The sequence below is a fragment of the Pseudomonas sp. Fl4BN1 genome, from assembly GCF_009908285.1.
Lineage (GTDB): Bacteria > Pseudomonadota > Gammaproteobacteria > Pseudomonadales > Pseudomonadaceae > Aquipseudomonas.
The window spans coordinates 1-43,480 of record NZ_JAAARM010000044.1 but is presented as its reverse complement, the minus strand read 5'-3'; the positions used below and the strand labels follow the sequence as shown (position 1 = coordinate 43,480).

58 protein-coding genes and 2 other RNA genes are annotated in these 43,480 nt (G+C 59.2%); 55 read left to right on the top strand and 5 right to left on the bottom strand.

Going from position 1 to position 43,480, the window contains the following annotated elements; translation table 11 throughout:
* Positions 1–1,229, bottom strand: a 1,229-nt coding sequence (locus tag GV818_RS30035) for a PLP-dependent aminotransferase family protein (RefSeq protein ID WP_161778307.1), incomplete at its 3' end; no start/stop codon positions are given.
* A gap of 87 nt (positions 1,230–1,316) precedes the next feature.
* Between GV818_RS30035 and GV818_RS30030 the strand changes: the two genes are divergently transcribed.
* The 3 genes from GV818_RS30030 to GV818_RS30020 are packed head-to-tail and all read left to right on the top strand — an operon-like array spanning position 1,317 to position 2,839.
* The gene (locus GV818_RS30030; protein WP_161778306.1) at positions 1,317–1,763 is read left to right on the top strand and encodes a GNAT family N-acetyltransferase; all 447 of its coding nucleotides are present in this window, start codon (positions 1,317–1,319) and stop codon (positions 1,761–1,763) included.
* On the top strand, positions 1,760–2,380 hold the full coding sequence (locus tag GV818_RS30025) for an FMN-dependent NADH-azoreductase (RefSeq protein WP_161778305.1): 621 nt from the start codon (positions 1,760–1,762) through the stop codon (positions 2,378–2,380). The genes GV818_RS30030 and GV818_RS30025 overlap by 4 nt, the downstream gene beginning before the upstream one ends.
* A 27-nt stretch (positions 2,381–2,407) precedes the next feature.
* Entirely contained in the window at positions 2,408–2,839 is a 432-nt protein-coding gene (locus GV818_RS30020; protein WP_161778304.1) for a carboxymuconolactone decarboxylase family protein, read from the top strand.
* An 895-nt stretch (positions 2,840–3,734) separates the two neighbouring features.
* Here GV818_RS30020 and GV818_RS30015 read toward each other — a convergent pair.
* The gene (locus GV818_RS30015) at positions 3,735–4,280 is read right to left on the bottom strand and encodes a hypothetical protein (RefSeq protein WP_161778303.1); all 546 of its coding nucleotides are present in this window, start codon (positions 4,278–4,280) and stop codon (positions 3,735–3,737) included.
* 270 nt (positions 4,281–4,550) lie between these two features.
* Here GV818_RS30015 and GV818_RS30010 point away from each other — a divergent pair, with 270 nt between their 5' ends.
* Entirely contained in the window at positions 4,551–4,733 is a 183-nt protein-coding gene (locus tag GV818_RS30010) for a type II toxin-antitoxin system HicA family toxin (protein ID WP_161778302.1), read from the top strand.
* Positions 4,734–4,771: 38 nt separating this feature from the next.
* On the top strand, positions 4,772–5,173 hold the full coding sequence (locus GV818_RS30005) for a type II toxin-antitoxin system HicB family antitoxin (RefSeq protein ID WP_161778301.1): 402 nt from the start codon (positions 4,772–4,774) through the stop codon (positions 5,171–5,173).
* 281 nt (positions 5,174–5,454) lie between these two features.
* Here GV818_RS30005 and GV818_RS30000 read toward each other — a convergent pair whose 3' ends face one another.
* Positions 5,455–6,174 (bottom strand): LexA family transcriptional regulator, encoded by a 720-nt coding sequence (locus GV818_RS30000; protein WP_161778300.1) that lies wholly within the window; start codon positions 6,172–6,174, stop codon positions 5,455–5,457.
* A gap of 160 nt (positions 6,175–6,334) precedes the next feature.
* On the opposite strand from GV818_RS30000, the gene GV818_RS29995 reads away from it, so the two are divergent.
* The 48 genes from GV818_RS29995 (at position 6,335) to GV818_RS34665 (ending at position 38,757) form a co-directional block, all read left to right on the top strand.
* Positions 6,335–6,670, top strand: a complete 336-nt coding sequence (locus GV818_RS29995; protein WP_161778299.1) for a helix-turn-helix domain-containing protein — start codon at positions 6,335–6,337, stop codon at positions 6,668–6,670.
* Positions 6,671–6,672: 2 nt separating this feature from the next.
* On the top strand, positions 6,673–7,113 hold the full coding sequence (locus tag GV818_RS29990; RefSeq protein ID WP_161778298.1) for a hypothetical protein: 441 nt from the start codon (positions 6,673–6,675) through the stop codon (positions 7,111–7,113).
* A complete protein-coding gene (locus GV818_RS29985) occupies positions 7,106–9,157 on the top strand; it encodes a Mu transposase C-terminal domain-containing protein (protein ID WP_161778297.1) in 2,052 nt (683 codons plus the stop codon). Before GV818_RS29990 ends, GV818_RS29985 begins: the two co-directional genes overlap by 8 nt.
* A gap of 24 nt (positions 9,158–9,181) precedes the next feature.
* Positions 9,182–9,901 (top strand): AAA family ATPase, encoded by a 720-nt coding sequence (locus GV818_RS29980; RefSeq protein ID WP_161778296.1) that lies wholly within the window; start codon positions 9,182–9,184, stop codon positions 9,899–9,901.
* A 3-nt stretch (positions 9,902–9,904) separates the two neighbouring features.
* Entirely contained in the window at positions 9,905–10,516 is a 612-nt protein-coding gene (locus GV818_RS29975; RefSeq protein ID WP_256679559.1) for a hypothetical protein, read from the top strand.
* Entirely contained in the window at positions 10,513–10,893 is a 381-nt protein-coding gene (locus tag GV818_RS29970) for a hypothetical protein (protein WP_108543291.1), read from the top strand. Before GV818_RS29975 ends, GV818_RS29970 begins: the two co-directional genes overlap by 4 nt.
* Entirely contained in the window at positions 10,877–11,200 is a 324-nt protein-coding gene (locus GV818_RS29965) for a hypothetical protein (protein WP_161778295.1), read from the top strand. Before GV818_RS29970 ends, GV818_RS29965 begins: the two co-directional genes overlap by 17 nt.
* Positions 11,201–11,211: 11 nt before the next feature.
* Complete coding sequence (locus GV818_RS29960) at positions 11,212–11,835, top strand: DUF3164 family protein (protein ID WP_161778294.1); 624 nt, start codon at positions 11,212–11,214, stop codon at positions 11,833–11,835.
* Position 11,836: 1 nt separating this feature from the next.
* Positions 11,837–12,073: a hypothetical protein gene (locus tag GV818_RS29955; RefSeq protein ID WP_161778293.1), complete on the top strand. Its 237-nt coding sequence runs from the start codon at positions 11,837–11,839 to the stop codon at positions 12,071–12,073.
* A gap of 39 nt (positions 12,074–12,112) precedes the next feature.
* The gene (locus tag GV818_RS29950) at positions 12,113–12,322 is read left to right on the top strand and encodes a hypothetical protein (RefSeq protein WP_108543298.1); all 210 of its coding nucleotides are present in this window, start codon (positions 12,113–12,115) and stop codon (positions 12,320–12,322) included.
* An RNA gene (locus GV818_RS29945) (hammerhead ribozyme type II) lies at positions 12,321–12,390 on the top strand. Before GV818_RS29950 ends, GV818_RS29945 begins: the two co-directional genes overlap by 2 nt.
* Positions 12,391–12,636: 246 nt before the next feature.
* Entirely contained in the window at positions 12,637–13,308 is a 672-nt protein-coding gene (locus tag GV818_RS29940) for a DUF2786 domain-containing protein (RefSeq protein WP_161778292.1), read from the top strand.
* Positions 13,307–13,376: hammerhead ribozyme type II (locus GV818_RS29935), an RNA gene on the top strand. Before GV818_RS29940 ends, GV818_RS29935 begins: the two co-directional genes overlap by 2 nt.
* Complete coding sequence (locus GV818_RS29930) at positions 13,363–13,656, top strand: hypothetical protein (protein WP_178125190.1); 294 nt, start codon at positions 13,363–13,365, stop codon at positions 13,654–13,656. Before GV818_RS29935 ends, GV818_RS29930 begins: the two co-directional genes overlap by 14 nt.
* A complete protein-coding gene (locus GV818_RS29925; protein ID WP_161778291.1) occupies positions 13,653–14,066 on the top strand; it encodes a gp16 family protein in 414 nt (137 codons plus the stop codon). Before GV818_RS29930 ends, GV818_RS29925 begins: the two co-directional genes overlap by 4 nt.
* Complete coding sequence (locus GV818_RS29920) at positions 14,063–14,500, top strand: Mor transcription activator family protein (RefSeq protein ID WP_161778290.1); 438 nt, start codon at positions 14,063–14,065, stop codon at positions 14,498–14,500. The genes GV818_RS29925 and GV818_RS29920 overlap by 4 nt, the downstream gene beginning before the upstream one ends.
* Positions 14,500–15,033, top strand: coding sequence for a hypothetical protein (locus tag GV818_RS29915; RefSeq protein ID WP_161778289.1), 534 nt, complete (start codon positions 14,500–14,502; stop codon positions 15,031–15,033). The genes GV818_RS29920 and GV818_RS29915 overlap by 1 nt, the downstream gene beginning before the upstream one ends.
* Before the next feature lie 495 nt (positions 15,034–15,528).
* On the top strand, positions 15,529–15,780 hold the full coding sequence (locus tag GV818_RS29910) for a putative holin (RefSeq protein ID WP_092316240.1): 252 nt from the start codon (positions 15,529–15,531) through the stop codon (positions 15,778–15,780).
* A gap of 2 nt (positions 15,781–15,782) precedes the next feature.
* Positions 15,783–16,406: a transglycosylase SLT domain-containing protein gene (locus GV818_RS29905; RefSeq protein WP_161778288.1), complete on the top strand. Its 624-nt coding sequence runs from the start codon at positions 15,783–15,785 to the stop codon at positions 16,404–16,406.
* Positions 16,403–17,047: a DNA-packaging protein gene (locus GV818_RS29900; protein ID WP_161778287.1), complete on the top strand. Its 645-nt coding sequence runs from the start codon at positions 16,403–16,405 to the stop codon at positions 17,045–17,047. The genes GV818_RS29905 and GV818_RS29900 overlap by 4 nt, the downstream gene beginning before the upstream one ends.
* Positions 17,034–17,252, top strand: a complete 219-nt coding sequence (locus tag GV818_RS34825) for a TraR/DksA C4-type zinc finger protein (RefSeq protein WP_108543315.1) — start codon at positions 17,034–17,036, stop codon at positions 17,250–17,252. Before GV818_RS29900 ends, GV818_RS34825 begins: the two co-directional genes overlap by 14 nt.
* Positions 17,252–17,563: a hypothetical protein gene (locus tag GV818_RS29890; RefSeq protein ID WP_161778286.1), complete on the top strand. Its 312-nt coding sequence runs from the start codon at positions 17,252–17,254 to the stop codon at positions 17,561–17,563. The genes GV818_RS34825 and GV818_RS29890 overlap by 1 nt, the downstream gene beginning before the upstream one ends.
* Positions 17,560–17,871, top strand: coding sequence for a hypothetical protein (locus tag GV818_RS29885; RefSeq protein ID WP_161778285.1), 312 nt, complete (start codon positions 17,560–17,562; stop codon positions 17,869–17,871). The genes GV818_RS29890 and GV818_RS29885 overlap by 4 nt, the downstream gene beginning before the upstream one ends.
* 3 nt (positions 17,872–17,874) lie before the next feature.
* Entirely contained in the window at positions 17,875–18,408 is a 534-nt protein-coding gene (locus tag GV818_RS29880; RefSeq protein WP_161778284.1) for a DUF3486 family protein, read from the top strand.
* A 2-nt stretch (positions 18,409–18,410) separates the two neighbouring features.
* Positions 18,411–20,093 carry a hypothetical protein gene (locus tag GV818_RS29875; RefSeq protein WP_161778283.1) on the top strand — a complete coding sequence of 561 codons (1,683 nt, stop codon included), beginning with the start codon at positions 18,411–18,413 and terminating at the stop codon, positions 20,091–20,093.
* Positions 20,093–21,649, top strand: a complete 1,557-nt coding sequence (locus GV818_RS29870) for a DUF935 domain-containing protein (RefSeq protein WP_161778282.1) — start codon at positions 20,093–20,095, stop codon at positions 21,647–21,649. Before GV818_RS29875 ends, GV818_RS29870 begins: the two co-directional genes overlap by 1 nt.
* Positions 21,649–22,917, top strand: a complete 1,269-nt coding sequence (locus GV818_RS29865) for a PBECR2 nuclease fold domain-containing protein (RefSeq protein WP_161778281.1) — start codon at positions 21,649–21,651, stop codon at positions 22,915–22,917. The genes GV818_RS29870 and GV818_RS29865 overlap by 1 nt, the downstream gene beginning before the upstream one ends.
* 8 nt (positions 22,918–22,925) lie before the next feature.
* Entirely contained in the window at positions 22,926–23,408 is a 483-nt protein-coding gene (locus GV818_RS29860) for a phage virion morphogenesis protein (RefSeq protein ID WP_161778280.1), read from the top strand.
* A gap of 251 nt (positions 23,409–23,659) precedes the next feature.
* Positions 23,660–24,637, top strand: coding sequence for a phage protease (locus GV818_RS29855; protein ID WP_161778279.1), 978 nt, complete (start codon positions 23,660–23,662; stop codon positions 24,635–24,637).
* Between the two features lie 3 nt (positions 24,638–24,640).
* Entirely contained in the window at positions 24,641–25,036 is a 396-nt protein-coding gene (locus GV818_RS29850; RefSeq protein WP_161778278.1) for a hypothetical protein, read from the top strand.
* Between the two features lie 28 nt (positions 25,037–25,064).
* The gene (locus GV818_RS29845) at positions 25,065–25,970 is read left to right on the top strand and encodes a Mu-like prophage major head subunit gpT family protein (protein WP_161778277.1); all 906 of its coding nucleotides are present in this window, start codon (positions 25,065–25,067) and stop codon (positions 25,968–25,970) included.
* Positions 25,971–25,979: 9 nt separating this feature from the next.
* A complete protein-coding gene (locus GV818_RS29840) occupies positions 25,980–26,513 on the top strand; it encodes an HI1506-related protein (RefSeq protein ID WP_161778276.1) in 534 nt (177 codons plus the stop codon).
* The gene (locus GV818_RS29835) at positions 26,510–27,001 is read left to right on the top strand and encodes a phage protein Gp36 family protein (RefSeq protein ID WP_161778275.1); all 492 of its coding nucleotides are present in this window, start codon (positions 26,510–26,512) and stop codon (positions 26,999–27,001) included. Before GV818_RS29840 ends, GV818_RS29835 begins: the two co-directional genes overlap by 4 nt.
* The gene (locus GV818_RS29830; protein ID WP_161778274.1) at positions 27,001–27,567 is read left to right on the top strand and encodes a phage protein Gp37; all 567 of its coding nucleotides are present in this window, start codon (positions 27,001–27,003) and stop codon (positions 27,565–27,567) included. The genes GV818_RS29835 and GV818_RS29830 overlap by 1 nt, the downstream gene beginning before the upstream one ends.
* Positions 27,567–27,761 carry a DUF2635 domain-containing protein gene (locus GV818_RS29825; protein WP_161778273.1) on the top strand — a complete coding sequence of 65 codons (195 nt, stop codon included), beginning with the start codon at positions 27,567–27,569 and terminating at the stop codon, positions 27,759–27,761. The genes GV818_RS29830 and GV818_RS29825 overlap by 1 nt, the downstream gene beginning before the upstream one ends.
* Positions 27,758–28,861 (top strand): phage tail sheath subtilisin-like domain-containing protein, encoded by a 1,104-nt coding sequence (locus tag GV818_RS29820; RefSeq protein WP_161778272.1) that lies wholly within the window; start codon positions 27,758–27,760, stop codon positions 28,859–28,861. The genes GV818_RS29825 and GV818_RS29820 overlap by 4 nt, the downstream gene beginning before the upstream one ends.
* Before the next feature lie 16 nt (positions 28,862–28,877).
* Positions 28,878–29,249 (top strand): phage tail protein, encoded by a 372-nt coding sequence (locus GV818_RS29815; protein WP_161778271.1) that lies wholly within the window; start codon positions 28,878–28,880, stop codon positions 29,247–29,249.
* Between the two features lie 4 nt (positions 29,250–29,253).
* Positions 29,254–29,658 (top strand): hypothetical protein, encoded by a 405-nt coding sequence (locus GV818_RS29810; RefSeq protein ID WP_161778270.1) that lies wholly within the window; start codon positions 29,254–29,256, stop codon positions 29,656–29,658.
* A 161-nt stretch (positions 29,659–29,819) separates the two neighbouring features.
* Positions 29,820–32,042, top strand: coding sequence for a phage tail tape measure protein (locus GV818_RS29805; protein WP_161778269.1), 2,223 nt, complete (start codon positions 29,820–29,822; stop codon positions 32,040–32,042).
* Positions 32,039–33,364 carry a DNA circularization protein gene (locus tag GV818_RS29800; RefSeq protein WP_161778268.1) on the top strand — a complete coding sequence of 442 codons (1,326 nt, stop codon included), beginning with the start codon at positions 32,039–32,041 and terminating at the stop codon, positions 33,362–33,364. The genes GV818_RS29805 and GV818_RS29800 overlap by 4 nt, the downstream gene beginning before the upstream one ends.
* Complete coding sequence (locus tag GV818_RS29795; RefSeq protein WP_161778267.1) at positions 33,354–34,481, top strand: phage baseplate assembly protein; 1,128 nt, start codon at positions 33,354–33,356, stop codon at positions 34,479–34,481. The genes GV818_RS29800 and GV818_RS29795 overlap by 11 nt, the downstream gene beginning before the upstream one ends.
* A complete protein-coding gene (locus tag GV818_RS29790; RefSeq protein WP_161778266.1) occupies positions 34,481–35,041 on the top strand; it encodes a phage baseplate assembly protein domain-containing protein in 561 nt (186 codons plus the stop codon). The genes GV818_RS29795 and GV818_RS29790 overlap by 1 nt, the downstream gene beginning before the upstream one ends.
* A 37-nt stretch (positions 35,042–35,078) precedes the next feature.
* A complete protein-coding gene (locus GV818_RS29785) occupies positions 35,079–35,348 on the top strand; it encodes a hypothetical protein (protein WP_161778265.1) in 270 nt (89 codons plus the stop codon).
* Between the two features lie 81 nt (positions 35,349–35,429).
* Positions 35,430–35,747 carry a phage GP46 family protein gene (locus GV818_RS29780; protein ID WP_256679561.1) on the top strand — a complete coding sequence of 106 codons (318 nt, stop codon included), beginning with the start codon at positions 35,430–35,432 and terminating at the stop codon, positions 35,745–35,747.
* 1 nt (position 35,748) lies between these two features.
* On the top strand, positions 35,749–36,819 hold the full coding sequence (locus tag GV818_RS29775) for a baseplate J/gp47 family protein (RefSeq protein WP_161778263.1): 1,071 nt from the start codon (positions 35,749–35,751) through the stop codon (positions 36,817–36,819).
* A complete protein-coding gene (locus tag GV818_RS29770; RefSeq protein WP_161778262.1) occupies positions 36,816–37,391 on the top strand; it encodes a YmfQ family protein in 576 nt (191 codons plus the stop codon). The genes GV818_RS29775 and GV818_RS29770 overlap by 4 nt, the downstream gene beginning before the upstream one ends.
* The gene (locus tag GV818_RS34670; RefSeq protein ID WP_161778261.1) at positions 37,391–38,374 is read left to right on the top strand and encodes a hypothetical protein; all 984 of its coding nucleotides are present in this window, start codon (positions 37,391–37,393) and stop codon (positions 38,372–38,374) included. The genes GV818_RS29770 and GV818_RS34670 overlap by 1 nt, the downstream gene beginning before the upstream one ends.
* Positions 38,371–38,757 (top strand): phage tail assembly chaperone, encoded by a 387-nt coding sequence (locus GV818_RS34665; protein ID WP_256679558.1) that lies wholly within the window; start codon positions 38,371–38,373, stop codon positions 38,755–38,757. Before GV818_RS34670 ends, GV818_RS34665 begins: the two co-directional genes overlap by 4 nt.
* Positions 38,758–39,415: 658 nt before the next feature.
* On the opposite strand, the gene GV818_RS29755 is transcribed toward GV818_RS34665, so the two are convergent.
* Positions 39,416–41,041, bottom strand: a complete 1,626-nt coding sequence (locus GV818_RS29755) for a methyl-accepting chemotaxis protein (protein WP_161778260.1) — start codon at positions 41,039–41,041, stop codon at positions 39,416–39,418.
* 646 nt (positions 41,042–41,687) lie between these two features.
* A complete protein-coding gene (locus GV818_RS29750) occupies positions 41,688–42,116 on the bottom strand; it encodes a MarR family winged helix-turn-helix transcriptional regulator (RefSeq protein WP_161760043.1) in 429 nt (142 codons plus the stop codon).
* 132 nt (positions 42,117–42,248) lie between these two features.
* Between GV818_RS29750 and GV818_RS29745 the strand changes: the two genes are divergently transcribed.
* Both GV818_RS29745 and GV818_RS29740 read left to right on the top strand, forming a co-directional pair.
* A complete protein-coding gene (locus GV818_RS29745) occupies positions 42,249–42,617 on the top strand; it encodes an antibiotic biosynthesis monooxygenase family protein (protein ID WP_161778259.1) in 369 nt (122 codons plus the stop codon).
* Positions 42,618–42,649: 32 nt separating this feature from the next.
* On the top strand, positions 42,650–43,108 hold the full coding sequence (locus GV818_RS29740) for a hypothetical protein (RefSeq protein ID WP_161778258.1): 459 nt from the start codon (positions 42,650–42,652) through the stop codon (positions 43,106–43,108).
* Positions 43,109–43,480: the final 372 nt, after the last annotated feature.

Below are 43,480 nucleotides of genomic sequence, written 5' to 3'. Positions count from 1 at the left end.
CCCTCCCCCAGCCCAGCCACCACATGCATGCCCCCCGCCTGCGGATCTATCTGCAAACGCCCACCCAACTCGTGGTGCAACGCCTCCACCAGCCACTGCCGCCGACGCGCATACAGGCCGCGCATTTTGTTCAGGTGCCGGGCAAAGTGCCCCTCGTTGAGAAAGGCCGCGACCGTCGCCTGCAGCAGGTGCGGGCAGTGGTTGTGCAAACGATCCGCCTGGCGGGCGAACGCTGGGGTCTGTTCGGCGGGCACCACCAGGTAGGCCAGGCGCAGCCCTGGAAACAGCACTTTGCTGAAGGTGCCGGTGTAGAGCACGCGGCCCTGCTGGTCGAGGCTCTTGAGGGCCGGCAAGGGCTTGCCCTGGTAGCGGTATTCGCTGTCGTAGTCGTCCTCGATGATCCAGCTGCCTTGGCGGTTGGCCCAGTCCAGCAGGGCCAGGCGCCGCGGCAGCGACAGCGACACTCCCAGCGGGCTCTGGTGGGTCGGGGTGACCACGGCAAAGCCGGCCTCTGGGGCGCGAGCGATGCCTTGGGCGACGTCCAGGCCTTGATCGTCCACGGGCACCGGCACCAGCTGTGCGCCGGCTTCCAGCAGTGCGCTCCTGGCCATGAAGTAGCCGGGCTCTTCCAGCCAGCAGGTGGCGCCCGGGCCCATCAGCGTATGGCTGATCAGGTCGAGGCAGGCGCGGTAGCCGGCGCAGACGAAAATCTGCTCCGGCTGGCAGTTGATGCCCCGGGAAATCCCCAGGTAGGTGGCGATGGCCGCGCGCAACGGGGCGTAGCCGCGCGAGTCCGGGTAGATCAGGCCTTCGAGGCCCGTCTGTCGCAGTTGCCGGCCCGCCAGGCGGGTCCAGAGTTTGCGCGGAAAGGCATCCAATGCCGGAAGGCCCATTTGCAGCGGCAACGGCAGCGTGCCGGCATGGGTGGCCTGGTAGGTGGTTGGAATCACCGGGGCGTGTTCTATGGACGCGGCAACCGGCGCCAGTTGCGGTGTGACCATGGTCCCGGCGGCCCCGCGAGCAATCAGATAGCCCTCGCCTATCAGCAGTTGGTAGGCCGCTTCCACAGTGCCCCGCGCCAGGTTCAGCTGCGCCGCCAAGGCGCGAACCGCCGGCACGCGGTCCCCCGGGCGCAGGCGGCCATCGGCGATGGACTCGCGAAACCGCTGATAAAGCTGGCGATAGATCGGCGCCGTCTGGCTGCGGTCCAATTCGAAAGGAAGGATCATGGCCTAGTCATTTATGCACTTTTTGGCTCTGTAGCTTAAGCCATCGACCTTCTAAAGTGGGTCATCTCTTTTCAGCGGATGACGGACATGCCCTACACCCTTCAACACCTCGAAAGCGAAGCGGCCCTGGCGGCCAGTTTCGACTTGATGCGTGTCTTGCGCCCCCACCTCACCAGCCCGGCGGCCTATGTCGCCCAATTGGCCCGGCAAACCGAGCAGGGCTACCGTTTGCTCGCCGCGTGGGACGCAGAGCGCATCGTTGGCCTGGCGGGTTACCGCGAGCTGGAAAACCTGCTCTACGGGCGTTTCATCTACGTCGACGACCTGGTCGTGAGCCCGGACCTTCAGCGCAGCGGCTTGGGAGCGCGGCTGTTGAGCGCGGTGCGGGATGAGGCCGTGCAGCGTCAATGCGAGCACTTGGTGCTGGATACCGGCCTGCATATGCCCCTGGCCCAGCGCTTCTATTTTCGTCAGGGGTTGCTGGCCCGGGGCATGCATTTCACTCAGCGACTTCAGGGTGGGGAGCCGGCATGAACAACCTGCTGCTGATCAACGCCAGCCCCCGTGGGCAGGCTTCCCGTGGCAACCAGCTGGCACTGGAACTGGTGACTTCCCTGCGCCAACGCTATCCGCACCTTGAACTGGTCGAGCGCGATCTGGGGGCGCAGCCGTTGCCACCGTTGGGCATGGACTACGCACACGCCCTGACCACCGCCACGCCCTTCGACGCACCGCTGTTCGAGGTGTCCGAAGGCTTGATTCGTGAGTTGGAGCGCTGCGATGCCCTGCTGATTGCCACGCCCATGCACAACTTCACCCTGCCGGCGGCGCTCAAGCTGTGGATCGACTATGTGCTGCGCATTCACCGCACCTTCAGCTCCGGCCCAGAGGGCAAGGTCGGCCTGCTCCAGGACCGACCGGTGCATGTGCTGGTGAGTTCCGGCGGTTATCACCAGGGCGAACGGGCAGCCCAACCGGATTTTCTGACGCCTTACCTGCGCCAGGTGCTGAACACCCTCGGCCTGTTCGACCTGCAGTTCACTTATCTGCAGGGGTTGGTGTTCGGTGACGAGGCCGTGGGTGCAACGCTCGAAGAGGCCCGCGCTGCACTGTCTTCGGAGCCACTGTTCAGCCCCCTGGTTTGTGCCTGATCACTTTTTCTACAGCGGAGTTTCACCATGAGCCAACTCAGACTGCCCTTTGCCACTCTGTCGCCGGCCGCCTATCAAGGCCTGCTCGCCACCAACAGCGCCCTGGCCGAGAGCCCCCTGGGCTTGCCCTTGCTGGAACTGGTGTATTTGCGTGTGTCACAGATCAACGGCTGCTCGTTCTGCCTGGGCAAGCACTCGCAGACCCTGCGCGAGTGTGGGGTGGCGCAAGACAAGCTGGATTGCCTGGCCGGCTGGCGGGTCAGCGAACTGTTCAGCGAACGCGAGCGCGCGGCCCTGGCCTGGACCGAAACCCTCACCTACGTCCACGACAAGGGCGCGCCGGACAAGCTGTACGAACCACTGAAAGCGCACTTTAGCGAGGTCGAAATTTCCGACCTGACCTTGGCTGTGTCGTTGATGAATGCCTTTAACCGGCTGGCGGTGGGCATGAAGCTCTGAGAGTGAGGTAGCCGTTGACGGTGTTGGCTTTGCTTTGGACTTTGATCTGGCTTTGGCTCTTGATCTTCCTGCCCCTTCAGAAGGCCAAGCGTAGGCGTTGCGCAGGCGCCAGCAAGGGCGATGGATGGCTTGCGCGCCAATTCGCCGGCAAACCGGCTCCTACGAAAGCGCGTAAAACGCGCTTGGGCTTTTGATCTTGATCTTCTTGCCCCTTCAGAAGGCCGAGCGCAGGTACTGCACAGGCGTCAGCAAGGACGATGGATGGCTTGCGGGCCAATTCGCCGGCAAGCCGGCTCCTACGAAAGCGCGTAAAACGCGCTTGGGCTTTTGATCTTGATCTTCCTGCCCCTTCAGAAGGCCAAGCGCAGGTATTGCGCAGGCGTCAGCAAGGGCGATGGATGGCTTGCGGGCCTCTTCGCCGGCAAGCCGGCTCCTACGAAAGCGCGTACAACGCGCTTTTGATCTTGCTGTTGATCTTTCTGCCCCTTCAGGAGGCCGAGCGCAGGCGTTGCGTAGGGGGCAGCTCGGCATGGATGCCGAGCTAGCCGCCCCAGGCCATGGATGGCCTGTGGCGGCGGGCCCCCCAAGCAATGCCGGAGCGAGGGAACGCCGAGCCTAGGCGAGGCGCCGGATGCGGGGGCAGGAGCCCTTTGGTTACTTTGGGCTGGGCCGGCATTCTGGCTTTTCCAAAGTGACCCGCTGTAAGAGCGGAACCATAAGTAGCCACACCCGTAGCAACGGATATGTACACCACCCGCCCCAAGTGCACGCGGTATGAAGGTGGCTGAGCGTCATCGTTGGCGAGCTTCGCTGGCAAGCCAGCTCCTACAGAGGATCGGTTGCAGGTGGGCGATATCAGGTCGGTCGTGGGGTCGCCGTTTGGCACCCCCTCTCTTTATCCGAGGAAAGCTCCGGTGGCGCCGGCATCGGCCAATGCAAACAGCAGTTCTTCCAGCGCTTCTGCTGGAACCGACCCCAAGTCAACCTTGAACCTGTACCCCTCCTCCGTAGCCTCCGGGTCCGACACAAAGTGCAGCACCCCTTGCAGCCCTTCTTCGGTCGGCGGGTTCTCGTCTTCGCCGTCGAACCACGCAAAGAACCACCCCCGAATAACCTCAGAAGCCTGTTCCAGGCTCAACCCCCGCACCTCCAGCGGCAACCAGTCCCAGCCAAAGGGCGAGATCCCCACCTCCATCGGCTCAATCGCAAACCCCAAAGGCTCAAAACCCAGCTCGGATTCGGCGTCGACCTGCACCGGTTCCCCACTCTCGGCTGCAATCACGTCCACCCGGCAAGGCGTGCCCATAGCCCCTTCAACCGCCAGCGAACCATCGCTGTTGCGGTACGCGGGCTCAACATGCGCCGCCCCTTCAGCGGCAACACGCGCCAGGGTTTCAACATAGGGTTTACGAATGGCAACAAGCAGTTCGCTGACGGTCATGGATCTGATGACTTCCTTGGCATGAACCCGCCAATGGATCGGCCTTCGACGGGGAAAGATGAGTGACTGAAAATCCGCGGCAATAGTGCAATGGCCAGCAGCGCAACGTCCATGAAAAACCGCGGGGCTTCTATGTAGCTTGCGACCGCCCATCAAACTGCCCGTCACTGAACGACATGCCCCGATACATAACTCCAGACACACAATTCAACCTGCGCTATCATGCGCCTGGAGTTATAAAGCACCTCTCACCCCGACCAGGAGATGGAGGTGCAAAGCAGACTGTTGATCAAGGAGCTTGAAGCCGCAGGCTGGGTGCTGGATCGAGTGACCGGCAGCCATCATCTGTTCCAGCATCCCTACAGGCCCAACACCGTTCCGGTGCCGCATCCGAAAAAGGACCTGCCACGGGGAACGGTCCGGGCCATCAGGAAACTGGCCGGGCTGCTCTAGCTCCCACCATCCTTCGCACCTGTTTTGAGGAGATCCCCATGCAATATCCCATCTGCATCGAGTGGGGCGACGAGCACACGGCCACCGGCATCCAGATTCCCGACATCCCCGGCGCCGTCACCGCCGGCGACACCTTCGAGGCCGCCTACAGCGCCGCCGTCGAGATTGCCCACCTCATGCTCGAAGAGCTGGCCCGCGCAGGGCAGGCCATTCCCCTGCCCTCTGCCACCCAAACGCACCGCGCCCATCCTGATTACCAGGGGATGGGCTGGGGCATGCTGGAGATCGACATCACGCCTTACCTGGGCAAGACCGAGAAGGTCAACGTGACCTTGCCGGGGTATGTGATTCAGCAGATCGACCGCTTTGTCCGAGCGCACAACATCAAGAGCCGGTCGTCCTTTCTGGCGGATGCGGCGATGGAAAAGCTCGGGCGCTGAACAGCGCTTCAAGAGGGGAACAGCGCGAACGCAGAACGCCGTTGGGTAGGAGCCGGCTTGCCGGTGTGGGGAGGTGGGAGCTTTGGCACCAGTGGGGAGGTCGGTGGGTTAAGGCGGGTTTAAATGGTTTGAGCTGAGTCGAGCCAGGTAGAACGGGGGCTGCCGCCAAGCTGGGGCACTCGGTGACGAGTTAGACAGTGCCGAAACTGCCGCAAATCAAAAAAGCAGGAAAATTAGACAGGAGCCCGCCTAGAGCGGGCTCTTTGGCATCAGGTGTATATCTACAGCCAACCACCCGCCCAGACCACTCGACCGATGATCTCTAGGTCGCCTAGACGCTCCTTCGGAACGGTCATTACCTGATACTCCTTGTTTTGGCTAATGATGCTCACAGCACCGTCGAACTGCCGTTGCAGACGCTTGGCATATAAGTGGTCATCAAGGCGTATGACATAGACAGCCTCTCCTTCAAGAGAGTTGCGGCCATGATCTATAACGACCGTATCCCCATGGCTCAGCAAGCCTTCCATCGAATCACCATCTACACGGATAGCTGAAAGCTTTGATGGCTCAAGCCCCTGCTTACGCAGTGAGTAGGTAGTAAAGGCGAGTCGTGTCAGTACCTGCGCCCCTTCGGCCCAGGAGCCGTGACCAGCGCTACAGTGAGCATCGTAGAGCGGCACATATGAATAGACATCGTCAATGTCTACCTCAGTCCTTTTGTTTCTGTCGCCAAGAAACATCTCCCCCTTCCCCGTGGCTATCCAGTCCAGGGAGACCCCTTTCGCCGTGGCTAGAAGTGCTACGGAATCAAACGCGGGCATTCCGTCACCGGCTATCCAGCGCTGGAGTGAAGACAGCGCAGCGTCAGCAGTTAAAGCAGCCTGTTTTCGAGACTCGTAGAGGTCTGCAACAGCCGCTATTCGAGTTTCCAATCCCGAATATGGAAAAGAAACATCTCCGCCAGCCTGTTTCTTTTGTTTCTTTTCGACGTAACCCATTGATTTCTATGCTCTAAATCTATTTTTCAGGATGACCATTCCGAAAAAGGGAATAGAAACTCTCGAATACGGTTTACTGAATCCTGTTTTCGGGATATGTTTATCCGCAACAGGACGTTAGACGTCCCAAAAAAACCACCCGTGAAGATGGTTCAAAACTATGAGCGATATCGACATGCCCACCGACCCAGCTAATCGATGGGAGTGGATCAAATACCAGCTCCGCGTTCGTGGCACCTCTATGGCGAAGCTTGCTCGTCAGTTGGAGGTTACCGACCGCGCTATCCGCAATGCCAAAAGCACACCTTATCCGCGTATCGAACGCTCCCTGGCTGACGCGCTGAGCCTCAACCCAGCGGATATCTGGCCTGAGCGGTGGAACGCTGACGGCACCCCTCACCGACAGCGTCCCAAGCGTGCAGAAGTAAACGGGTCCTACAGCAAGGATACCGGACTCTATCCGGTTGGACACTGTAAAGCGGCAAGGAGTGCCTAAACATGCGCAACCCAAAAGATAACAAAACGTTAGACATTTTTTCTGTTCCCCAACCAGTGCTTTCTGTCCCTGGCCTTGGTAACTACGCGGCGCAAGTCAGTGAGTTGGTGAGTGAAATACTCAAAGGATCTGAACTGGATCGCTATGAGATTGCCGCTCGTATGTCTCGCCTTTCAGGCGATGACGTTAGCAAGAACATGTTAGACGCTTGGTCAAGTCCTGCTCGTGCAGATCACAACCTTCCTCTATATAGAGCCGCGCTGTTGGAGGAGGTCTGTGCCAGCCATGTCCTGACAAATTGGCAAGTGCACTTACGTGGTGGTCGTGTGGCTTATGGCCGCGAAGCGTTGGACACCGAGCTGGGTAGGCTTGAGCGGGTTGCTGCGAATGCCACTCGACAAGCTCGCGAGTTGAAAAAAATGCTTGGTGAGCGCAATGCGTAGTTGGTACACGGTCCAGGAGCTTGTCGGGTTGCCCTGCATGCCGGGCACTGTGCAGGGTGTTCGTAAGATCGCCCAACGCGAGTGCTGGGAAGGTCAGCGCCGTCTCGGAAGTAAGGCCGTTGAATACTCCTTTGCAATGCTTCCTCAAGAAACCCAGTCAGCTCTAATCGCCGCCGCAGTGACCACCAGCGCACCAGAAGCACCGGCTGAAACACATGTGATTCTGTCAGGGTGTGACGCTAAAAAAACGTCACGCTTGAATGATTCGCAGACCTCGGTCATGACTGCCCGTCTGTCATTCGTGCGCGAGATTGAGCGCATGAGCAAGGTGGTCAGCCAGAACCGCGCCATCCTTACGCTGGTGTCCCTGGCTCGAACTGGCGACTTGAGCCCCTATCTTGCCGAGCTGGTGGTCCGGGCCAACGACCGCAAGACCGAAGACCGGACGCTTTCGGAGCGCACCCTGAAACGGTGGCTTGCGGACTATCGTGCCCATGGGGAAATGGGGCTGGCACCAGCCCGCCGTAAAAAGGACATGAGCGTCCCGTCCTGGGCTGCCGAGTTCCTTAAACATTACCAGCGCCCGCAGAAGCCCAGTGTTGAAGCTGCATATGAGCAGTTCAAACAGATCCACTCTGAGGTCCACTCCAGCGTCTGCCCGAGCATTCATGCTGTCCGCCGCTGGCTGAAAAAGCTGTCTCCCGAGGCACGCGAGCATGGCCGCATGGGACCACACGAGCTGAAAACCCTACAGGCGTACAACACCCGTAAGGCCGACATGCTCTGGCCCAACGACGTTTGGATTGCGGACGGCCATACCTTTGACGCCGAGGTGATCAACCCTCTTACGGGCCAGATCTTCCGGCCGGAAATCACCACGGTCATTGACTGGGGAACACGTCGCATTGTTGGCTTTTCGGTCAACCTGGCCGAGTCGACGCTGGCGACCCTCGACACTCTGCGTGACGGCGTCAGCCGGTGCGGTATGTACAAACTGTTATACGTCGACAATGGCAGTGGCTTTGACAACGCCGTTGTCTACGAGGTCAACGACCGCCTGGGCGGCACTATTACGCACTCGTTGCCTTACAACTCCCAAGCCCGTGGCGTGATCGAGCGCCCGCACAAAACCATCCTGGTCAGGCTCGCAAAAACCTTCGACAGCTACATCGGCGCCGACATGGACAAGGAGGCCGGAACCAAGGCCCACAAGCTGTCCCGTAAACAGTTAGCGCTGGGTTTGGCACCGACGGTTGTGCCGGAGTTCTCGGTGTTCTTCGCCGACCTGCAATGTGCGCTCGACGACTACAACCGGCGCCCACACCGTGGCCTGCCGAAGTTCCGAGACCCACAGACGCTGCGCATGCGCCACCAAAGCCCCATGGAGGCCTGGAAACAGGCCGAGGCCGAAGGCTGGGAGCCATTGCTGGCTGACGCAAGCATCGTTGAGAGCCTGACTCGTCCGCAGGTCCTGCGCATCGCTCGCCGCTGCCAGGTGCAGTGGAATAGCGGCACCTACTTCCTGAAAGAGCTGGACGGCTTCCATGGCGAGGAAGTCCGCGTGGCATATGACTTCCGTGACTCCAGCCGCGTATGGGTACACACCCTGGATGGCGAGCTGATCGGTGAAGCGATCCTGGACGGCAATGCCAGCCCAGCTATGCCGGTGACGATGCTTGAAAAAGCCAGTGAGAAACGTGAACGCGGACAGCTATCGCGCCTCGTTAAAAAGGCCAAAACCATTACCGGGCAAGACGTTGAGATGCGCGTCCTTCCGACGGTATCGAGCAGCTACGACCTATCTCCTGAACAGCTTGCCGAGGCCCAGCGCTTCGCCCAGCTGGCAGCCCCACAAGCCCCGAGCTTCGAGCTGCCGACCGACCCAACCGCCCGCTATCACCTCTGGCACCAGCTCGACGCCCGCGCTTCCAGCGGCGAACCGCTGACGCCGGAAGAAATGCAATGGCATTCCCGTTATCCGCAAACCCCGGACTTCACGTCGATTCAGCAAATGTTCGCATTCGCCGCGCAAGCCCACGCTTAACCGCAAACCTTTAGGAGTCAAATCATGAGTGTTCCAAAGATCGTTCCCTTGACTAACGTCGGCCTGTTATCCGCCGCAATCGCACGGACCCACGCCCGCCCTGAGGGGTTACCCGGCCTGGTGGTGATGTATGGAGCCAGCGGCTTGGGTAAAAGCGTGAGTGCTGCGTTCGCAGCTAATCAGCACCGTGCCTATTACGTGGAGTGCCGCGACACCTGGAGCAAAAAGGCTTTCCTACTCGCCATCCTGCGCGAGATGGGCATTCAGCCTGAGCGCACCTTGTCGCAGATGGTCGACCAGATCGCCGAACAACTGTCCCGCAGTGGCCGCCCACTGCTGATTGACGACGTGCAGTATCTGCTTGAAAAGGCCGTCGCCAACGTCCTGACCGATATCCATAACGCTAGCCAGGGAACCATTGTGTTGATTGGGGAAAAGGGCGTCCCCGGCAGCCTTGCAAAGCTGGAGCGGCTGCATAACCGTGTTTTGGAATGGGTGCCCGCCCAAAGCGCCACCCTCGACGATTTACGTGCCCTGGCCAAAGCCAGCTATCCGAAGCTGCATTTTTCAGATGATCTGCTGGAAGACCTGCGGGTCAAGGTTGGCGGTTGTCTGCGCCGTATCGCCGTCAATCTATACAAGGTTTACAGCGAGACTCAGGCCCTGGCCATCGACAGCATCGACCTTGCCGGTTGGGGCTCTCGCGGCTGGTTCACCGGCGATGCGCCGTCGCGGAGGGCTTGAGCCATGCCGAGAGCACGAGCAGATCTGGTGATGGTAGGCGGAAAGCCTCCACGACAGCACATCTGGGAAGCCATCCGCGCCATTAACGCCAGCCCTAAAGCGCTGACGACTTACGCCGTTGCACGTAAGTCGGGACAAGATGACCAAGCCGTGCGCGCCTATTTCCGAGACATGGAAAAGGCCGGAATTGTCAGCAAGGTTCGCACCATCGACCGCTTCGACGCCGAGTGGGAGCTACTTAAAGACGAAGGCGTCGAGGCCCCGCGCATCACCAAAGACGGCAAGGTTTCCAAATATGCAGGCGGTGCCGAGAACGTGTGGCGGGCGTTGCGCATCCTCGGCGAATTCAGCGCCGCCGAGGCAGCAGCGGCAGCCAGCGTCAATGGCGTATCCATCAGCGAATATGGCGCGCAGGTGTATTTGTCGGGGCTGGCAAAGGCTGGCTATCTGACACGTAGCGGCGGCACGGCTGGAAATAAAACCCGCTTCCGCTTGATTCCCTCGCGTTACACAGGCCCAAAGCACCCGATCTATCAGCGTGACTTCAACCAGGTCTATGACCCAAACCTAGATCAGGTGGTTTGGCGTAAAGCAGATCAGCAGGTGACCGAATGAACCAGGTCAACCTTTCTGCTTGGGGTGATGAAGCGCCGTTGTTTGTGCGCCTGCTCGCTGCCGAAGTCGCAGCAACAAGCCAAACCCAGGCCAGCAAGCGTATCGGCATGAGCCGAACAGCAGTAAGCCTGACCCTAGCCAATCGCTATGCATCGCGTAGCACTGCCGGTGTTGAACGCCGTGTCATGGAAACCCTCGGCCGCATTCAGTGTGTGGCTCTGGATGAGGAAGTGAATGCGGAGCAGTGCCAAAGCTATCGCGAAAAGCCAGCGCCAACCCATAACCCGCCCGCCATGCAGCGCTGGCGCGCCTGCCAACACTGCCCGATCAACCCCAACTGCTGCACCCAGGAGAACGCCCATGCTCGCCTCCACTAGCCGTACAGCCTTGAAAGTGTTGACCCCATCGCTCGCTGATCGCCTGCGCATCTTCAACGCCGCCGCCCGCCATTTGCAGGCGAATGGCATTCGCATACTCGGCTTCTGCCCAGCTCAAAACTTCCTGGTTATCGCTCCCGATGCGGGCCAGCGCTTGGTCGCTCTTGGCCATCGCGAAGGCTTTAAGCGCCGCCCCACGGCCGGTAGCACCCATTACAGCGTGCAGTTCCAGGGCGTGACCCTGGAGTGGCGCGAACCCATCAGCGCCGCCCGTCCAGAAGGCTGGCAGCGCCCGACTATCCACTGAGGAATCCAGCAATGACCGCACAACAACAGACCATCCCTGAGGGCTACCGCGCTGATGCGCAAAAGAGGCTGATACCGGAAGTCCTGATCAAACCAATTGACCTAGAACGGGACGCCTTGGTGCTCAAATTGGCCGCCCAGGCCCTCGGCATTCAAGAAGTTCTGACACAGTTCAAGGCCTCCGCGTTCGGCGATATCGAAGCCTTTATCGAGCTGAGCGCCGAACAGTACGGCGCTCAGATTGGCGGCAAGAAAGGCAATGTGAGCCTGATCAGTTTTGATGGGCGCTTCAAGATCCTGCGGGCAGTCCAGGAAAGCATCGCTTTTGACGAACGCTTGCAGGCAGCCAGAGCGCTGATTGACGAATGCCTGCGGGACTGGACGCAGGGGGCTCGCCCTGAGGTGGTCACCCTGGTGAATGACGCCTTTCGCACCGACCAGAAAGGCGACATCCGCACGGCACGCGTGCTGGCCCTGCGCCGCCTGGAAATCACAGATGAGCGCTGGCAGCGCGCCATGCAAGCCATTGGCGATGCCTGCCAGGTGGTGGGCTCCAAGTCCTACATTCGTGTGTATCAGCGTGTCGGTGATACCGACCAATACGAGCCCATCAGCCTTGATATCGCGGGGGTCTGACGTGGAGCACATCGACATCAAGATTCGCTACAGCACTGGGGCTTATCACGCCTCAACGAAGGGCAAGAAGGTTACCGCCTCGTCAAGCATCAGTGCTGTTTTGGCTGGCTCAGCATTACTAAGAAAAATCTGTCCTGGTGCGAAAGTCGCCGAGGCCAATGCCATCAATCCTGGTCCTTCAACGGAGCCTTATGTTCTGCGCTTCTCCTATGTACTGGGTGAGCTTGATCGCCCCTGACTTCCACATCACTTTCCACAAGCAACACTAGGAGCCAGCATGGCCAAGATTATCCTCACCCTGGAAGACAGCCGCGATGACGGCGGCAAGCCAACTATCTCTCTTGATCTGACTGGTATGCCTAAAGGTATGAACCCATCGGCCGCCTGCGTTATTTCAGAAATGCTATGGGGTATGGCCTCTTGCGAGCAGATCCTGGGCGCGCTGCCTGCGCACCGTCGCCAGCCAAGTAACTCAACCATTCACTGAGCGAAACCCTCCCGGCCTCCGGGAGGGTCTATCAGGCGTGGCTGCCTGGTACTGATGAGCAGCCGAAAAGTGAATGGGGAGTTTTATGAGCAAGCAACGAAAACCATATCCACGGTCTGCAGACAACGCCGACAAGATGAATCTGCCCGAGGGCAAGACCTGCGGCGACTGCGTGCACTGCCGTCGCTGCACGATGATGTTCGGACATATCCCAACTGATGAATCTTGCGACTGGAGCCCTTCGCGTTTTCGCGAAGCAGTGCTATCCGCCATTGTTGTCTAACCCGAAACGCAAGACTCCGAGACCTGATGAAATGGACCACAACAAAGCTATAGACAAAATCAAGAAGCTTCTGCGCCTGTCGTCGAGCGATAACCCGCATGAAGCTGCCGCCGCCATGCGCCAGGCGCGGGTCATGATGGAAAAATTCCGTATTGAAGAAGCTGATGTAGCGCTTTCGGACATTTTTGAATCGGTCTCACGCAGCGGCTCTAAGGTGAATCCTGTTCGCTGGGAAGCCAATCTGGCTGGCAGCGTAAAACGTGCGTATGCCTGCGAGTTGCTGTTCATGGCGGGCTTAGGTGAATGGCGGTTCATTGGTGAGTTTGCCGAGGTGGCCAGCTACACCATGACGCTGCTTCTCCGTCAGATCCGCCAGGCCCGGCGTGACTTCATCGCCGACAAACTCAAGCGCTGCAAGACCGCAACCAAGACCAAACGGGCGGACGTGTTCTGTGATGCCTGGGTCTACCAGGTGCGCAAGCAGGTTATGGCTTTCGCTGGCAATGACACACCATCCAGCGCCGCTTCGACCTACATGCTCAAGCATCACCCGGATACAACAAAGGCAGACCCGAAGGACCGGAACACCGCAAAGCGGATGAGCAATCGGTCCGTGAGCGATGCCATGCACGGGATTCTCGCAGCGGCTGATGTACAGCTGAATCACGGCGTGAAAGGGCAAGAGCAACAGCGCCTCAACTGAGCGAAACCCTCCCGGCTTCCGGGAAGGTCTGCCAGGCGTGGTTGCCTGGTACTGATGAGCAGCCAACAGATGACAGACGAAACACCCCGGCAGCGTAAAGCCCGCCTGGCCCTTGAGCGCAAACGTGCCCAGCGCCTGCGGGACAAAGCCAAGAAACTGGCCATGGGTTCCAGCACGTTCAAGATGGAGGCGTACAAAGGCACCCTGGCCGAGCTTGAACGTATCCGTATCGCCGGGGAGTTCGACGAAGCGGCGCACGCGCTGACGATGGTCATTCACGGAGCAGCCGAGTTGTCTCGCCGAGATCCGGTGGCATTCAGAGCATTGATTCAAGGGAGAACAAAGTGAACAGACGAAACCTGGATCTAAGCAAGATCCACATAGCAAAGAAGGACCTAGGCCTGGATGATGAAACCTATCGCGCCCTTCTGGTTCGCGTGGCCGGTGTCAGATCGGCAAAGGACCTAAGCCCGCGTCAAGCAGGCAAGGTGTTGGCCGAGTTTGAGCGGCTTGGCTGGAAGTCTTCCCCCGTCAAGACTGGTCGTAAGGCTCCGGTAGCAGCAGCGGACAGAGCAAAGCTGGTCGGCAAAATAGAAGCGTTCCTCGCAGAGTCGAAACGTTCCTGGGCGTATGCCGACGGCATGGCGTTGCGCATGTTTAAGGTGGATCGAGTGGAATGGCTGGACCCTGAACAACTTCGCAAGATGGTTGCAGCATTGGCTTATGACGCCAAACGTCATGGGAGAACAACGCAATGAATGAAGACATGTTCCCAGATGACATCGACAACCTGGATGCCAAGAAGGTACTGGCCAGTATGCAAGACCCTGCGGTGCTCTCTCGCTGGGAAGGGTCGTTGCGGGAGATGGTCGAGATTGCCGAGGTTAAATTACTAGCTGAAATGGGACCCGACTCCACGGCGCCCGAACTGGCCCGGCATGTGGTCTTTGCTATCTGCTCGGCCATGGGAGGTAACGTCATCTATCTACCGAGAGGCGATGCACTGAAGCGTGCTATGCGTGATGCTGCTATCTTCCGCGAATGGCTCGATAGCAACACGCCTATCCCTGAGCTCGTGCGTAAGTACGACCTTGCGAACCAAACCATTTATGACATCATCAAAAAACAGCGGGCTCTGCATCGAAAAAACGAGCCTGATCTATTTGGATATGATGAAGGGACGGTTCATTAATGAATGGAAACGCTACGGTCGCTGTTCTGGCTATGTTGATAGTTTTATCAGAAAGCTGTTTTGCTTCTGATCTTGCAGCTGTATCACACAATCAGGCAGCGACAGAGGCTGTTGCCAATCGTAAGCTCGCTAACGTCCTTTGGGAACAAACACACAAAGCATGCGCGGCCAAAGATTGGTCAAAGCAGTCAGCAATTATGAAGGTCATCAACGAGCAACTTAACGCCCAGCCAACAAACAACCTGAAGTATAGCGCTCGTTTTGTCTACTCCAGTTGTCAGCAGATGCTTACTGATGTGTCATTTATCAATGGCGCTTGCTTCACAACTTCTCCCTCGAAACACGAGCTTGATTACGTAAAAAAGAACTGGAGCGAAGACTCAAAACTTTGTGATGCCGAAATTTCTAATCCTGATCTGAGTCTTGCGGAGCCGCCGAAAGAACAAACCGAAGCCGAGTGGGAGGCTGAACAAAGAAAGAATGGAGAGTCCGAAGAGGACATTGCATTTATGAGGCGGGTTCGCAACTCGTAATATTCAGCCCCGCCAACCGAGCGGGGCTTTTTCTTAAACCCCGCTGATACTCAACCACTTCCTCATACGCGCGAAGCTTGAACCGTTCCCTCAACGGCAGGCTTGCACCATGCGTTCAAACCCCGCTCCACCCAAAGTCTCACGGCCTCAGTGGCCGCGCCAACATGCGCAGCTCATTCTTGCTGCTGGGAGTAATAACGCCCGTGCGGTGTTGTGGGCCAAGGTGCCAGCCGACTGGCTGCCCATGGTCCAGGCGCATGTAGCGCAGGGTGAAGAACGCATCCGGCAAGCAGTCAGCCAGCGAGAGAAGTTGCGCCCTGCTGTAAGAACACCCTCTGCACAGACCTTTGCCGAATACCGCGAGCCTGTTCGCGTGATCGGCAATCCCGTTGTGGCCGCGCAACATCTGGCCGCTTTACGGGCATCCATTCATCACTCACCGCGAGCAACCCAATGACTCTTCCACTACCGAAGCGGCGCCCGCGTGCGCCACGTATGACCGATTGGACGCTGATCACCATCGCCTTACTGTTCTGCCTGGCCATCGTCGCGCCGACCAAGCTGCCGGTTGTCCTCTACAAATGCGGCCTGGTCACCCTGGGCGGCGTCCTGGGCTACTGGATTGACCGAGCATTGTTTCCCTACGCTCGGCCGAACCAGGTCCGCCGCTATGAACGCTCCATGGCCGGTGTCCGTCGTGCCCTGGTCGTGCTGGCTTGTGTACTCGGCCTGACGCTGGGGCTCTGACGATGCGGAAAATCCTTCTATATATAGGTGCTGCATCGCTGGCTGGGCTCACCGCCTGCGCCCCTGCGCATGCCGAGATCCCAACACAGGCCGAACGCTATCGCCGTGACCTGACCCGTATCGCCCAGGCCGAGTGGGGCCTGGATGCTCCGGTGGCAACCTTCGCCGCCCAGATCCACCAGGAAAGCCGCTGGAAGTTCGACGCAAAGTCGCCTGTCGGTGCGCAAGGCTTGGGCCAGGTGATGCCTTCGACCGCGACCTGGCTCGCCCAGACCTTCCCCAGGGCGCTGGGCAAGGTCGAGCCCTTCAACCCAATCTGGTCCATGCAGGCGCTGGTCAGCTATGACCGCTGGCTGGCAAGCCGTATCCAGGCAAGCAGCAGCTGTGAACAGGCCGCGATGATTCTGTCGTCGTACAACGGCGGGCTGGGCTGGGTCATCCGTGACCGCAAGTTGGCATCGGCAAAGGGCGCCGATCCGCTGACCTGGTTCGATTCAGTCGAGCACCACAACGCTGGTCGCTCGGCTGCCAACTTCCGGGAAAACCGCAATTACCCGCGCTTCATTCTCTGGCACTGGGAGCCCCTGTATGTCGATGCAGGCTGGGGCAAAGGGCTTTGCCGATGAAGGGCTTACTCGGCTTCATCACTCCAGTGACTTGGTATGTGGCCGTCATCGCGGCTGTTGTATTGGGTCTGCACCTCAACTGGCAGGACGGTTACAGCGAAGGCCTTGCGAAAGCAAAAGCTGAAGGACAGACCGCTATTGCCAACCTGCGCCTGGAGCATTCCGAAGAACAGCGGCGCAGTGCTGACGCGACCAGCGAGTCGCTGAAACAGGCGAACGAAAAACTGAGGGCCGAACAAGAGCGAGGCAGCTTGCTCGCCACTCAGTTTGCAGACGCCAAAGAGGCCTTTCGTAAGAACACTGACACGCTAAATGGAGAGATTGCTCGTGTTACGACCCTATACCGCCGCACGCTCAAGTCAGCACCTGAGCCGTTGCCTGCTGCTGTGTTCACTGCTGGTTTTGTCCGCGTGTGGAACACCGCCAATGGCATCAGCGCCTCAGTGCATTCCCAGCAAACCCAGCAAGCCGCCAGCGGAGCTGCTGCGCCGACCGACGGAGCCGGAGCCGCTGACAGCCTCGACTCGGGCGTCACCCAGGCTCTTGTCCTGGGCAACCAGGTTCGCAATGGCGAGTTGCACAGTTCCTGCCGGGCTCAACTCAACCGCCTAATTGACTGGACCCTTAATGCAAGCAACTGACTTTGCCAGCCTCCTGGAGGCGAAGCACAACGAAACGTCTCTGGCGGCACATTTTGCACAACGTGAAGTATTGACCGGCCCTTCGGCCGAGTTTTGCACAGGCGAGGATTGCGACATGCCAATCCCTGAAGAGCGCCGCTTGGCCTTACCTGGTGTGCGGCTTTGTGCTCAATGCCAAACACATCGCGAAAAACGGAGACGCTGATGACGACAATTGAGATGCCTGCGTGGCAGTTGGTGGGTATCGCCGTAACCATCCTGACCGCATTTGCCGGGCTGGTGAAAATGATGGTCATGCAGATGGAGCGCCGTCTGGATCAGCGCTTTGCAATAACGGACAAAGACAGCGAGCGGCTGCGGGATTTGGAAATTTCCGTTGAGCGGCTGCGGGGAGACATGCCAGTGCACTACGTGCGCCGGGAGGACTACGTGCGCGGCCAAACCGTGATCGAGGCCAAGCTCGATGCCTTGGCGCTCAAGCTAGAAACCGTCCAACTTAAAGGATTGAATCAATGAACATCGACGCTGCCAAGGCCCGCCGGGAATCCCTGCGCTGGTACATCATCAAGACCCTGGACACCTCGCGCCCGATTGATCCGCATGAAGCGGTGGTGCTTGCGACCATTCAGGGTATCTATCCAGATTCCACCACCATTGAACTTCGGCGCGAACTCGACTACCTGGCTGACCGCAGCCTGGTGACGTTGAACAAGCAACCTAACGGTGTGTGGATCTGCGGCTTGACCTACTACGGCGTCGACCTCGCCGAGTACACCATTCCCTGCGACCCCGGCATCGCCCGCCCAGAAAAATACTGGAGCTGACCCATGCCGCCACGCAGCAAAGTTGCCAGCCTGCCGAAGGAGGTCAAGACCTGGCTCGACACAGCCCTGGCCGAGAACGGTTTCAGCGAGTACGAAACCCTCGCCGCTGAGCTATCGGCGCGAGGCTTTTCGATCAGTCGGTCATCGCTCCAGCGGTACGGCCAGGACTTTGAGTCCAAGCTGTCGGCCTTGAAGATGGCCAGCGAGCAGGCCCGTGCTGTGGTGGCAGCGGCTCCAGATGAGGAAGGCGCAGTCAACGAGGCTCTGATGCGCCTGGTCCAGGAGCATCTGTTTAAAGCGCTCATGGCAGGCACAGACCCCGAAGGTAAAAACAAACTGGACTTGCCGAAGTTTGCCAAGGCGGTGGCCGAAATAGGCAAGGCTTCTGTAGTGCAGAAGAAATGGGCGCTAGAGACAGAGGTGCGCCGGGCAGCTCTCCAAGATGCCGCCAGCCGGGTCGATGCTGCTGCTCAGGCGCGTGGCCTGAGCGCCGAGGAAGCTAGCTTCTGGCGTGAACAAGTGTTGAAGGGGATGTGACGATGAGCGCTCCTGCCCCTCTTTCAGATACTGAGCGACTGGTCGACTGGGACGAGTTGCCGGAGAACGTCCGAACAATTCCGGCTGACTTCAACCCCCTGGGTACTGGTGTGCTGATGGCGCACCAGAGTCAATGGATCTCAATGCAACAAGACCTGGACATCGCTGTGTGCGAAAAGGGACGTCGTACCGGCATCACCTTCGCCCAGGCTCTGACTGACACAATCACCGCCGCTTCAGCCAAGGACGCTGGGGGCGACAATATCTGGTACATGGCCGACACCAGGGAGAAAGGCCTAGAGTTTATTGGCTATGTCGCCAAGTTCGCCCAGATCGTTGCCCGAGGTCAGGCCACCATGGTCGAGCAACACATATTCGTCGACCAACTGGAGGACGGCACCAGCCGCAACATCCAGGCTTTCCGCGTGCGCTTTGCTAGCGGTTACCGGGTCACGGCGTTGTCATCCCGGCCGGAGAACATCCACGGCCTGCAAGGCCTGGTCAGCATCGACGAGGCCGCGCTGCACAAGAACGTCGGCCACGTCCTGGAGTCCGCTACCGCGCTGTTGATCTGGGGTGGTCGGATTCGTATCTGGTCGACCCACCGTGGCAAGAAGAACCCATTTAATCAGTTCGTCCAGGACGTGCGCGCAGGCCGCTATGGCAAGCGGGCCAAGGTCATTCGCATCGGATTTGATGATGCTGTAGCCAACGGGCTTTTTGAGCGTGTCTGTTTCATGCGCGGCACCCAGCCCACCGAGCAAGGCAAGCGGGATTGGTATGAGTCCATCCGCGCTGGCTACGGTCCACGTAAGGCAGCCATGCGCGAAGAGCTAGACGTGATCCCGCGAGACGGCGAAGGCTCTGCCATTCCAGGCGTGTGGATTGAACGAGCCATGCCCGAGGCCCGAACAATCTTACGCATCGTTTTTGACGATGATTTTCCTAGACGCCCCGAGACCGAGCGCGAGACCTGGTGTGCTACTTGGATCGCTACCAACCTGATGCCTGTACTGGAAGAAGCCGCTGAAGGGTTCAGCGGTCGATGGGCGATTGGTATGGACTTCGCCCGTCATCGCCACTTTTCCGTCATAACACCGGCAATGATCACCCAGGAGCTGTGCCGTGACGTGCCGTTTCTGATCGAGCTGGCCAACGCTCCTACTCGCCAGCAGGAACAGATCCTGTGGGCGATGCTCGACACGCTGACAAGCTGGACATTTGCCGGTGACGCCACCGGGCCAGGGCAAACCCTGATGGAGTACACCGGAGACCGCTACGGTCGGGCTGTGTGGGACAAAGAGAGAGACGGCTGGACAGGTGGGCCAGTGCACGAAATCACTCTGTCGCGTACCTGGTACGGCGAGTGGATGGGTAAGTACATCTCACTGTTCGAAGACGGCTTTATCACTCTGCCTCGGGACGCCTCCCTGGAGGATGACCACCGGGCGGTCGAGTTTATCGATGGCATACCGATGGTGCCAAAGATCGAGCGAAAGGATTTAAAGGATGCCGCACTGATACGCCACGGCGATGGTGCGGTCGCGGGGGCACTTATGAACTTCGCGGCTCTCAATCACGTAGGTGGCTACGTCTACGAATATCACCGAGTCAAGCCCGCGTCTCAGCATGACCGAGATATCAAGATCGGCGCCGGTTGGCGCTCCACAAAAGGCATTTGGTAATGGCTCAGTCCAAGATCGTCGACCAGTACGGTCGCCCCATTCAATACGACAAGCTCACCGAAGAGCTGGCTGCTGCGCGCACCACCGGCATTCGCCAGGTCTGGCACCCGTCGGTGGCCAGCGGCCTCACACCTGGTCGGCTGGCGAGCATCCTGCAAGCCGCTGCCGAAGGCTCGGCCCATGCCTACTTGACCCTTGCCGAAGAAATGGAAGAGCGCGACCTGCATTACGCTTCGGTGTTAGGCACCCGCAAGCTGGCTGTGTCTGGTTTGTCGGTGCGGATCGAGGCCGCCAGCGATGATGCCGAGGACGTGCGCCGAGCGGACCAGCTCAAGGAGGTTGTCGACTCGCCCGAGTTCGGCGAACTGCAAGCCGACCTGACCGATGCCATGGGTAAGGGTTATGCCGTCAGCGAGATCATGTGGGACCGTAGCGGCAAGACCTGGAACCCGTCGCGCTTTGAACCACGCGACCAGCGCTTCTTCCAGTTTGACCGCGACACCGGCCGGGAACTGCGCCTGCTCGATGAGGCCGACCCCATCAACGGCATTGCATTGGCACCCTACAAGTTCATTGTCCACCTTCCGCGCATTCGTTCCGGGCTGCCAATCCGTGGCGGCTTGGCTCGACTCGCTGCCGTGGGCTACATGTGCAAAGCCTGGACCTGGAAGGACTGGATGGGCTTTGCCGACATCTTCGGTATGCCTATGCGTGTGGGTCGGTACGGGCCTGGTGCCAGTAAGGAAGACATTGCCACGCTGATGTCAGCGGTGGCCAACCTGGGCAGCGATGCGGCAGCAGTGATCCCGGACAGTATGCGTATCGACTTCACCCAGGCGGCCAATGTGACGGGCGCAGGGGACTTCTTTAAAGGCCTGGCCGAGTGGTGGGATAAGCAGGTCAGCAAGGCTGTAGTCGGTCAAACCATGTCTACCGATGACGGCTCCAGCATGGCCCAGGCGGTCATTCACAACGAGGTTCGCCTGGATCTGCTGGGCGCCGATGCCAAGGCAGAGTCCAATACTCTGAACCGGTGTTTCGTACGGCCCTGGTGTGATCTGAACTTTGCACCTGGTCGACGTTACCCGCGATTGATAATCGACGTACCGCAGCCGGAAAACACCAAGCTGTTGATCGAGGCACTAAAGGAGCTGGTGCCGCTGGGACTGCGTGTCGAGCAGTCAGTTATCCGGGATAAGCTCAATCTGCCAGCACCCGCCGAGGGCGCCGAGCTGTTGGGCGTTCCGGCGCCGGTTCCTAATCCAGTCATGGCGCAGGCCACCAACAGCGAGCAGGCACCGGCCCGGCCGGCTGTTCCTCGGGACATTGTTGATAACCAGGTAATGACATTGGAAACGGCGACAGGGGCTCCCATCGACGACATGGTCGAGCAGATCAAGGAATTGCTCGACTCAGTCAGTAGCCTGGAAGAGTTCCGGGACCGCTTGATTGAAGCCTATCCGGCGATGAATTCCACTCAGTTGGCGGATGCGATTGCCGATGGGTTGACGGCAGCCAGCCTGGCGGGACGTGACGACATCTTGAGGGGGCTGTAATGGCTGTTTCCCACGGCTCACTCCCGTTCAATGAACAAATCGACTACTTCCGTAGCAAGGTCAATCTGCCGACCAGCACCTGGTCCGATGTATATGGCGCCGAGCATGACTATGCCTTTGTTATAGCCGGTGCTGTAAAGCGGGATCTGCTGGCCGACCTTCGCGGTGCTATTGAGAAGTCTATTGCCCAGGGCACCACCCTGGAACAGTTCCGCAAGGACTTTGACCAGGTCGTGGGGAAACATGGCTGGCAGTACAACGGCGAGCGTGGCTGGCGTACCAATGTCATTTGGGAAACCAACCTACGGCAGTCGTACAACGCCGGGCGCGAAGAGCAAATGGCCGACCCGGAGCTACGCAAGCGCCGCCCCTATGCAGTCTATCGTCATGGCGATAGTGCCCACCCACGGCCAATGCACCTGTCCTGGAACGGCATCACATTGCCGCTCGATGATCCGTGGTGGGCAACTCACACCCCGCAAAATGGTTGGGGCTGCAAGTGCAAGAAGTTCATGTTGTCGGCAAGGGACGTTGAGCGCCAAGGATTGACGATTGGTCCGGCGCCGGTCACTGAGTGGGAAGATCGGGTTATCGGCAAGAACAGCCCCAACGGCCCGCGCACGGTTCGCGTGCCCAAAGGGATCGACCCAGGCTTCGAGCATGCACCAGGTCGCTCCCGCCTTTCGGATGCAGTACCGCAGTTGCGTACCCGTGACCCCATCACCGCACCAGGTACATCAGCGAAGCCGGAACCAGCGGCCATGCTTCCCACTAGTAGACCGACAGGGCCACTGCCTGCGCCCAGGGCGATTCCGGCAACGGCTTTGCTCCCAGCCAAAGTACCTGCGCCGCAAGCTGTGGCTAAGTTCTTGGGTGAGCTTGGGGCCAGTGATGCTGCACCTGCGGTATTTCGTGATGTGACGGGCGATGCCCTGGCCATTGGGCGCGAGATGTTCAGCGATGCCAAAACCAGCGCGATACAGCTGGCCACGCAGATCAAGGCCCGTGAGTTGCACCTCCTGGCTACCGCCATCAAGACGCCGGACGAAATATGGGCGCACCTGGTATGGCAGCCGGACCAGGGCAAGGCCGTCCTGCGCCGTCGCTACCTGGCGCACTTTGAGGTAAAGGGCCAGGCGATGCCAGCCGTTGCCGTGTTCGATCTGGGCGCCGATGGCTGGGATGCCGTCACAGGCTTTGTCGAAGACAGCGAGCAGTACCTGGAGGCGTTGCGCCTTGGGGTTCTGCTTTACCGTCGGCCGGAATAGGAGTTCTCATGGCTGGTGCAATGCTCGATGTCAGCTTCGACCAGGAACAGGTTGGCAGGGCTCTGGAAGAGCTGGCCGAGCGCCTTGGCGATTTGACGACGCCCTTCAACGACATAGCCGAATACCTTCTCCAGTCGACCGATGATCGCTTTCGGCAGAAGGTAGCGCCGGACGGTTCGCCCTGGGCGCCGCTGTCGGCGGTCACCCTGGCCAGGAAGAAAGGCCCTGGTATCCTGCGCGAGAAAGGGACGCTCCAGGACACGATGCGTCATCAGGCCACCAGCACCGAGCTGGCTTTCGGTACAGACCGCCCTTATGGCGCAGTGCATCAGTTCGGACAGCGCAAAGGCGCCTCGGGCAGTACGGGTAAAGGCAGGTCCATCCCATGGGGAGACATACCGGCACGGCCCTATCTGGGGTTGTCTGCCGAGGATGAAACGGAAGTCCTGTTGATCATCCACGACTACCTAATGGAACCGGTGGCGGGCTGACTGCCCAGGATCGCCTAGGCGGCGCGTATTGGGGGTGGCGGTACATCCGTCGCCAGACTATCGCTTTACCAGCGTTAGACATGCGTTAGATTCGGTCAGAGCGCTATTTGCTCCTCGCTCGCGGGACCAGTCCTTACCGATGCTTTAAATACTGAGTAGATTTCGGGTTACCCCTAGCCCGCAACACCCGCCCCAAAATCTTAAACCCCGCTGATACTCACTCATTCCGCCAGGCCGCACAGACTGGCGGCATGAAAACCCAACTCGCACTCAACACCGACCTTTCCGCAGCCGTCTCAGACGGTCAGGCCCCGGAGTGGGTTGAACTTATTCCCCCAGGCCCGAACGTCATCGGTCGCGATGGTCGGCAGTGGCTGTTCGATGAACAAGCCGGGATGTTGGTTCAGTCCAGCTTTACCGGCCGAGCCATCGACCTTCCCATCGACTGGGAACATGCCACCCAGCACCGCGCCAGTAAGGGCGAATCCGCCCCCGCTGCTGGCTGGATCAAGCAACTTGAGATCCGTGGCGGCGGTCTGTGGGGGCTCGTTGATTGGACGCCTCGGGGTTCTGAGCAGGTCATCAATCGCGAGTATCGCTTCCTTTCCCCTGTATTCGACTTTGACCCGGACACCACCCGTATTGCGCGGCTGGTGAGCGCGGGCCTGACCAATAAGCCGAATTTCCTCCTGACCGCACTCAACCAAGAAACCACGGAGAACACGCCTGTGAAGTTTTCACCTGCGCTTTTGGCGCTGCTCGGCTTGCCCGACACCGCCACCGAAGAACAAGTCATTGCCGCCATTACACAACTCAAGTCGACGGCTCAGGCTACCAATAGCGAGTCGGCCAACCTGGAGCGATTCGTACCACGGGCCGACTACAACGCCCTGGAGCAACGCGCCATCAACGCGGAGCAGGCGCTCACAGAACATATAAAGGCAGAGCACACCAAGGCCGTCGACGCAGCAATCACCTCGGCCACCCAGGCCGGAAAGATCACCCCGGCGACCGTGGACTATCACCGTGCCATGTGCCAGGACGAAGCCGGTCTGGCGCGTTTCAAGGCCTTTGTCGAATCCGCACCAGTTGTTGCGGCTGCCACCGATCTGGGCGAGCGCAAGCCCGACAAAACCAGTACCGCGCTCAATGCAGAAGAACAGGCTGCGTGCGTGCAATTCGGTATTGATCAGGCGGAGTACGCCAAAACCAAGCAGAGCGAGGTTTAACCCATGTCGCTTACTCAAGATCGTAATACGCCCATGAAGGTCAGCGAGGTTCTGGTGGTTCCAGTCGCTGCCAACGTTCGCATCTTTGCGGGCTCTTTGGTGGTCGCCACTGCCACTGGCTTTGCTGCACCCGGTTCGACAGCTCTCGGCCTGTCCTATCTGGGCCGTGCCGAGGAGTCAGTCGACAACCGAGGTGGCTTCGCTGGTGCCGCACTGATCGAGATCCGCCACGGCAAGGCGTTCAGTTGGGCTAATGACGGCACTGTCACCCAGGCGCACCTGTTCAAGCCTGCATACATCGTCGATGACGAAACCGTCGCAGCAGGTGATGCAGGCGGCACCCGATCCGCCGCTGGACGCATCGTTGGCATCGATGCCGATGGCGTGTGGGTCGAGTAATCCCTCTATATATAGGAGCGCACAGCGCATGTTAGTGAACAAAGATTCCATTCGGTCGATTTTCATCGGACTGAAAACCCTCTTTAACAATGCTTTCACCTCGGCGCCGAGCACTTGGGAAAAGATCGCCATGAAGGTGCCAAGCACCACTGGCAGCAACCTCTATGCCTGGTTGTCGGCGTTTCCAAAGATGCGGCGCTGGGTTGGGGAAAAGCACGTAAAGAGCCTGAAGGCTTACAGCTACACCGTGGAAAACGAAGACTGGGAAGCTACCGTCGAAGTCGACCGCAACCACATCAAGGATGACCAACTGGGCATCTATGGCCCTCAAGCGCAGATGGCAGGTTTCTCCGCGAAACAGTTGCCGGACGAGATCGTTTACGAACTGGTGAATGCCGGGTTCTCGAACCTTTGCTATGACGAGCAGTACTTTTTCGATACGGATCACCCCGTCGGCAAGGGCAGCGTCAGCAACAAAGGTACAGCGGCTCTGTCGATTGCGACCCAGGCAGCAGCGAAGGCGAGTTACGGCGCAGCCCGTACAGCCATGCGTAAGTTCAAGGATGACGAGGGGCGTCCGCTCGATGTGAACCCAACTGTGCTCCTGGTCGGCCCAGGCCTGGAAGATACGGCCCGCGCTTTGCTGACCAGTGAGCGCCTCGAAGACGGAAAGGTGAACCTCTACAAGGGTACTGCGGAGTTAGTCGTCTCCACCCGCATTACGTCAGACACCGCCTGGTTCCTGATCGATGCCAGCAAGCCCGTTATGCCCTTCATTTATCAGGAACGTGAAGCCCCGTCTTTCGTCCAGCAGACCGACCCAGAAGCCGACGATGTCTTCAACCGCAAGAAATTCAAGTTCGGCGCGGAAGCTCGGGCGGCAGGTGGCTACGGCTTCTGGCAGTTGGCCTATGGCTCAACTGGCGAAGCGTAAGGAGGATTCATGGCGTTTGTCATTGTTATTACAGCCAAGCGTAACGGCTTCCGCCGTTGTGGCGTTGCTCACTCCGACCAGCCGACTACCTGGCAGCCGGACGATTTCACCGAAGAGCAATGGGAAGCCCTATTCAAAGAGCCTCAGTTGTTTGTCACCACTGGGGAAGTAGATCTGGACTCGGAGCGGGAGCGTAACCATGGACTCACATCGGCCACGTCGTTACCGCAAGCGTCCAACGCCCTGGAAGAAGTCGAGTCGAAAGCGCCTGAAACAGTCGCTGCACCTTTGGGCCATGAGGTCGACCTCCCCATCAGCTCGATCCTGGGCGGCAATGAGTCTGGACCTGATGGTGCGGAACCTGGCCAGGTTGGGTCTTTGACTGGGCAAGGCTCTGGTACTGCGCAGGATGGCGGACTGGGCATCGAGCACCCGGACGGTTCTGACAACGTATCACAAGCCCCGCCACTGGTTGTTGCTGATGAACCTTCCAAGGGCAAGGGCAGACCTTCCAAAACCAAGCCCAAGGACGACGACAAATGAACCTCTCACTGCCATCCGCCACCCAGCTCCTGTTCCGTTTCGGCGACCGCGCCATTACCGAAGTCGCGGTCCCAGACAACAAGCGCGTCATCGAACCGGAGCTGCTGGTGGCGGCTGCCAGTGGCCAGCCCTTGGACGACTGGCCTGACGAGGATGTGGCTATCGCCGTTGCATCGCTGGCCAGGATCGCCGACGCCGTCACTCGGGCGCGCAGTGAAGTTTCGTTTTACCTGCGGTTCCGCCCGGCCGGAGAAGATGCCCCCGAGTGGGTGGCCGATGACCTGGCCGAGATTGCTCGTTATCACCTGTACGACGATGCGGGCAAGGAAGAGTCGACCGTGCGCGTGCTTTACAAGGACGTAATCAAACGCCTGGAAACCCTTGCCAGGGAAGACAAGGAGCGTGGGGCCTCGGATGGTGGGCAGTCTGGTTTCCAGATATCCCAGCAACCCCGGCTCATGAGCCGCAGCACCTTGAGGAACTTGTGATGCTGGGCGAACTGGAGGACTTGATCGAGGCTCGGCTCAATGAGCTGAAAAGCAAGCTGGAGCGCCTGGTGGTGAGCAGCTATGGCGGCGAATTGAGCGACCCTGAACTGTTGTCCGGTTTGCTCAAGCGTTGCCCGGCCATCTTGCTGATGGTGCCCAAGGCGACATTCATTCGCAAAACCAACGCCCGCTATTCGGTGCCGATCACCTTCCGCCTGATCATTGCTACCCGTCACCCTCGGGGCGAAAGGGAAACCCGGCGTGGTACGACAGATAAGGACATCGGTAGCTATGCGCTGTGGGAGGCCTGCATGCACCAGCTCGTGGACTGGCAGCCCTGGATAGGTCGCGCTGCCATCAAGCCGACCGAACTTTCCAACCTGGTCAACGGCAAGTTGGCCAGCGACCACCTTTCCGTCCTGGGTCAGTCGTTCGTTATCGAGCTGGACTGGGAGAAGCCGAAAGAGGCGCTGCCGGAGTTCCTGGGTATTGACTTGAACTACCACTCCCCGTCGGACAACCCCAACCCGGTGGCCACCGACCTAATCGAATTGAGGGACGTGTAATGCACGTTATCGCCGCACCTGGTCAACAGGTGCCAATGGAGGAAGACCCATATCAGTACATCAGCGACCAGCCCGACAAGGCCGTCGATGTACCGGATACCTCCTATTACCGCCGTCGCTTGGCGGCGGGTGAACTGCTGGCTGCGAAGAAACCGCGCAGTGCCAAACAACCCGCACAGGAAGCCGCTGAATGAGCATTTCCTTTGACACCATCCCCGCGTCGATTCGCAAACCCGGCGTGTACATGGAGTTCAACACCAGCCTGGCGGTACGGACACTGCCGACCAACAAGCAAAGCGTCTGCCTGATCGTTCCCCTGGGCGCCGGAGCGACAGTCGGGGCCAACGTGCCGACACCGATCTACAGCGCGGCCGAGGCAAAAGCGCTGTTCGGTGGAACGGTCGCCGAGGAAATGGCCGAGGCGTTTATCACGGCTTATCGCTATGCCAGCCTTTCGGCCGTGGGTGTGGCTGCCGTCGAGGGCGATGATGAACCTGACATCAAGGCTGCCCTGGATGCAACCGCCCTGGGCGGCTTCACTATCTTGGTGCCTGCCTGGTACAGCCAGACCGCGCTCACTGCACTGCGTACCCACATCCAGCTCTATACCAACTCAATGGAACAGCAAGGCATCATCGGCGTTGCGGCGCTGACCAGCACCTTGTCTGCGGCCACCACCTTGGCTACGTCGTTGAACTCCGGCGCTATCAGCCTTGCCGTGCTGCCTGGTACGCCATCGACTGCGCGCCAGGTCGCCGCCGCCTACGCCGCGATGATCGCATCGGAAGAAGACCCAGCCCGGCCACTGAACACCCTAGTATTGACGGGCATCAAGGTGCCGCCAGTCACTCAACGCCTCGGCCGCACCGAGCAGGAAACCGCCCTGGCCAACGGCGTCACGCCGCTGGAGGTTGCAGCCGGTGATGTGATTCAGATTGTCCGCGCCGTGACCACCTACACCAAGTCTGCGGCCGGTGCCACGGATGTGTCGCTGCTGGACCTGACCACCATCCGCATCTTGTATTACGTGCGTATGGCTTGCCGTGACCGTATCCGCTTGCGCTTCCCGCGCTCCAAGCTCTCCAAGAAAACCCCAGAGGCCGTGCGGGGTGAGCTGCTGGACGTGCTGCTCAAGCTGGAAGAGTTGGAGATCGTCGAAGAGGTCGAGGCCAACGCAGCCAGCCTGGTGGTCGAGCGTTCGCTCCAGGACGTAAACCGCCTCAACGCCGCCATTCCCACTGACGTAGTCAACGGCCTGCATGTATTCGCCGGTCGTATCGACCTGCTCCTGTAATAAGAGGTGACTTTAGATGGCTGATAACTATGTGGGACTGATCGTCCTGGAGATCAACGGCACTGACTATGAGGTCTCCAGCGTCGAGCCAAGCCTCAAGACCGGGCGCACAGTTGTAAAAACCATGAACCGCACGGGTCGAGCGACCGGCACGGCCAAAGGTATTGAAGAGCACGAACTGAAAATCTCCGTGCCTATCCCAAAATCCGGCGAGCCGGACTGGCGCGCCTTGCTGGACGCCAAGCTGACCATCTATCCCCAGGATGGCGGCAGTAAGCGCCAGACCTGGACCGGCTGCGCGCTGATGGAGATGGGCAGTAAGTACCAGCATGAAGGCGAAGCCACACGCGACCTGACCATCGCCGCACTGAACTACTACACGGAGTAACGCAATGACTGAGCAAGCGAACAAGCAGTGGGACGGCCTGACCATTACCGGCGAGCTGCGTATCGGCGTTTATTACGCTGGCCTTCGGCACAAGCGCTTCACCCTGCGCGTTGGCATGGCGGGCGACCTAGTCGCAGCACAAGAGCTGCATCCTGATGGTCCCTTTCAACTGACCACCCTTGAAGTGTATCGCCGCCAGTTGCTGTCCTTGGGTGACATTCCGACCGAGGCTCTGACGGTCGAGCTGTTGCGCGAGCAACTCGCCGAAACCGACTTGGCCATCATCGCCAACGCGGATGCTGATCTGGAAAAAAAGCTCGCGCCGCCGAGCGCGGCAACGCCGACTGGCGACGAATCGAGCACACCCTCGTCCGACACGGCTACCGGCTCGACGAACTCCGCCGCATGACCAGGGCGGAGATCGACGCCCGTATCGATCTGATCATCGGCAAGGTCAAGAAAACACGCTACGTCAGCAAGCGCCAGCGCAAGCCACTGCCGAAACCACGATAAGGCCTGGCCCGATTCCGGGCCTTTCTTGTCCCTGTAAGACCCTTTCGGGAGCATCCAATGAGTTCTGATCTGCGCGTAGCGCTTCGTTTCCAAGCTCATGCAGGCAACAGCCGCCGCGAGATCGAGCAGATCAATCGCGATCTTCGCAAGGCGGGCAAGGAAGGCGCCAAGTCCCTGGCGGATGAAAGCTGGAAGGCCTCCACTGCAATAACCAACGTCGGCCGCGTGGGGGCCAACAGCTATAAAACCATCCGTAGCGCCATGCGTGAAACTGCGGGCGCTGGTTCTGGCACGCGGATCGAGGTCAGCAAGACTTCGGCCGAACTCAAGCAGATGGCTGCGACCGCCCGTAAGGCTGCCCGCGATGCCAAGACGGAACTGGTGAGCGCTGACCGCCAGGGCGTGCAGCCGCTGCGCCAGAGCGTTGAGCGAACCGAGTCATCCTTTCGGCGCCTGGCGCAAAACGGTGGGCGCAGTCTTCGCACCTTGAAGACGATTGCTGCGGGTGCCCGCCAGGAGTTCGAGCGCCTGAAAGGTTTGGGCGGAAGTATGCAAGGACAACTGGCTGGGTTGGGTATGGGGGTTGGAGTAGTTTCAGCCCTGAAGAGTAGTGCCCAACTTGAGCGCATGCTGATTCAAACTAAGCAAACAGCAGAAATGTCGGAAGAGCAAAAAGGAGATTGGAAAACCGAAGGTTTTAGAATTGCTAAAGCCTATGGCATTGATCGCTCGGGTGTTGATGGCGGATTTAATACGCTGATCGCTTCCGGCGTAAAATACGATGCTGCAAAGAAAACTGCCGACGCTATCGGTCAGGCGACAGCAATTACCGGCGCTGACTCTTCCGTCTTGGGAAAGGCTGTTGTTGCAGCGTCCAGTGCATTCAATATCGACTTAAACAAAGATGGTGCAGCACTTGACCTGCTGCAAAAAATGACAGTCGCCGGACGACTTGGTAACGCCGAGCTTGAAAACTTGTCTGACTTGTTTCCTAAGATTGGGGGCGCTGCGGCTGCGGCAGGCATGTCGATTGAACAGGCATTAGCATTCACAGAGTCGCTTTCTAAAGTTGAGCTACAGCCTGAAAGGCTTGGCACGCTGGCAGAATCAACCTTGCGAGTGTTCAGTAACAAGCAGTATAGAGATCAGGTTACTAAATCGACTGGTGTTAGTTTCTTCAATAAAGATAAAAGCTCACGTAATCCAGAAGAGGTTTTTAGTGAACTAAAACGTAAGTATGAAGCAATGAAAACCGATGAGCAGCGCGCTAAGTTTATGGGGGTAGTATTCAAAGGAATGGACCAGGACACTGTGCGTGGCTGGCGCAGTATGTTAACCGGTGAACGATTAGACGACTTAAAGTCGGGTTCAAAAGATCTTTATAAAGCTGCACCTATTTACAATAGGGACTTGAAAGAAAATACCGAGAGCACTAGCGGTACAGCTGCTCGGATGAAAGCCACACTAGCCGAAGCTATTGACCGCATGGCGAGTCCTTTAAACAAGAGCTTCGCTGACATGGGCAGTTACCTGCTCGATGACCTGAACTTGTCCGGTGAACAGATGCTGGCTGGCGGTGCTGCCCTGGGTGTTGGTGGTTACTACGCCGGACGTGGTGCCAAAGCTGGTGTCGGTGCGCTGTTCAACAAGCTCACGGGCGGGCCTGAAACCCTCAAAAATATTGCGGTCGGTAAAGTCCTGGAGGAAGCGACAGGCGTTACTTCTGTCTTCGTCACCAACTGGCCGAACGGTATGCTTGGCGGCGTGCCGGATCTGCCTGGCGCGCCATCTTCCGGTAAGGGCAAGCCGGGCGGTTTTGTCGCGCCATGGTTGGCACCTGTGGCCTTGGGTGCAAGTGCCACGCAGATTGGCGGGGCAAGTGCGACCGCCACAGACGAAGGCCGCCTGGATGCTGCCCAGCGCAGCAAGTTGCTCAACGATGACCAGCGCACCTACCAAACCGCCTTTTACCGCAATCGTATAGACCTGGCCGGACAGAACCCCGACCAATCATCTGACTGGCTGTCGTCTCAGGCCCAACGCTTGGCACACCAGCAAACCGGCTTAACGGCATCGGGCTTGCCGGTCGATGGGGCCAATCAGTGGGCCGCTGGGGTCGCGAATCGCGCCGTGTCCGCTGGGGCTGAAACGCCTGCCGCCATGGCGCGCCTACAACGCCTTCTGGACCAGCCCCTGGTCATTGAGCTGCGCACCGACTCAAACATGATCCAGGCCGAGGTTGAGCGCCGAGCGGACATCCAAATGAGGCGCGGCGGATGAGTTGGTCAGAAACCCTGCTGGATGCCTCCTTTCGAGGTGTTCCGCTCTTGGTCGTTGACGAAAGCCTGCAATGGCAGCGGGCGCTGTCCGAACATGGAACACCATTTAAGGATGGTGACAGCGTGGTCGACCTGGGTCGGGGGGCACGTCGCGTCCCGATGCAGCTCATCGTTTACGGCAAAAACTACGAGATTGAGCTACAGAACCTTCTGCTGGCACTGGGTCAGCGTGGCCCTGGTGAACTGATCCACCCGATTTACGGCAGCATGAGTGTCGTCTCGCAAAACGTCGAGGTGAAACACGTTGCAGACCGCCCCGACGCTGCAATGGTTAGCCTGCTGTTTGTCGAGGACACCCCCGACTTAGCGTTTTTTGCCCGGCAGTTTGAGTTCGTCGATATCGGTGTGCTTGAACAGGAGGACCAGTATCGCTGGCAGGACGGCATCTTCGATTTGTTCGGCCGCGTCGATTCCCTGGTCGCGGAGATTCAGTCGTGGATCGGTGGCGGTTGGGTCGGGCTGATCGAGAAAGCGCTCGGCCTGCCAGGTATCTTTCTGCGCGTGCAGCAGCTGCGGTCACAGATCCTAGGCGTAGTGTCTGGTGTTGCGTCGATGGCTAAGCATTCCTCGGCGGCATTCGATCCTCTGACGGACCTGTTCCGCACGCCGACGCAGATCCGTGGCTCGATCAGTGACAGCACGCCCAGCACGTCGACGGCACTGCTGGCCCGCAGTGGCATTCCGGCGACCATGCCAGGCGCTGACACCTTGACCACAGATGCTGCGCAGGTTGCCAATGCTTTCTTGATCAGTGCCCGCCAAGGTGTTGCCCCTGATGCGGACAGGCTGCCCGACGGTATGCCTGACGATCCGGTCGAGGCCAGTGCGTTCGCGCTCGTTGTCCTGGTCGTCACCGAGCTTGCCGCAGCCCACGCGCTGGCGGTGGCCACAGTGATCGAGGATGAAGCCAGCACGCCGACACTGAGCCCCTTGGAACTGGAGGGTCTGGTTAACCTGGTGCGCTCCTTGGTCCAGGGGGCAATCCTGCTCCAGCGTCGATTGTATGACGTGGAAAACTCCCGTCCCGTCATTGAGGCCCTGCGCAATACCGCCGCGATGATCCAGGCCCGAGCCCGGCAGGTGATCTTGCAGAGCCCGCCTATGGTCGAGCGCATGGTCGAGACTCCGGCCAGCCTGCGCCTGTTGGCCCATCGCTGGTACGGCGACCACGCCCGCGCTCTTGAGCTGATCAGGCTTAACCCTGATCTGAACACCCCACACAATATCCCGGCCGGTAAGGTGCTGCGTGCTTATGCTGAATGATTCTGCTCCGTCTATCCGACTGTCTATTGGCGGCCTGTTCCACGAAGCCTGGGATGGCTGGTCGGTTGAGTCTGATCTGTTGACCCCGGCCGATGCCTTCGAATTGGAGCTGCACACAAAGAATGCCGCGCGCTTGCCTGACGTGATCAAAGAGGGCGCACCTTGTTCATTGACATTGGACGGCGACCGCGTGTTGACCGGGCAGATTGATGAGTTTGAGCACGATGTCTCGCGCCAGGGTATCAACATGCGTATCAACGGCCGCGACCGTGCAGCCCCCTTGGTCGACTGCTCTGCACCTTTCGTGTCCATGCGCGAAGCGTCCCTGGCGCAGATCCTTGACCAGGTGGTAAAGCCCCTGGGCACGTACCAGGTCGAGATCCGTGCCGACCAAGCCAAGACTCGGCGGCGCATCCAGATCGAGCCTGGCCAGACCGCTTGGGAAGCATTGCTCCAGGTCGCCGAGGCCAACGGCTTATGGCCATGGGTCGAGCCAGACGGGCGTCTGGTTATCGGCGGGCCGGACTACAGCGCACCGCCCGTGGGTACGCTGATCCTGCGCGAGGATGGCGTGGGCAACAACGTCCAGCGCCTGAGCGTCCGGCACTCGATAGCCAACTGCTACAGCCAGATAACCGTCCTCGGGCAGCACGGCCAGTACGACAACGATGGCCTGGATACCAAACGCTCCCACCTGCGTTCGGTTATTCAAGATGAGACGCTGTCACGTCGCGGGATCTTCCGGCCCAAGGTCGTTATCGATAGCTCCAGCGAGAACCAGGACATGGCCACCACCCGCGCACGAAAGCTGCTGGCCGACAGTCGGCTGGAGGGGTTCGAGATCCGCGCCATCGTCAAAGGGCACCGCGCCGATAATGGCCAGGTCTGGAGCCCTGGTCAGCGTGTAATCGTCCGCAGTGAACCCCACGGGCTGGATGCCACCTACTTTCTGATGTCCCGCACCCTGCGGCTGTCTCGTGGCGAGGGGGCTATCACCGAGCTGCGCCTGCGTGAAGACAAGATGTGGGTGCTTGACGGGAACAAGGTCAAGACGCGCAAAGGTAAGGACAAGTCTGGTTCGGACGCGGCCTTTGTCGAAATGATCAAGGCTCTCTGATGAGCAGCCTACCGCGCCTGGTGCGCGAGCAAGTCGCCCGAGTCATGAGCAACGTTCGCCAGGCCTTCCGTGCCGTTGCAGCCAGGAACACCCACGGAACCTTGATCGGTGTCGAAATGGAGGGCCTTTCGGGTGAGTCGGTTTCAGGCGAGCTGTTCCAGCACTACGGATTCAGCTCGGCGCCGCTCCCCGGTGCCGAGTACCTGGTTATCCCCGTGGGCGGCAATAGCAAACACGCTGTGGTGGTGGCGAGCGAGGACGGGCGCTATCGTCTAACGCTCCAGGACGGCGAAGTATCGCTATACACCGATGAGGGCGATTACATCCACATGAAGCGCGGCCGGTTGATTGAGGTCGTAACCGATGACCTGGTGATCAAGGTCAAGAATAAGGTGCGCTTTGAAACGCCCATGGTCGAGATGACAGGCGACCAGCATGTTGATGGTGGCATAAAGGCTGAAGCGGAAATCATTGACCATACTCGCTCCATGCAGGCGGACCGAGATATCTATAACCTCCATAAGCATGGAGCAGGACCTACTCCAACACCACAGCAATAAGCTGTGTTAGTTTTTGGGACTCTCAATGGAGGTGTTAATGACGAAGATTGTTCAAATCATTCCTTGCAGCGATTGGTATCTCGTTGGCGAAAAAAACGATGTGGTGCACGGCATTGTTGAGCCACTCGCTGCATGGGCTTTGCTAGAAGATGGCACTATTATTGGCCTGATCGTAGATCATGAAACCAATCAGGTAGCCAATCGCCTAACACTTGCATCAAATATCAAAGAGCCGACGCATTACGCCCACATCAACGAGTTAAGCGCCGCAAATCGGGCACTAGCAGGTCTGCCCAAAAAACCTTAAGCGGCCCTGAAATACACTTCCCTCATGTAACCCTGCACCATGCCCCTCATGGACGCAGGCATAAACCCAACCACTGGCGACTTGACGGGCCAGCGTATCAATACGCTGGCGAACGCCGTTTACATTCGCCTCATGACACCCCTCGGCACCTGGTGGAAAGACCCGGCCCTGGGCTCACGCCTGCATGAACTTCGTCGCGAAAAGGATCTGCCCCGAGTGGGTATCCTAGCCAAGCAATACGCCGAGCAAGCCCTCAAGCCGCTGTTCGATGATGGCCGCGCCAAGAAGATCACTATCACCGCCGAGCAGCCCCACAACGGCTGGCTCGACCTGCAAATTGACATCATCGACGCCACCGGCAATCCGCAGGTGTTTCGCCAACCTGTACGAGTGATCTGATATGGCCTTTTCTGCGCCTGCCCTGGAAAGCATTCTCGCCGCGATCTTGCGCGACATTCGCAACCTTCAGCCCGAGGCTGATATCGGCACCGACAGTGACAACTATGTGCGCTCAACTGCCGTTGCTGCGGCTGTCGAGGGCCTGTATCAGAAGCTCGCTTGGGTGTATCGCCAGATCTTCCCTGACACCGCAGACGAAGAGGAACTGGTGCATGCGGCTGCCATTCGGGGAGTGCTGCGTAAGGGTGCGGTAGCCGCGACAGGGACCGTCGCGCTGAAAGGTGCTGTAGGTGTCGAGTTGTTGCCAGGGGCCACCCTCACTCATGTTGTGACCGGCGAGAAGTTCGACGCATTAGCTAGCGCGACAATTGGCACCGATGGCACTGCAACCGTTCTTGTTCAGGCGCAGACAGTCGGCGCCCAACTCAACAAGCTGACTGGTGGCCTTGTACTCATCAGCCCGCCGTTGGGCATGGATTCGGCTGCCAGCTTCATTGGTGAGACTACCGGTGGTGATGACCAGGAAAGGACAGAGTCCTTGCTTGCCCGGCTCCTTGACCTCATGCAGTCGCCGCCTGCTGGTGGCACGGCTTATGACTTCAAGCGCTGGGCCAGAAGCGTGGACGGTGTGGCAGATGCCTTGGTACTGCCTATGCGGCGCGGTGCGGGCACTGTCGACGTGGTGATCACCGCCAGCACCGGCACCCCATCTGCCGAAGTCATAGCAAACTGCAAGGAATTCATTCTGGGCGAGTGCTCGGTAATTGCAGATGTGTGGGTTTATGCCCCGTTGGTCCGCACAGTCGATTCCGCCGCTCTTGTAGAGCTAGCGGACGGCTACAAGCTTGCTGACGTGCAAGCGGCCGCACAGGTCGCCTACAACACATTGCTCGGGGCACTCAAGCCTCGCGAGATGCTCAAGCGCTCACAGATTGAGGCCATGCTCAACAATCTTGCAGGGGTTACAGATCGCTCCGTTACTGCCCCGGCCGGAAACGTCAAAGCGTCTGATGACGCAGGCCTAATCGGCTGGATTCGTCCCGGAGCAATCACATTGGGGCTGATGGAATGACGAGTCTTGCCGACCAGCTCCGGCTGCTGCTCCCACCAGTTTCCTATGACGGCTCGGCGCCGCGCCTATCGGCTGCCATCGAAGCCGAGGCCAGTGCGCTGACACTTTCCGATGCTCAAGCCGAGGCGACTTACAGCGCCATTTTTGCCGACTCTGGAATGGGGCTCAGCGACTGGGAGCGCGTTCTTGCGTTGCCTGATCCTTGCCTTGTTGGTGTGCCGCAATCGGTTCGCCAGCGTGTGCAGGCGGTTGTCAGCAAGTTGCAAGGTCGTGGCGGTCAGAGTCGATCCTTTTTTATCGCTCTGGCCAAGTCCCTGGGCTACGACATAACCATCGACACCTTTCGCCCAGCTTGTGCAGGCATGGCGCGAGCTGGCGACCCAATCAACGGTGGCGACTGGGCATTCACATGGCGCGTCAACGCGCCAGCGGTGACTGTGAGTCAGGCCGTTGCAGGGATCACTGGAGCGGGTGACCCGCTGGCGTCCTGGGGCAACAAGTCCCTTGAGTGCAGGCTCAGTCAAATGAAGCCCGCCGAATCCATTCTGCTGTTCGGTTACGGAGACAACTAATGCAAAAGATCGGTGCAAGTACCGCGTCGGCAAACGCCTCTGGTGAGTTCACCGAGGGCAATCCTGGAGCGGGAGTCGCAGCTACGCTGCTCAAGGCTGCATGGTTAAACGCAATACAGCGTGAGCTGGTTCAACTTGTAGAGGGCGCGGGTCTGACCCTGGACGCTGCTGACGACTCTCAAATTTTGAAGGCCATCCAGGCTATTCAGGCCAAAGCAAATACCTGGCTGAAGCTCAGCGGCAAGCCGACCACCGTTGTGGGCTTTGGTATCACTGATGTGTTTACCAAGCTAGAGACTACGGCCGCAATTCAACAAAGGGTTGCTGACTTGGTTGCCTCGTCACCTGCGGCCTTGGACACGCTCAAGGAGTTGGCTGATGCATTGGGCAATGATCCGAACTTCGCGGTTACGATGACGAACGCGCTAGCTGGAAAGGCCAGCAAAGCGACTACGCTTGCGGGCTATGGTATTAACAACGCTTACACGAGGGACGAGGCGAATAGTAAATTTATGACCGCGCTTGGCTTTCCCCCTGTACAGCAAGGTACAGGTGTAGGTCAGACGCCCAATCTAGTTAAGATCGGTTGGTCAGCGTCGGGCCTCAAGGCGACCGTTGACACGACCGACTTTGGTGTGTTCTGGCTGTCATCAAATTTTGATCCGAATAACTATGTAAGAAAAGCCGAGCTGCTGCCGGATTTTGGCGTGTCGCAAAGTTGGCAAGATGTCACCGCTTTGCGGGCATTATCCGTTACATATTCGAATAGTACCGCCAGGGCGATAGCCTTGAGTGTTTCAAGCAGTGTTTCACAAAATGGCACGCTGAGCATTTTTGTGGGTGGTGTGGTGGTGTTTACGCAGACAGTGAACAACGCCACTTCAGGATCTGTCGTTACCGGGACCACATTGGTCCCGCCTGGGGCGACGTATCAGGTCACAGCGAGTTATTACACCATCGCTAAATGGTCGGAGTTCAGATGATGATTAGCGGAAAATATTTTACTGATGCGGAAAATGGTATCTATTGGCTAAGCAGTGATGATCTTGAGCAAGCAAAGCTGAATGGCTTTGAGCTTCCAGCTCCTGATTGGATCGAGATTGAAGAGCCGTTAGCACAGATGTCTGTGCCTGACCTCGTTGCTCAAGAGCGAGCTTGGCGTGACAGTGAAATGGCATCGGTCATGTGGCTGCGAGAGCGGCACCGGGATCAGCTTGAGATTGGTAAAACCACACTGACCCGGGCCCAGTTCAGCGATTTGCTGACGTACATACAAGCATTGCGTGATTGGCCACAGTCGACCGTGTTTCCAGATACTCAGAGGCGCCCAGATCGTCCGGCTTGGATTGTCGAGTTGGCCCAATAGCTCTGGGTAAAGGTTATGCCAAACAAATCGCGATTATTGAGTGGATTATAGCAGGGCAGCTGTGCCAATTAGCGCGTTAAATGGTGTCAAATCCGGCGCTTGCTTACAGCCGGCGAAGAGGCCCTCAAGTCATGCATCGTTCTGGCGGACGCCTTCGCTGGCAAGCTAGCTCCTACGGGGCGGTACACACGGCCTCATCCTCAGGCCGGCCGCAAGGCCGCCGTCAGATTTTGATCTTGATCTGCCTGCCCCCTTAACCACGATGGCCGAACGCAGGCATTGAGCCGTGGGTAACCCGGCAGGGATGCCGGGTTAGCCGCCCCAGGCCATGGATGGCCTGTGGCGGCGGCCCACGGATCAATGCCGGAGAGAGGGCATGCCGAGCCTTAGCGAGGCACCGAGTGGAGGGGCAGAAGCCCTTTGGTTACTTTGGGCTGGGCCGGCATTCCGGCTTTTCCAAAGTGACTCGCTGTAAGAGCGAAACCATAAGCCGCCGTGACCGCAGCAACGGATATGTCCCCCCCCACAAAGGACGAGCGGTGTCGCAGGAAACTCCGCGTCATCGTTAACAAGCTTCGCTGGCAAGCCAGCTCCTACGAGGCACGGGGTCACCCTCCGACGCCAGGCGTCTCCCCCCTTGGCCAGGGCCAACGCCCTATCAAACCTTGAACCGCGCCACCAGCCGGTTCAACTCAATCGCCAGATTGGCCATCTCCCCACAAGCACTGGCCGTCTGACTGGCCCCCGCCGAACTCTGAATCGACAGCTCGCGAATACTGGTCAGGTTCTGATCCGCCTCACGCGCCACCTGCGCCTGTTCTTCCGAAGCCGTGGCAATCAACAGATTGCGTTCATTGATCTGGCTAATCGCCTGGGCAATCTGCTTGAGCGACACATCCGCGTTCTGCGCCACCGAAATCGAGCTGTTGGCCATCTCGGCACTGACGTTCATCGCACTCACTGCCTGGGTCGAGTCGGCCTGGATCGCGGTGATCATCTGTTCGATTTCCTGGGTCGACTGCTGGGTGCGGTGGGCCAGGGCCCGTACTTCATCGGCCACCACCGCAAAGCCACGGCCTTGCTCGCCGGCACGGGCGGCTTCGATGGCGGCGTTGAGGGCCAGCAGGTTGGTCTGCTCAGCAATCGCGCGAATCACTTCCACCACTTTGCTGATGTCCTGGGCCCGGCTGGACAGGGCCTTGACCTGCTCGCCGGTGCTGGCGACGTTGCCGGCCAGGCCTTCGATGGCTTTCAGGGTCTGCGCCACGTTGTCGATGCCGGAGCGGGTGAACTCCATGGACTCACGGGAAGACTGGGCCGCGGCGTCGGCATTGCGTGCAACTTCATCTACCGCAGCACTCATTTCGGTCACCGCTGTGGCCGCCTGATTGACCTCGTCGTTCTGCCGTACCAGCCCACGGCTGGCGTCTTCGGTCACGGCGGTCATTTCTTCCGAGGCCGAGGCCAGTTGAGTGGAGGAATCGGCGATGTGGGCGATGGTTTCCCGCAGGTTGGTCTGCATCTGCGCCAGGGCCGCCAGCAGGCGACCGGCTTCATCGCGGCCACTGACCCCGATCTCCCGGGACAGGTCGCTGCCGGCGATGCGCTCGGCCACGGCCAGGGCGTCGCTGAGGGGCGAGGTGATGCTGCGGGTCAGCACCGCGGCCAGAACGATAGTGAGCACGACGGTAACCGCCAGCAGGCCAATCACCAGGGTCACGCCACTGCTGTAGATCGACGCGGCTTGCTGCCCTGCCCCCTTGGCGCCCTCGTCGTTGAAGTCCGAGAGCTTGTCCATCTTCTCCTGCAGGGAGTTGGTCATGGGGCTGATGCGGGTGTTGATCAGGGCGATGGCCGCGGCATTGTCACCGCTGCGCAGCAGGGGTTCCAACTGGTCCAGCAGCTTGAAGTAGTCCTGGGCGTCACTGGCCACCGCCTGGTACAGCTCGCGCTCCGCCGACCCCGAGATCAACGGCGCGTAGTTGCTGAGGGTGCCCTGCAGCGTGTTGCGATAACCGCTCAACGCGGCGATGCGGGTTTGTCGCTGCTGTTCATCGGTGGTCACGGTAATCCGCAGGCTTTCCAGGCGCAGGCGCAAGGTGCCGGCCTTCATCTTGCCGATCTCGCGAATGCTCGCCATCCAGTTGTTTTCAACATCCTGCTCGGATTCTCGCAGCTTGCCCATTTGCAGCACGGCGACGATACCCAGCACAAAAACCACTAGGACAATGAGTGAGAAAAAAGCGGCAGATCTTGGAGCAAGGTTCATTGTCCTAACGTTCATTTTTTATCTCTCTAATGGAATGGTCGGTATTTCACAGCAGTGACTCCACGTTATCGACGCAAAGTCATGAAGCTATAAGCCACTCGACGATTGGGTTAACGCTCCCTTCAACCAGGCATCGTCGCTGCACATTCCCAGACAGCCGGGACTCCCGGTTTCATACCGCTACGCTCATTGCTCCAAAGTCCATGGATAAGGGCAGTGACAGACATGCCACTGCCGCTAGGCGCCACCCTGGCGGGTCAATATCGGTAACGCCGCGCAGCATCCCACTGCTGTTTTTCAGAGCGTGGGCAGCGCCAGCACAGCGTTACGCAGACAGTGCCTAAGAACCTTTATCAAATAATGGCTTTTAGTCATCACGACGGCTTCAGGTATGCCATAAAAACATTCCGCTGGCGTGAATTTTTTGTGCTGAGTGCCGTGCAAACCGCAATCGAGTGGGATTGCCAGAATCGAGTGCGAAGTGCAAACAGAGGCCAAGTGACGCGCTGCTTCTGAATGATCCTGACTGCAGGTTTAGCCTCTCCTGCAAGCGCGCCACCTGGCGCCTTCGCAGGCTGCGCCAGCTCCTGCGGAGGGAGGAGTTTCTCGTCTTCGGATGCCGTCTGGCTGATGCAGCTGACGGCTGCCGAATGCCGACCGCTCAGTCTCCCTGGTCCTGCTCAAGCCGGTTGCGCAACTGGTTCAGAACACGGTGGGTCGTCTGGATCTCATCGACCTCCAGCCCTTGCGCAAGCTCGTTGATCCAGGGCGCTTGCAGCTTCAATGCCTGATCGAATGCCGCTTTTCCAGCGTCCGTCAGCAGCACCAGTTGCGCCCGGCGGTGGTGGGGGTTCGGCTGGAACTCCAGTAAGCCGTCCGCCACCAGATCGTTGACGATGCGCTGAACGTTTTGCCGATTGGCGCCCATGTCGCGGGCGATCCATGAGACGGGCTGCGCCCGATCGGCAGCGATGATCGTGCCAAGCAGCTGCCAGCGGGCGCTGGTGAGACCTATCTCGGAAACGAGGCGATCACCTGCGGTGAGCATGCGCGCACTGGCTCGAAAGAGCTCGAGGACCAGGTCGGTCATGGCGCGTCCAGCGGGGGTGTGGTTTGGTTTTTTCATGCCGCGAACTTTTCCACATTGACACCATGATGTCAATCGAGCTAGTTTTCACACATCGCACCACTTTGTCATCATGTTTACATTATGGAGGCCGTCATGTTGTCCATCCGCCCGCTCGATCCTGTGGTTCCCATTCACCAGCAGCTCCAGTGCAGCGAATCGCCGGTGGTGCTGGTCAACCTGTTCACCGTCGACCAGGACGATATCCCCGACCTGCTGCGTGCCTGGGAGCTGGATGCCAACTGGATGAAACAGCGTGCCGGGTACATTTCCACCCAGCTCCATCAAGCCATCGGTGGCAGCTGCATGTTCTTGAACTACGCGGTATGGGAGTCGGTGGAGCGCTTTCGCGAAGCCTTCAATCACGCGGATTTCGCCAACGCCCTGGGCCGCTACCCCTCCAGTGCCCTGGCCATGCCCCATCTGTTCACCAAGGTCGCCGTGCCGAATATCTGCACGGCATGAGCAACGCCCCATTGACTGACGGTATTCGACCCATGCTCAAACGACTCCACCTGAGCGCCAGCCTGCTGGCCCTGCTGTGCATCGCCACGTTCTTTGTATCGACCCTGCTGGTGGAAGGCATGGGAACCCGGCATTCCATCGCCCAGCTCAAGCACCTGATTGTCAGCCCAGGGCTCTGGGTGCTGATCCCGGCGATGGCCCTGGCGGGAGCCAGCGGTATGGGGCTGAGCCGGGCACGACAGGGACGCCTGATCGCCTCGAAGAAAAAGCGCATGCCCTTGATTGCCGCCAACGGCCTGTTGGTGCTCGTGCCCTGCGCAATTGCGCTCAACCAATGGGCGTCGGCAGGCAGCTTCGACACGGGGTTTTACCTGGTGCAGATCATCGAACTGATCGCTGGGGCCACCAACCTCACATTGATGGGGTTGAACGTGCGCGATGGTCTGCGGCTTAGCGGTCGCTTGCAGAGGGCCATGCCTCAGGGCCGGTAGGCCATGCGTTGCCTGGGCCGACGCCTTCGCTGGCAAGCCAGCTCCTACGGTGGCCCAACCACCACACATCTCTGTAGGAGCCGGCTTGCCGGCGAAGAGGCCCATAAGCCATGCAGCGCCTGGGCCGACGCCTTCGCTGGCAAGCCAGCGCCTACGGTGGCCCAACCACCACATATCTCTGTAGGAGCCGGCTTGCCGGCGAAGAGGCCCGTAAGCCATGCAGCGCCTGGGCCGACGCCTTCGCTGGCAAGCTGTTGTGGCTCAATGTTCCTGGACCACTCTGTAGGAGTTTCAACCTAAGGAAGCATCATGGGATTTCGGGTCGTTACCGCTGAAGAAAAGGCTGAAGCCATTCGCTTGGTCGTGGAGATG

Coding starts and splice junctions, on each gene's coding strand:
- GV818_RS29985 (WP_161778297.1), top strand. CDS start 7,106: ATGCGTAGTTGGTACACGGTCCAGGAGCTTGTCGGGTTGCCCTGCATG.
- GV818_RS29840 (WP_161778276.1), top strand. CDS start 25,980: ATGGCGTTTGTCATTGTTATTACAGCCAAGCGTAACGGCTTCCGCCGT.
- GV818_RS29995 (WP_161778299.1), top strand. CDS start 6,335: ATGAGCGATATCGACATGCCCACCGACCCAGCTAATCGATGGGAGTGG.
- GV818_RS29855 (WP_161778279.1), top strand. CDS start 23,660: ATGAAAACCCAACTCGCACTCAACACCGACCTTTCCGCAGCCGTCTCA.
- GV818_RS30025 (WP_161778305.1), top strand. CDS start 1,760: ATGAACAACCTGCTGCTGATCAACGCCAGCCCCCGTGGGCAGGCTTCC.
- GV818_RS30030 (WP_161778306.1), top strand. CDS start 1,317: ATGCCCTACACCCTTCAACACCTCGAAAGCGAAGCGGCCCTGGCGGCC.
- GV818_RS29835 (WP_161778275.1), top strand. CDS start 26,510: ATGAACCTCTCACTGCCATCCGCCACCCAGCTCCTGTTCCGTTTCGGC.
- GV818_RS29990 (WP_161778298.1), top strand. CDS start 6,673: ATGCGCAACCCAAAAGATAACAAAACGTTAGACATTTTTTCTGTTCCC.
- GV818_RS29850 (WP_161778278.1), top strand. CDS start 24,641: ATGTCGCTTACTCAAGATCGTAATACGCCCATGAAGGTCAGCGAGGTT.
- GV818_RS29930 (WP_178125190.1), top strand. CDS start 13,363: ATGAGCAGCCAACAGATGACAGACGAAACACCCCGGCAGCGTAAAGCC.
- GV818_RS29805 (WP_161778269.1), top strand. CDS start 29,820: ATGAGTTCTGATCTGCGCGTAGCGCTTCGTTTCCAAGCTCATGCAGGC.
- GV818_RS29845 (WP_161778277.1), top strand. CDS start 25,065: ATGTTAGTGAACAAAGATTCCATTCGGTCGATTTTCATCGGACTGAAA.
- GV818_RS29745 (WP_161778259.1), top strand. CDS start 42,249: ATGTTGTCCATCCGCCCGCTCGATCCTGTGGTTCCCATTCACCAGCAG.
- GV818_RS34825 (WP_108543315.1), top strand. CDS start 17,034: ATGCAAGCAACTGACTTTGCCAGCCTCCTGGAGGCGAAGCACAACGAA.
- GV818_RS30000 (WP_161778300.1), bottom strand. CDS start 6,174: ATGGGTTACGTCGAAAAGAAACAAAAGAAACAGGCTGGCGGAGATGTT.
- GV818_RS29865 (WP_161778281.1), top strand. CDS start 21,649: ATGGCTGTTTCCCACGGCTCACTCCCGTTCAATGAACAAATCGACTAC.
- GV818_RS29970 (WP_108543291.1), top strand. CDS start 10,513: ATGAACCAGGTCAACCTTTCTGCTTGGGGTGATGAAGCGCCGTTGTTT.
- GV818_RS29790 (WP_161778266.1), top strand. CDS start 34,481: ATGAGCAGCCTACCGCGCCTGGTGCGCGAGCAAGTCGCCCGAGTCATG.
- GV818_RS29875 (WP_161778283.1), top strand. CDS start 18,411: ATGAGCGCTCCTGCCCCTCTTTCAGATACTGAGCGACTGGTCGACTGG.
- GV818_RS29905 (WP_161778288.1), top strand. CDS start 15,783: ATGCGGAAAATCCTTCTATATATAGGTGCTGCATCGCTGGCTGGGCTC.
- GV818_RS29770 (WP_161778262.1), top strand. CDS start 36,816: ATGACGAGTCTTGCCGACCAGCTCCGGCTGCTGCTCCCACCAGTTTCC.
- GV818_RS29750 (WP_161760043.1), bottom strand. CDS start 42,116: ATGACCGACCTGGTCCTCGAGCTCTTTCGAGCCAGTGCGCGCATGCTC.
- GV818_RS29920 (WP_161778290.1), top strand. CDS start 14,063: ATGAATGAAGACATGTTCCCAGATGACATCGACAACCTGGATGCCAAG.
- GV818_RS29965 (WP_161778295.1), top strand. CDS start 10,877: ATGCTCGCCTCCACTAGCCGTACAGCCTTGAAAGTGTTGACCCCATCG.
- GV818_RS29815 (WP_161778271.1), top strand. CDS start 28,878: ATGGCTGATAACTATGTGGGACTGATCGTCCTGGAGATCAACGGCACT.
- GV818_RS29960 (WP_161778294.1), top strand. CDS start 11,212: ATGACCGCACAACAACAGACCATCCCTGAGGGCTACCGCGCTGATGCG.
- GV818_RS29740 (WP_161778258.1), top strand. CDS start 42,650: ATGCTCAAACGACTCCACCTGAGCGCCAGCCTGCTGGCCCTGCTGTGC.
- GV818_RS34665 (WP_256679558.1), top strand. CDS start 38,371: ATGATGATTAGCGGAAAATATTTTACTGATGCGGAAAATGGTATCTAT.
- GV818_RS29870 (WP_161778282.1), top strand. CDS start 20,093: ATGGCTCAGTCCAAGATCGTCGACCAGTACGGTCGCCCCATTCAATAC.
- GV818_RS29880 (WP_161778284.1), top strand. CDS start 17,875: ATGCCGCCACGCAGCAAAGTTGCCAGCCTGCCGAAGGAGGTCAAGACC.
- GV818_RS29810 (WP_161778270.1), top strand. CDS start 29,254: ATGACTGAGCAAGCGAACAAGCAGTGGGACGGCCTGACCATTACCGGC.
- GV818_RS29830 (WP_161778274.1), top strand. CDS start 27,001: ATGCTGGGCGAACTGGAGGACTTGATCGAGGCTCGGCTCAATGAGCTG.
- GV818_RS29975 (WP_256679559.1), top strand. CDS start 9,905: ATGCCGAGAGCACGAGCAGATCTGGTGATGGTAGGCGGAAAGCCTCCA.
- GV818_RS29785 (WP_161778265.1), top strand. CDS start 35,079: ATGACGAAGATTGTTCAAATCATTCCTTGCAGCGATTGGTATCTCGTT.
- GV818_RS30005 (WP_161778301.1), top strand. CDS start 4,772: ATGCAATATCCCATCTGCATCGAGTGGGGCGACGAGCACACGGCCACC.
- GV818_RS29820 (WP_161778272.1), top strand. CDS start 27,758: ATGAGCATTTCCTTTGACACCATCCCCGCGTCGATTCGCAAACCCGGC.
- GV818_RS29775 (WP_161778263.1), top strand. CDS start 35,749: ATGGCCTTTTCTGCGCCTGCCCTGGAAAGCATTCTCGCCGCGATCTTG.
- GV818_RS29795 (WP_161778267.1), top strand. CDS start 33,354: ATGCTGAATGATTCTGCTCCGTCTATCCGACTGTCTATTGGCGGCCTG.
- GV818_RS29915 (WP_161778289.1), top strand. CDS start 14,500: ATGAATGGAAACGCTACGGTCGCTGTTCTGGCTATGTTGATAGTTTTA.
- GV818_RS29980 (WP_161778296.1), top strand. CDS start 9,182: ATGAGTGTTCCAAAGATCGTTCCCTTGACTAACGTCGGCCTGTTATCC.
- GV818_RS29910 (WP_092316240.1), top strand. CDS start 15,529: ATGACCGATTGGACGCTGATCACCATCGCCTTACTGTTCTGCCTGGCC.
- GV818_RS29825 (WP_161778273.1), top strand. CDS start 27,567: ATGCACGTTATCGCCGCACCTGGTCAACAGGTGCCAATGGAGGAAGAC.
- GV818_RS29940 (WP_161778292.1), top strand. CDS start 12,637: ATGGACCACAACAAAGCTATAGACAAAATCAAGAAGCTTCTGCGCCTG.
- GV818_RS29755 (WP_161778260.1), bottom strand. CDS start 41,041: ATGAACGTTAGGACAATGAACCTTGCTCCAAGATCTGCCGCTTTTTTC.
- GV818_RS30015 (WP_161778303.1), bottom strand. CDS start 4,280: ATGACCGTCAGCGAACTGCTTGTTGCCATTCGTAAACCCTATGTTGAA.
- GV818_RS29800 (WP_161778268.1), top strand. CDS start 32,039: ATGAGTTGGTCAGAAACCCTGCTGGATGCCTCCTTTCGAGGTGTTCCG.
- GV818_RS29900 (WP_161778287.1), top strand. CDS start 16,403: ATGAAGGGCTTACTCGGCTTCATCACTCCAGTGACTTGGTATGTGGCC.
- GV818_RS29885 (WP_161778285.1), top strand. CDS start 17,560: ATGAACATCGACGCTGCCAAGGCCCGCCGGGAATCCCTGCGCTGGTAC.
- GV818_RS34670 (WP_161778261.1), top strand. CDS start 37,391: ATGCAAAAGATCGGTGCAAGTACCGCGTCGGCAAACGCCTCTGGTGAG.
- GV818_RS29860 (WP_161778280.1), top strand. CDS start 22,926: ATGGCTGGTGCAATGCTCGATGTCAGCTTCGACCAGGAACAGGTTGGC.
- GV818_RS29950 (WP_108543298.1), top strand. CDS start 12,113: ATGGCCAAGATTATCCTCACCCTGGAAGACAGCCGCGATGACGGCGGC.
- GV818_RS30020 (WP_161778304.1), top strand. CDS start 2,408: ATGAGCCAACTCAGACTGCCCTTTGCCACTCTGTCGCCGGCCGCCTAT.
- GV818_RS29890 (WP_161778286.1), top strand. CDS start 17,252: ATGACGACAATTGAGATGCCTGCGTGGCAGTTGGTGGGTATCGCCGTA.